The following is a 57,087-nucleotide window of genomic DNA, read 5'->3' as shown; positions in this document are numbered from 1 at the left end:
ATACAGATAAATCATGGCTTCTTTTTAAGCAGTTAAAAGACTTTTTAACTACCTAATTCATTTAATCTAATAAACCCTATTTTCTATGTTTTTTGATACTGATAGCTCTGCAATATTGTTATTAGAGGATGGGACCTACTTTGAGGGAATATCTTTTGGTGCAGTAGGGACTATTTCTGGAGAAGTCGTTTTCAATACTGGTATGACAGGATATCAGGAGGTGATAACTGATCCTAGTTATTATGGTCAGCTTATTACATTCACTTACCCAGAGATTGGTAATACGGGGGTGAATTCTGAGGATAATGAATCAACAAATCCTTCAGTTAAAGGCGTGATTGCTCGTCAAGTATCTACAACTTCTAGTAACTGGCGGCATGAAACTTCATTTGAGAAATGGTTAAAGGATAAAAATGTTGTTGGAATACGTGGAATAGATACAAGAGCACTTGTTAGACATCTCAGAGAGTCTGGTTCTTTGAATGGAATTATCTCATCAGAGTTAAACCATTCAATAACAGATTTGTTTTCAGTTTTAAAAAAATTTCCTTCTATGAGCGGTCTAAATCTTGTTGATAAAGTAACAACTAAGAAGGCTTTTAAAGTTAATTCATTGTGCTCAGCTGCATTTGATAAGAGGATTAAAAATATAAAAAACAACCCGTACAAAGTTGTCGCTATAGATTTTGGGATTAAGCAATCGATTTTGGATCGATTAGTTGCTCATGGATGTGAAGTGACTGTTTTGCCCTCAAATTCCTCAATTTCCGATGTTTTATCTTTATCTCCTGAGGGCGTTTTCCTTTCCAATGGTCCTGGTGATCCATCTACTGTTGAAAGTGGTATTGAACTTGCTAAAAAGTTAATTGAACACGAAAAACTACCAGTTTTTGGGATCTGCTTAGGTCATCAAATTCTGGGATTAGCTCTTGGAGGAACAACTTTTAAACTTTCTTATGGACATAGGGGATTAAATCATCCATGTGGTTTGAATGGAAAAGTTGAAATAACAAGTCAAAATCATGGTTTTGCACTGAATTCAGAATCTTTAAATTCCGAAGAAGTAAAAATCACACGATTAAATTTGAATGATCAAACAGTTGCGGCTATTTCAGTAATTGACAGGCCTTTTTTTGGTGTGCAATATCATCCTGAGGCCAGTCCTGGCCCTCACGATGCTGATCACCATTTTAATCATTTCGTAACCTTAATAGAAGAACGACGAAGAATCGTGGATTAATTTGGTTTCTATCACTACACTTCCATCATGAAGTCATAGGGGACTAATCCCATAACTGAATTACAACGACTTACTGTTTCTCTTAGAGGTGGTTACAGCCAGCAAAATGGTTGTTTGGTGCTAAATTTCACTGGTCAACTAGATGCCTATTCAGAGAAGCAATTCACTACATATATCAATGAAGTTTTAGATTCAAATCAACTATCAGTAGTTATTGATTTAACCAATATCGACTTCATTGATTCTTGTGGTTTAGGCGCAATGGTTCAAGCAGCAAAAAAATGTTCTCAGTCTAAAAGAGCCTTTAAAGTTGTAGGAAACCCTAGAGTTGTACAAACTATTAAGCTTGTTCGCTTAGAAGAATTTCTTCACCTGGCACCAGATATTAATACTGCTATTAGTAAATTATCAGCTTGACTGATTGGATTCGCTCTTACAAATCATCCATTTCTCCAGATGGATTGGGTCCTTTGCAACTAGCTTGGCTAGGTGATGCAGTATGGGAAATGCATCAAAGGTTACGTTATTGCAGTAGACCAATGCGCTCAAAGGAACTTCATAATGCTGTTGTTAAAGAGGTGAATGCATCCAGTCAAGCCAGAGCAATCAAAGATATAGAGCCATTCCTTACTGATATCGAAAAGGATTTTCTTAGAAAAGGTAGAAACAAGGCTGGGAGAGGTCCTAAAAATGTAGATGCAGCCACATATGCAATTGCTACCGGATTTGAGACTATTGTTGGATGGTTGTTTTTAAAAAATCCAAATCGGCTTGCTGATTTGTTCGATCTTCTTGATCGACCCATTAACTAGAAAATTGTTCTTATAAAATGAGTTATCGTTTCAATAAAGACAAAAGGAATTCAAAAAATTCTTCATTTGATACAAGGAGTAATAATTATTATCGCCGAGATAATGATTCCAAAAAGTCAAACTTTAATGATCGACGAAGAACAAATAACAGAATTAATAGTCTCTCCTCTGATCGAGTAAATAAATATTCGTTAGAGAAGGAATCGTTAGAAAGATCAAGAATTAATTATAAGTTAAACTCCAACTCAGGAGGCTCTAATCGATTTGAGAGAAAATCGACAAACCCTTCATACAGAGATCAAAATACTCAGGAAAATAGAAATTACAGAGGATCCAATCGATTTGAGAGAAAATCGACAGACCCTTCATACAGAGATCAAAATACTCAGGAAAATAGAAATTACAGAGGATCCAATCGGTTTGAGAGGAAATCGCCTATCCCTTCATATGGAAATCAGAATCCTCAGGGCACTCACAATCGCAGAAGTTTGGAAAATAAAGAACCTCTCTCATATTCGGAAAGCTTTACCAAAACGTTAAGTGATGATTTGATTTGGGGTCGTCATTCAACAGAGGCAGCTCTTTTGGCTGGCAGGGCAATTCATAGGATTTGGTGTACCTCTGAATTACGAAGTACACCAAAGTTTTTTCAGCTCCTTAAAGATTCAAAAGCTTCAGGTGTCTTAGTTGAAGAAGTTTCTTGGTCAAGGCTTGGCCAACTCACTAATGGAGCTGTTCATCAAGGAATAGTTTTACAAATTGCCGCATCAAAAACACATGATTTGAAGAATTTAATAGAGGCATGCAAAGCTTTTGGTGATTCAGCATTGCTACTGGCTTTAGATGGGTTAACTGATCCTCAGAATCTCGGAGCAATAATTCGGTCTGCCGAGGCCCTTGGCGCTCAAGGATTAATCCTTCCACAAAGACGCAGTGCAGGTTTAACTGGATCAGTAGCAAAAGTTGCTGCTGGTGCTCTGGAACACTTGCCTGTGGCAAGAGTTGTTAATCTAAATCGGTCTCTGGAGAAATTGAAAGACGAAGGTTATATCATTGTTGGCCTTGCAGAGGAAGGATCATCAACTTTGTCTGAAATCAAATTAGAAGGTCCTGTAGTAGTTGTAGTTGGATCTGAAGATAAAGGGATTTCCTTAATAACAAGAAGGTTGTGTGATCAGTTGGTTAGGATTCCTCTTAAGGGAATAACTACAAGCCTTAATGCATCAGTAGCTACGTCTATTTTCTTATATGAAGTGGCTAGATCCAGATGGATGCGTTCAATCTCTGGACAAGACCCATCTCCTAGATTATTGAAACCTAAGATTTCCAATGAAAATCATAACTAAATCCATTTCAATTTTAACTTTTAAAAGAAGTGTATATTTTTTATAGTTTTCTTATGATTTTTACAACTTCATAATCAAATTACAGAATTAATTACATCACCAACAGGATTTCATACTCAATACTTTTTTGGCTTCAAATGTATGTTTCATCATCAACTGAACATAATATTCCTTTTTTATTTGATAAACATCTGGTTAGGAAAGTATAATAAATTAAATGCAGTTTATTTATGGGTCCCATTAGGGCTCTTCGAAGCTTAGGTAATAGTTTTGGTTTGGCCTGGTGGGCCAAGGTTGAGACTATTCAGCCTGAAGTAACTTATTGGTTTGGACCGTTTCTGACTCGTCGTAGCTTAAAAGTCAGATTAAATGGTTTTGTGGAAGATCTTTCTGCAGAGTCACCTCAGGAAATAAATCATAGTTTAATTAGGTGTCGCCGTAATGAGCCTCTAACGTCATAAGCTAAAAAATATTTTTATAATCAATAATGACTATTGCAGACTTACGCCAGAAATTGAAAAGTGGTGAAGTCTCTTCCAAAGAGCTTGTTCAAGAAAAAATTGAAAGAATAAAGGCATTAGATACAACTCTAAATTCTTTTTTAACTGTTAATACTGATGAGGCATTAAGTCAGGCTGAGTACGTCGATAAACAAATTGCCTCTGGCGAGCCTCTTTCCCCTTTGTCAGGTATACCACTTGCTATCAAAGATAACCTTTGTACAAAAGGAATTAAGACTACTTGTGCAAGCAGGATTTTGAGTAACTTTGTCCCACCATATGAGTCCACAGTTACCAAAAAACTTTTGAACGCAGGAGCAATAATGATTGGGAAGACAAATATGGATGAATTTGCGATGGGGAGCTCTACCGAAACCTCTGCATTTGGTCCTTGTTTAAATCCATGGGATATAACTAAAGTTCCTGGAGGAAGTTCTGGTGGTAGCGCATCTTCTGTTGCTGCAGGATTATGCTATGGATCTTTGGGTTCTGATACTGGTGGATCAATCCGACAACCAGCCTCCTTTTGTGGCGTTGTTGGTATGAAACCTACTTATGGTCGTGTAAGTCGATGGGGTTTAATAGCTTTTGCTAGTTCTCTAGATCAGGTTGGCCCATTTGCAAATAATGTTTCTGATGCAGCTGAAATTCTCCATGTGATTTCAGGCAAAGATGAATTTGATTCAACAACTGTTGATATTCCTGTGCCTAATTATTTAGATACCCTTTCGAAGTCAATTAAGGGGATGAAAATTGGTTTAATTGATAACTGTTTTGAACATGATGGTTTAGCTGCTGAAGTTAAAGATTCCGTTCTTGGTGGTGCTTCTCTCCTCGAAAACTTAGGAGCCAAGATTATTAATGTTTCTTGTCCTCGCTTTAACGATGGAATTGCTACTTATTATGTTATTGCTCCATCTGAAGCTTCAGCCAATTTAGCCAGATATGACGGAGTCAAATATGGATTCCGCTCTGAGGATGACCAATCTCTTATAGAAATGACCTCCAAAAGTCGTGCGCTTGGTTTTGGAAGTGAAGTTAAACGACGAATTCTTATTGGAACTTATGCCCTTTCCGCTGGTTATGTCGATGCTTACTACAAGAAGGCCCAACAAGTTAGAACTTTGATTCGGAAAGACTTTGATGAAGCTTTCAAAAAAGTAGATATTTTGTTGGCTCCAACTGCTCCCACTACTGCTTTTGGTTCTGGAGAAAATATAAACAACCCTATGGCGATGTATTTATCAGATTTGCTAACGATTCCTGCAAATTTGGCTGGATTACCAGCTATCAGCTTGCCTTGCGGCTTTGATAAATCAGGTTTGCCAATAGGCTTACAGCTCATAGGGAATATATTTGAAGAAGCGAAGCTTCTTCAAGTTGCTAGTCAATTTGAAAATGCTGCTGAGGTTTATAAAAATAGGCCTAACACAGATTTCACCTTATAAAGGTTAAGCCACTTAATGTAGAGGATATAATTGTCGCTACACTATATGCAGCGTAGCCTCGTAGGATATTAATGGCTTTTGTTCCAATTCATAATCATAGTGATTACAGCCTTCTTGATGGAGCCAGCCAACTACCTTTAATGGTTGAAAGGGCAAAGGAATTGGGCATGCCAGCTCTAGCCCTAACTGATCATGGGGTAATGTATGGAGCTATTGAATTATTGAAGTTATGTAAGGCAGCAAATATAAAGCCAATTATTGGTAATGAGATGTACGTTATAAATGGTTCAATTGATGACCCTCAGCCCAAAAAAGAGAAAAGATATCATCTTGTAGTTGTTGCTAAAAATCAAATTGGCTATGAAAATCTCGTCAAATTAACGACACTAAGTCATTTAAACGGTGTTAGGGGAAGAGGTATATTTTCAAGACCATGTATAGATAAAGCTTTATTTAAAAAATATAGTGAGGGTTTAATTTGCTCAACAGCTTGCTTAGGCGGTGAAATTCCACAAGCGATATTAAAAGGAAGAAATGATATCGCTAGAGAAGTAGCAGCATGGTACAAAGAACTTTTGGGTGAAGATTTTTATCTTGAAATTCAAGACCATGGATCAATTGAAGATAGAATTGTTAATAGTGAAATAGTTAAAATATCTGAAGAACTTAATATTCATGTTATAGCTACAAATGATGCACATTACGTATCAAAAAATGATATTGAAGCACATGATGCCTTGATTTGCGTGTTAACTGGAAAATTAATTAGTGATCATAAAAGATTAAGATATACAGGGACTGAATATATTAAGTCTGAAGAGGAAATGAGGAAATTGTTTACTGATCATTTAGACGAAAATGTAATAAATAGTGCAATAGAAAATACGGTAAAGTTGTCAAATAAAGTTGAAGAATATTCGATATTAGGAACTTATAAGATGCCCAATTTCCCTATACCTAATGGATATAAACCAATCGAATATCTAAAAGAGATAACTATCAAAGGTTTGAAAGAAATATTAGATATTGCTGAATTTGATAATTTTCCAAATGTTTATAAGGAAAGACTTGATTATGAGTTAAACGTGATTGAACAAATGGGTTTCCCCACGTATTTTCTTGTCGTATGGGATTATATAAGATTTGCAAGAGAACAAAATATTCCTGTAGGTCCAGGTAGAGGTTCAGCAGCTGGTTCTTTAGTAGCTTTTTCTCTTCACATAACTAATATTGATCCAGTTGAAAACGGATTGTTATTTGAAAGATTTCTCAATCCCGAGAGGAAGTCAATGCCTGATATTGATACTGACTTTTGTATAGAAAGACGTGGAGAAGTTATAGATTATGTTACGCAAAAGTATGGCGAAGATAAAGTTGCTCAGATAATTACATTTAACAGAATGACATCTAAAGCTGTTTTAAAAGATGTTGCTCGTGTACTGGATATTCCCTACGGAGATGCAGATCGTTTAGCCAAACTAATTCCAGTTGTAAGGGGTAAGCCTGCAAAATTATCATCTATGATTTCAAAGGAATCTCCTAATAAAGATTTCTATGAAAAATACAATAATGATTCAAAGGTAAAGAAATGGGTTGATATGGCAATGAGGATAGAAGGAACAAATAAGACTTTTGGTGTGCATGCTGCAGGGGTAGTCATAGCGGCTAATTCACTTGATAATTTAGTTCCTCTTCAACGAAATAATGATGGACAAATAATCACTCAATATTTTATGGAAGATATTGAATCACTTGGTCTTTTGAAGATGGACTTTTTAGGACTTAGAAATCTTACAATGATCGAAAAGACAATTAATTTAGTTGAGAAATCTATTGGTGAGAGATTAGATCCTGATTCATTGCCTTTCACAGATAAAAAAACATTTGAATTACTTTCTAGGGGTGACTTAGAAGGAATCTTTCAACTTGAATCTAGTGGAATGAGGCAAATAGTAAAAGATTTAAAGCCCTCATCTCTGGAGGATATTTCTTCAATTCTTGCTCTTTACCGTCCTGGACCTCTTGACGCAGGATTAATTCCTAAATTTATAAATAGAAAACATGGTAAGGAAAGTATTGATTTTCAACATCAATCACTTGAGCCTATTTTAAGTGAAACTTATGGAATCATGGTCTATCAAGAACAGATCATGAAGATCGCTCAGGATTTAGCAGGATATTCGCTTGGTCAAGCAGATTTATTAAGAAGGGCAATGGGTAAGAAAAAAGTATCTGAAATGCAGCGTCATAGAACTCTCTTTGTTGATGGGGCAGTAAAGAATGGCGTTTCAGCAATTGTTGCTGAACAGTTATTTGATCAAATGGTTTTATTTGCTGAATATTGCTTTAACAAAAGTCATTCAACTGCTTATGGCGCTGTTACTTATCAGACTGCTTATTTAAAAGCACATTATCCTGTCGCCTACATGGCGGCATTGCTTACTGTTAATGCTGGCTCGTCTGACAAGGTTCAAAGATACATTTCTAACTGTAATTCAATGGGCATAAACGTAATGCCTCCAAATATAAATACCTCTGGTATTGATTTCACTCCAAAAGATAATTCAATTCTTTTTGGTTTTTCAGCTGTCAAAAATCTGGGTGATGGTGCAATTAGAAAAATTATCATCTCTAGAGATGAAGATGGGGAATTTACTTCATTAGCAGAATTCTGTGATCGAATTTCAATAAGTGCCATTAACCGAAGAGGTCTTGAGGCTTTGATTCATTCTGGAGCTCTTGATTGTCTTGAAGAAAATGCAAATCGCGCTCAACTTATTGCTGATTTGGATTTAACTATTGAATGGGCTTCTTCAAGGGCAAAAGATAGAATTAGCGGCCAAGGTAACCTTTTTGATCTTTCTTCTTCTATAAATAATGAATCATCATCGACTGATGATTATTCATCTGCTCCAAAGGCAAAACCAGTCAACGAGTACCCTCCTTCAGACAAGCTTAAATTAGAAAAAGAGCATGTTGGCTTCTATCTATCGGATCATCCTTTGAAGCAACTTTCAGAACCTGCAAAATTGATTGCTCCTATTAGCCTTAGCTCTTTAGAAGAGCAGAAGGATAAGTCAAAGGTTAGTGTAATAGCAATGATTCCAGAGATGAGACAAGTCACAACTAGAAAAGGTGACAGAATGGCGATTATTCAACTGGAGGATTTAACTGCTTCTTGTGAAGCGGTTGTTTTCCCAAAAAGTTATGAAAGATTGTCCGATCATTTGATGGTTGAAACTAGATTATTGATTTGGGGAAGCGTCGACAGGAGAGATGAAACTGTTCAATTGATTATTGATGATTGTCGTGAAATTGATGATTTAAGATTTCTTTTGATAGATCTGCGCCCTGAGCAAGCTACTGATATCAATGTTCAGCACAGATTAAGAGAATGTCTTTCAAATAATAGACCTGCTAGAAATGAATTAGGCGTTCGTATCCCAGTTGTAGCCTGCCTTAAGGATAATGAAAATACTAGGTATGTAAGGTTAGGTGATCAATTCTGTGTAAAGGATACTGACTTGGCTTTAGATTCTTTGTCTAAGCATTCCTTTATCGCGAGAACAAGTCAAAGTCTTGTAATTTAAATTTTATTTTAACTAGTAATATCTTTTTGATTTGTTTTGAATGCGTCTTTCATCCTATTGATGTTTGGCTTTATATTTTCAAAACCAAGAAAACTTCCTGGATTAAAATCCCAACTCGCAGAGAGTATTCCATAGCTTAATCCTAGTAAGCCGATAAGAAAACATATCGCTGAACTGACCAAAGTGAGTGATGGAGATATATCCGCAATACCTTTGCTTATTAAAAAATAACTTCCAATAAAAACTCCCATACCACTTAGGGTCGGAATACCTGTTGTAAAAGCTATTCTCCTTGCCATTCTATTTGCAACATAGCTTGGAATGCCGGAGGTCTTGCTAGTACTTTTTGAAGATTTCTTTGAAACTATTTTTGGAGCAGAGTTATTGCTGGAGAATCCTATTTTTACTTCTTTAGGCTGTTCCTTTTTGTTTTTTTTTGCACCTTTCATTAGCTTCTAGCAACCCAATACAAGTCATTATCCTCTAATAGCTAATTTTTCAATAAGCTCTGTATATCTTTTTTCACTTTTAGTCCGTACATAACCTAAAAGTCTTTTGCGCTGACCAATCATTTTAAGCAATCCTTGCCTTGAGGAAAAATCATGGATGTTCCCCTGAAGATGTTTGCTTAATTTTGAGATTCTTGTAGTAAGCATAGCCACTTGAACTTCTACTGAACCCGTATCAGTTGGATGTACTTGATGAGTGTTGATTAGCTTTTGTTTCTCTTCTGTGCCTAGTGACATTTGATTTGGCTTTTCTTATTTTCCAAGTCTAATTTAATCCCTAGCCTTCTATCAAGTACTCTTTTCACTCAATTTCATAAGAATCTCTTTGAGATGTTTATCCATTAGCTTTGTTTTTTCTTCTGCCGATAGGGAATTCAATAATAAAGAATTTTCTTTTTCGTTGTTTGTTATGATTTTAATTGAATCTTTTATTTCATTATCTACATAGCCAAGTGAATTCAGAATTAGATATATTTCATCAATATATTTAGAAAATTGATTAGGCTCTATTTCTTTTTTATTGTTATAATTTGTTTCATTACTATCTATAAAGCTTTTAAGTTTGTTTCTTAACTCAACTATTAATCTCTCTGCTATTCGTTTACCTATTCCTTGAGTTTTTGTTAATAAATTAGATTCTTTATTTTCTATTGCATTAACTAATTGATCAACTTCAAAGTCCTCTAACAAAGCTATGCCAATTTGTGGACCTATTCCATTTACACTGATGATTTCCCGAAATAAATCTCTTTGATTAACCTCTGTAAAACCATATAAATTTGTTCCATCTTCCCGATCTATTTGGTGAATCCATAATTCAATCTTATTAGGATCTTCAGCTATACATATGTTCTTTGGTAATAGTTGTATTTCATATCCAACACCACCAACATTTAGAACAACTCCTTTTTTGGTGGATATTTGCCAGATATGTACTATTTCACCTTTTAACCAGCTAATCATTATTTATTTTAATTAAATTTCTGAGAATATAAAAAACACTCAACCACCATCAATCTGACATCCAACCATTGAACCTCCTACTAATCCAGCAGGAATTGCCCACCAACGATCTTTTCCTCTGGATATTGCGGTAGCGAAGCCAGCACCTAAAATACCTCCTGCAATTTTGCCTTCAGAGCAATCATTATTATCAAATTCATTGTTATTCTTAGTTGATACACTACCTGGGCAAGGAACCTCTACAGTTTCCTCCCATTTCTTGACGTAGCCTGGATCCTTTCTTGTACCTGGAATATATTCTTCTCTGTATTCATTTCTCGTACAAGTTCTACTTGATGAGTAACCTCGCTGATATTCATCTGCAAGAATCGATGTTGTTCCAGTGCAAATAAGAACTATTGAAAAAATCAAAGATTTGTAATTCATATTTTTGCTTGAGAGGTTTTGGATGCACTTATACTAATAATAGTTGAAATAAGTACGCAAAAACCACCTAAGTAAATTGAACTTGTTATTGTTTCTTGGAAAATTAATACTCCCCATATACTTGCGAAGATAACCTGGGAATAATTTAGGGAAGTTGCTTGGCCAGCTGGAAGTAGTCTTAACCCCTCTGTTATACAGAGTTGACCAATTTGTGTGAAAATACCAATACCTATTATCCAGAGCCAATCTGTTCCGGTTGGCAATACAAAATCATTAATAATAAAAGGAATAGATAAAGGGATAGAAACCAAAGGGAAGTAGTAAATAATAACAAGTGGATGCTCTTTGGAAGATAATTTTCTTACACATATATAGGCTAATGATGTCATCATAGCGCCTAATATCGCAATTATAATTGCTAATATTGTTTCTTTAATATTATTATTGGAGTTGAATTCTGGTTGACTAACTAAAAGAATTCCTATCCATCCAATAATAATTGAATATACTATTCTCTTTAATATAAATTCCTTTAGAATTATGTAAGCACATATCACAGTGAAAGTAGGATAAATGTATTGAATTACTGTTGCTGTTGCTATAGGTAATATTGTTAGAGCTTTGAAGATACAAAATAGTGCAACTGTTCCTAGTAAACCCCTTATTAATAATAATCTTCTTTGATATCCCCAGGGATTGATTTTATTTTTATATAAGAAAAATCTTGTTATTATTATACTTATGGTTGCCCTAGCAAAAACAAGTTCTGAAATTGGTATCCTTCCCCCAATCGCCTTAACACAAGCACTCATAAGGCTAAATGCTAATCCGCTTCCTATTAAAAATTTGATCCCTTTTAAATTCTTTTCAAAATTAAAGTCATTTGTAAGCTGTTTTTCTCTCAAATTCTAAATCTCTTTACTAAATATTTAAAGATCAATTAAAATTATCATATGGCTTCTGCTCGACTACATCCTAGGACAATTGAGTCTGTTAAAGAGCGTGTAGATATTGTTGATGTAGTTGGTGAACACGTTGTCTTAAAGAAAAAAGGTAAAGAATATGTTGGAATATGTCCTTTCCATGACGATAGTAAGCCTTCTATGTCAGTAATCCCTGGCAAGCAATTTTATTATTGTTTTTCATGTGGAGCTGGTGGAAATGCAATTAAATTTTTAATGGAGTTTCAGAGACAAAGTTTTAGTGATGTTGTTCTTGAGCTGGCTAAAAAATATCAAGTACCAATAGACACAGTTGAAGGACCCCAACAAGAAAGACTCAAGCAACAGATCTCACGTAGAGATACACTTTATCGTGTTCTGAAACTCGCTACAGGTTGGTTTAGAAATCAATTAAATTCTTCATGTGGAGAAAATGCTCTTAATTATCTTAAAAATAAACGTCATTTAAGTGATGGTACTTTAATCAATTTTGAGCTTGGATTTGCTCCAGATAATTGGGATTCATTACTCCAATATTTTGTAGATGTAGAAAAAGTCAGTGTTGAGACTCTTGAATCGGCAGGATTAATCGTTCCTCGAAAGGGTGGTAATGGTTTTTATGACAGATTTCGTAATCGTATTATTGTTCCTATTCATGACAGGCAAAAAAGGGTTATTGGTTTTGGAGGAAGAAGTCTTGATGGTTCAGAGCCCAAGTATTTAAATTCGCCTGAGACTGAAATCTTTGAAAAAGGTAAAAATCTTTTTGGTTTAGACAAATCAGCCCTTTCTATTAAAAAAAAAGATTATGCAGTTGTAGTGGAAGGATATTTTGATGTGATGGCACTTCATGATTCTGGTATTACAAATGTTGTCGCCTCGCTGGGAACTGCATTAAGTAGCAATCAAATAACTCTTCTCTCTCGATCTACCGACAGTAAAAAAATCCTTCTAAATTTTGACTCAGATAATGCTGGAATTCGTGCTGCCAATCGCGCAATTAGTGAGGTAGAAAACCTTGCTATTCAAGGCCAGCTAGATTTAAGAGTTCTGCAATTACCTTCTGGTAAAGATCCAGATGAGTTCCTTAAGGATAATTCTCCATCTGAATATGAAGCATTAGCAGCTAAATCACCTCTCTGGATGGACTGGCAAATAGATCAATCATTGAAGGACTTAGATTTAAATAAATCTGATCAATTTCAGGAAGCTGTTAGTAATCTAGTAACTCTTCTTGGCAAGCTACCTCAAACAGCGATCAGAACTCATTATCTACAGAAGGTCGCTCAGCGTCTTAGTGGAGGTCAAGGTAGATTTGCTCTACAACTAGAGGAAGATTTACGTAATCAAATTAGTGGTCAAAGATGGCACGGACGTTCTAAAAAATATGATAAACCTCAAGAAGTTAGTCTAAGAGAAAGGAGCGAAGCAGATATACTTTTTACTTATATTCACTGTCCTAATTATAGATCTTATATTCGTTATGAATTGAGACTAAGGGACTTAGATGATTTTGCAATCAATCATCATCGAGCGATATGGTCAACTATAAGTAACATTGAGGAGAATAAGTTCGGGTCTGAAACTGTTGAGAAGATAAATCGTTCTAAAGATTCTAATAATATTTTAGCCGATATCGATTTAATCAAAAACTTGTTAGATAATTTCCTTATTAATGAAAATGAACATCTTCCCAAACTTACTCCTTTATTAGAGGCTAATGAACTTCGCTTGGCAACCCTCAGTGATCCCGAGTCGCTTATTCGTGGAGCTCTAGCTGCTCTTGAAAAGCAAAAATCTTTAAAACGTTGTAGACATCTAATTGAAGCATGGAGTTCTCAAAGATTAGAAACTCTTGAGAACTGTATAGCTTCTCTTATTGTTCAGGAAAATTCTGAACCTAGCAATTCATCTGATATGGAGCAGAAAGTGATTAGCATGTTTGAAGATTTAAATAATGACGCTATAAATTTTCAGCAACTTTATTACGCTGAGAGAAAACATATACTAAATTTAGATCAACAGCGATGTTATAAATAATTTTCTATATTTATATTTACCAATGTCAAATTCCTCTCTTTTTAATTTAGACGAATGTTCGTTATCTAATGATCTTTGGCCAGATTTTATAAATAAAATAGGTTTTATAAAAGCAAAGTTAGCGGTACGTCAATCTCTCGATCTTCAGAGTATGCAGGGATCGAATTTAACTATACCTGTCCTTATCCTTGAGACTTGTGGTACGGCTCTCATTAAAGCCAATTCTGTTAAGACTTATATTGGTCTTTCTTACTTGGATCAAGGAATGGTTTTGATTTTCAGTAGTAAAATAAAGGCCATTCAATTACTTAGAGATAATTAATATTATTCAATTATTATAAACAATATTTTCTCAATTCTTTTTCTAATAATTTTGGTTTGTTTTCTAGTATATATGCTTGTCTTTCTTTCTCTCTCTCCCCTGATATTTTTATAGATTCATTAAAAGCCTTCAACTTTAACGGACTCATTGATAACTTTTCATCGATGTTTAATAAATTTCCATTGTTACACTCCTGAGCCACATGAACAGCTTCATGTCTTAAGGCTTTTTTTATATGTAAGGCGGTTCTTTCAAAAGTATCTTTATCTGTTTTTCTTAGAATTGTATATCCTTCTCTCTTCTTAGCATTATTTGTACAAATTATAAGCACTTTCTTTCTTTTATTTAAGAAACCTACATAGTTATTACTTATTAAACATAGTGATTTGTTCTCTTCTATTTTATACCCTGCTTGTTCAACTATTTTTATTATTTCTATTTCTTTTTTATCTAAAAAATCTACGAATTCCATTATTCTTTCTATGCTTATAATTTTATTTATTTTAATCTACCATAATTTTGCTATTTGATTCTTGTGATCATTATTATTAATTATATCAAATTTTAATTTGCATATATTGTAGGAATACTTTCCATGTTTGTTGTCTTTATGAGAGATAATTTTTCTCTACTCGGTCTCCATTCTTTTTCAATGATAGATGCTCCCCAATTTATTGTATCTCTACCATTACTATTGTTGATTTGATCTATTATATGATTTAATCTTTCTTGGGATAAATCTTTTTCAATATATTGTTGATCAAATAGTAGTTTTTGTTTATATTTATTGCTCTGTAGTTTATGTAATATCACACCGGCTTTTTTTAACTTCCTATAAGGTCTGAATATTTTCTTTGTTAAATCTAAGCTTATTTTAAGCATAATTCTTGAGTCAGATGTTGGTATGTCTATTTTTTCTGTTGCTTCTTTTTTATAAAAATCTTTTGAATGAGGATTTGTATTCGTAAATACTGTGATAGCTGAAGCCAATTGATTGTATTTTCGAAGTTTAGCACTTGCGATTAAAATATATTTAATGATTACTTGACTCAACTCTTCTAAGCTATCTATTGAATAAGAAAGACTTCTGCTTACGCAGATTTCTTTCCTGTCTGACGAAGTCTCTTTTATAGGTATACAGAGGTTACCTTTTAGTTCATTTTGAATGCGTAAACCAACGACACCATATTTTTCTTTGATTTGATTGCTTGACATATATTTAAGTTCTCGGGCATTAGTAATCCCTTTTTTCCGTAACCATATGGACATTCTTTTACCTACACCCCAAATTTTATTTACTTTAATTAGATTAAGATAAGGGTCTTTATTTTCAATAATACCTATATCAAATATACCTGAATTATTTGGTATGTTTTTTGCTAGATGATTAGAAATTTTTGATAGAACTTTTGTCTCACCAATACCAATAGATATTGGTATCCCTATATTTTGATAAACTAAAGCTCTTAAATTCTTTCCCCATTGATATAAGTACTTTTGGTTTGGACGTTTTATCGTTCCAAATGCTTCATCTATTGAGTATATTTCTAGTTCTTCACAATTTTTTCTTAGTAGCTGCATTAATCGATTACTTATATCACCGTAAAGCTCATAATTTGAACTTCTTACAGTTATATTTAATTTAGTCAACTTATTTTTTAATTTAAAATATGGCTGCCCCATAGGAATTCCCATTTTTCTAGCCTCTGAACTACGAGCTATTATGCATCCATCATTATTCGAAAGTATAACTAAACCCTTTCCTTTTATGGATGGATCTATCATTTGTTCACACGAGGCATAGAAATTGTTCCCATCAATTTGAAGTATTACTTTGGACATAATTAGACGTTTTGTTTTTGTAGTTCATGTATCGAATAAATCGCGACTCCCCATATTTGTATATCTATATATTCATATAAGTTTATTGCTGGATAATTTTCTTTATCTGCTTTTAGATAATAATTATCTTGCTTTTTTATAAGTCTTTTTAAAGTGAATTCTCCATCCAGAAGAGCAACTACAATATTTCCAGGATTTGGATTTATACTGCGATCTATTATTAATAAATCATTATTGTAAATTCCTGCGTTATTCATTGAATTACCGCTTACACGTAGAAAGAACGTACTTATTGGATTTTTGATTAAGTATTTATTTAGATCGATACCGAGGTCTATGTAGTCTTCGGCAGGAGAAGGAAAACCTGCAGAAATAGTTTCTTTTACTAATGGAATTAATCGTGTCGATAAGTTTTCCTTTGAGGAAGAGTAAGAGCTATTTGAATTCATAGGCCAGACTAATGGTATCTACTATAGTACAAATGAACTATTATTACATCCGGTCCTCCTCTATTCCTTGTGGTAAGGACCTCCTTGGGTAATGGTTTTTGAGCGGTAAAGTTGTTCTATTAGTAAAAGACGAGCTATTTCATGAGGAACAGTAAAAGATGAAAGACTTAATTGCCAAGAGGCGGAATGATTTAGGGAAGCAGGAAGACCCGATGCACCTCCGATAACAAAAGTAATATTTTGGTTGTGAGAGGTTAGAAGTTTTGTTGCTAGTTGTTTCGATGTGAAAGATTGACCATTTTCATTAAGAGTTACGAGTGTTTCATTCTTGCTGATGATCTCTTTGATTGTATGTTCTTCTTTTATTTGTGTGCTGTCTTTTATTTCTATCACTTCTAAACCAGGTAATCTTTTTAAATACATTTCTATGCCTTCTTGAATCCATCTTTTTTTTATTTTTCCTATGGCAATGATTTTATAGTGTGAAATATTAAGCATAAAAATATTTCTAATCGATATCAGCTTCGAGTAGAAATTGTTGAAATTGTGTATATAGGTTTTGGGCATCTTCAACCGAAAGATCCTTAGAATTTTCATTAATCTGTGGATCTGAATTGGAAGAAATTTTTACATTATTTGATTCTAAGTTTTTTAATCTTTCTAGTAAATGAGGAGGAACATTTCCATCTGGACTTATTTCCATTAACTCTCGAAAAAGTTTTTCAGGGTTGGTTTCAGTTTCTACAGGATGTAATTTTTGATTTTTTTCTTCTTTTTGATTTTTTAATTCATTTGATTGAGGTTTTGATAACTCTTTGGGGAGTTTTCGTCCTAGCTCTTTTAGGCGTTCAAGGCTATGGCTATCAAAAGTCATTTAAAAAAATATTGATTGAAGATCTTCTTGATAGTATATTTTAAATAATTTATTTTTATTTGAGTGAAATATGTAATCGTTTCTAATGTGGTTTTGAGATTTAGCGTTTGGATGATAAGACTTTGAGTAGTTTTAGGCATATTCCTAGAAAACGCTTTGGACAACATTGGTTGAAAGATCAGGGTGTATTAAATCAAATAATTAAGGCTGCCGAATTGAATCCTGATGATTGCGTCTTAGAGGTTGGTCCAGGTAAAGGTGCTTTAACTGAAAAATTAATTGAATCCCAAGCAAGATTCATTCAAGCAATTGAGTTAGATAGAGATTTACTCGTTGGTTTGAAAAAACGTTTTAGTCATCAAAGTAAATTTAGTTTGAGAGAGGGAGATGTTCTCTCTGCTCCACTGGAGGCTGAGAATGGACTAATTATTAATAAAGTTGTCGCTAATATTCCATACAACATCACAGGTCCACTATTAAAAAGATTGATTGGCGAATTAAGAAAAGCACCTGAAAATAGTTTTGAAACTTTAGTTTTACTTATGCAGAAAGAAGTAGCACAAAGACTTGTGGCCCTCCCCGGAACTAGTAGTTTTAGTGCCTTAAGTGTACGGATTCAGCTCTTAGCAAAATGTCAGGACGTATGTGATGTGCCCTCTAAATGTTTTCAACCGGCACCCAAGGTGGATTCCAAAGTAGTCATGATTAAGCCCTTCGTTTCAACTGAGCCGGATTTTTATGAGATAGGGAATTTATTAGAGAAACTTTTGAAGCATGCTTTTGCTGGTAGAAGAAAGAAATTACGAAACACGATTGGAAGTTTTGTTACTTCCAACGATCAGATAAAGGAATTTTTCGACTACAGAGGTATTAGTCTTGATCAAAGACCACAGGAAATTTCACCTTCCAATTGGTTTGCCTTGGCAAAAGCTTTAAAAGAAACTTGTGTTATTGAAAATGGTCCCCTCCAAAGCAAATGATGAATTTCTTATTGCAGAAGCACATGCAAAAATTAATCTACATTTAGAGGTATTAGGTATTAGGACCGATGGCTTTCATGAATTAGCAATGGTCATGCAAAGTATTAATTTAAGTGATCAATTGAAGATGATAAATAGTTCTGATCATAATATTACTCTTAAATCTAATAATAACGAGATTAGTAATGGTGAGGACAATTTAATAATAAAAGCCGCAAAATTGTTGAGAAATAAAGTACGAAATAATGAATTAGGTGTGGATATTGTACTTGAAAAAAATATTCCTATTGGTGCAGGATTAGCAGGCGGATCTACAGATGCAGCTGCAACATTGGTTGGATTAAATAAACTCTGGAAATTAAATCTTACGACTGAGGACTTAGAGGACTTATCAAAAGAAATAGGCTCAGATATCCCATTTTGCATATCAGGAGGTAGGCAGATATGTTTTGGCAGAGGTGAAATTTTAGAAAAATTAAAATATGATCGGTTTGATTTGGGTCTTATTTTGGTTAAAGACCCTTCAATTCAAGTTTCTACACCAGTTGCATATAAATCATATAAAGAGAACTATGGTGATAGCTATCTTGTAGATGGTAGGGATTTTGAAATCAAGAGAAACATCATCAGATCTAATGACTGGTCTGATCATTCGCTTTTAGATAATCGACAAGAAATACAAAATGATTTACAAAAAATCGTTCGTCCTATGACACCAGAAGTTGAAAAGTCGTTAAATATATTGTCTCGTTTACCACATTCTCGCCTCGTTTCGATGAGTGGTTCTGGTCCAAGTTGTTTTGCTTTGTTTGAAAATTATAACCAAGCAAATAAAGTACTAAAAGAACATGTTAATGAATTTGAAAGAGCTGGTCTATCAGCTTGGGCATGCTCAATGAAGTCCCATGGAGTTCAATTAAGAAATGAATTCACCTAGTAATGGGTTTAAAAATGAATCTGATGAATCAGTTGATTCATCAGCAAGTCCCATAGTTAACGCTAGTTCTGAACCAAAGAAAGGCCCCTTAAGCTTTCTCTCAGGTTCTATTACCAGTTTATCTTTTAGTTTGTTATGCCTTTTTATTAGTAAAAAAATAGTTTTATATTTTTCTATTCATACTCCGAATTATTCTTCACCAATAGCCCAGAGTATTGCTTCGGGTTTTAAAACACTAATTATTGGAATTAGTTTTCTTGCAACTTTTACGTTTGGGTTTATTGGACTTGGTTTGTTTTTAGTATTTATTCGAAGTTTAATTGAAGGCAACCATGACAAAACTGACTAGCATTCACTAATAAATTGTCATATTTAGATCTTTCTATGACTCTTCATGATTTAGGACTTCTCGTTTTATTACTCTCTCCTGGAATGTTGCTTTCCATATTGCTGTTATCGACTTTTGCAGCAGGTGGGTAATTAGGCACTGTTTGAGATAGTTTGGAATAACAAACCGGTAATCCGGACGATCTGTTAATTCTGTGAAAGGGACTCTTTTATTTAATGCTCTTCGTGAAGCAATTGATGAAGAAATGGATAGAGATCCTTTGGTCTGCGTAATGGGTGAGGACGTTGGACAATATGGCGGCTCTTATAAAGTTACAAAAGATTTATATGAAAAATATGGAGAGTTCAGAGTCTTAGATACACCAATTGCTGAAAATAGTTTTACTGGTATGGCTGTTGGTGCTGCCATGACAGGTTTAAGACCAATTGTGGAAGGGATGAATATGGGGTTTTTGTTACTTGCGTTTAATCAAATATCCAACAATATGGGAATGCTTAGATACACGAGCGGTGGAAATTTTACGATTCCAACAGTTGTTAGAGGACCTGGTGGCGTTGGAAGGCAATTAGGCGCTGAACACAGTCAAAGACTTGAAGCTTATTTTCATGCAGTTCCTGGTATAAAAATTGTGGCTTGTAGTACTCCCACGAATGCTAAAGGTCTAATGAAAGCTGCTATTAGAGAAAATAATCCTGTTCTTTTCTTTGAACATGTTCTTCTATATAACCTCACTGAAGAGCTGCCTCAGGGTGATTATGTCTGCGCCTTAGATCAAGCCGATCTTGTAAAGCAGGGAAGTGACATTACGATTTTGACTTATTCGAGAATGCGTCACCACTGTTTGAAAGCAGTTGAGCTTCTTGAAGGGAAAGGAATTGATGTTGAATTGATTGATTTAATTAGTCTTAAGCCTTTTGATATGGAAACTATATCTAAATCTATAAGAAAAACTCATAGAGTAATTATTGTTGAAGAATGTATGAAAACAGGTGGTATTGCGGCTGAGTTAATGTCTTTGATTACTGAGAGTTGCTTTGATGATTTAGATTCTCCTCCTGTTCGTTTAAGCAGTCAGGATATTCCGACTCCTTACAATGGAAACTTAGAAAACTTAACTATTATTCAACCTCATCAGATAGTAGATGCTGCTGAAAAAATTATTAATGTTGGTGGAGTAGATTAATAATGGGTAGAAAGAACTATTGGTTTCTTGTAGTCATCATTTTTGCAGTATTAAGTATTTTTATATGCACCAATATACCTTTCCAATTAGGATTGGATCTACGTGGAGGTAGTCAACTAACTCTAGAGGTTCAGCCTACCCAGGAAATTAAAAAAATCACCCCCAATGAAATAGAAGGAGTTAAAGCTGTTCTTGATAAGAGGGTAAACGGATTAGGAGTTTCAGATTCACAACTTCAGACTGTAGGAACAAATCAATTGTTATTAGAACTTCCAGGGGAGCAAGATCCCTCTGGTGCAGCTAAAGTATTAGGGGAAACTGCTCTATTAGAATTCAGAATTCAAAAAAGTGGTACTGCGGCGCAATTAAAAGATTTACAAACTCAACGAAATAGTGTTGAATCTATTATTAAATTATTAGAAGAGAAAATTAATTCAGCTCAATTAATAAAGGAGATCAATATTAATAATAAAATTAATCAATTATTCGAAAAATATAATATTCAATCCGACCAGATATTAGATGTCGATCAATTTAATCTTCTAAGGAATAAAATAAGTACTGACATTGCAGGTCTGTTTGAACCGACATCATTAACTGGACAATATTTGACAAATGCAGGCAGACGACAAGATCAAAATACTAATAATTGGGAAGTTACTTTAAGCTTCAATAATGAGGGAGGTGAATTATTTGCAGACCTCACAAAATCCATCGCTGGCACCCCTCGATTGCTTGGAATCGTTATTGATGGTATTTCATATAGCGAAGCAAGTGTTGGAAAGCAATTTGAAACTGCTGGTATTACTGGTGGTGCTGCGACAATTAGCGGTAATTTTACTGCTGACGATGCTAGAAATTTAGAAGTTCAATTAAGGGGAGGAGCCTTGCCTCTACCTATTGAAATTATTCAGATAAGAACTATAGGACCTTCTCTAGGGAACGAAAATATTCGTCTCAGTCTTTTTGCTGCTCTCACAGGCTTGTTTTTTGTAGGTATTTTTATGATCTTTATCTATAAACTAGCTGGATTTGTTGCCGTTCTGGCATTGTCTTTTTACTCGCTTTTCACCCTCTCTATTTATGCACTACTACCAGTGACTCTTACTCTTCCAGGTATCGCTGGGTTTATCTTAAGCATAGGAATGGCTGTTGACGCTAATGTTCTTATTTTTGAAAGATTAAAGGAAGAATTACGCAATGGAAATACTTTGATTCGTTCAATAGATGCAAGTTTTAAGAACGCTTTTTCATCAATAATTGATGGTCATTTAACTACTTTAATAAGCTGTATTACGTTATTTTATTTGGGCACTGGATTTGTAAAAGGTTTTGCCGCTACCTTGGGTATTGGTGTTGTGTTGAGCTTGTTTACGGCCTTAACATGTACAAAAGCAATATTGAAGTTCCTAATGAGTTATCAAGGTCTTAGAAAAATTTCTTATTTTATTAACCCTAATCAGATTTCATCACCATCTATCAACGTTCAATAACAATCAATTCTAATCAATTTAATTATGAAAACTAATTTTAATGTTCAACTCTATAAAAATAGAAAAAATGTTTGGCTTGTTTCATTCTCTTTATGTTTAATATCAATAATTGGGATGCTAATCTGCCTTAAAAGTACTTCTATTAAGGCCCCTTTAAATCTTGGTTTAGATTATACCGGAGGAACTCAAATAACTTTAGAGAGGAGTTGTATTGATGAATGTATTACCTTAAATACAAGTGACATTTCTAATAATATAATTGCTTTAAAAAACCAAGATAAAAATTTTAGTTCAAATACATCTCCTAATTTAACTAGATCACAAATACAATTACTTGATAATTCACAATTAATATCTATCAGGCTTCCATTCTTATCTGCAGATCAATCTGAGTCTGTAGTGACTGAGGTTAATAAATCTTTTGGCCCATTTAACAATGAAAATACTTCAGTTGAAATTATTGGCCCAAGTCTTGGGAAGCAACTACTTAAAAGTAGTTTAATTTCTCTTCTCTTTGCTTTTCTTGGAATAGCTGTGTATATCAATTTTAGATATGATCAAAGATACTCATTCTTAGCTTTATTTGCTCTGTTGCATGACATACTTATTGTTTGTGGTGCATTTGCATGGTTAGGGTACTTTTTTAATGTAGAGGTTGATTCCTTATTTGCTGTTTCTCTTTTGACAATTGCAGGTTACTCAGTAAATAATACTGTTGTAGTTTTTGATAGGATTAGAGAAAAAAGTTTAATAGAGAATCAATTAAGTTTTAAATATCAGATTGATAAAGCTGTTAGCGCAACTTTAACAAGAACCCTATATACAAGTCTTACCACACTGCTCCCATTAATATGTATATTGATTTGGGGTGGCTCAACACTATATTGGTTTGCATTTGCTTTGGTAATCGGAGTTATCACTGGTTCTTGGTCGAGTATCGCTTTAGCACCTTCATTGTTATCAATAACAAGCAACAAAGAGTTTGATTGATTAAACATGAGCTTTATTTCTATTGTTAGATTATTTAGTTATATTAAATATAATTGGCTTCAAATTCTTCTAATTATTCTTTCAATTTATGATTTAAGAATTGATCTTAGAATTCTAATAGATTTTTTTACTTTCTCTACTCTCTTTTACACTATTTCTGACCACCCTTTGGCGATTACAATATTAATTACTATCCCTTCTCTTTTTAATTCAAAAAAAGGATTGAAGAGTAATAGATGATTTTATGTTTTAGATAACTAGTTATAGAAGCATATGAGTTATTCGCTTATTTTTTCGATTTCTTAGTTGACTTTGGTTCAATTACTACTAATAGCTCCTCCATTTGAGTCATTAATTTCTTGACTTCTATTGGCTCTGGGAGTGCTAGCTCTTCTGTTACGCCTAGATGCATTTTTCTTAGCTCAGCTCGTAAAATCTTTAGAGAGGCTTTTACTTCTTCCTTCTTTTCCTTAGCGGTTGCCATCTTTTATTTAGTCTTAAAATATCTATTATTATACATGAAGTTATTAATTCACACTCTCTTAGATTCCCAAATCAAATTAATAAGGATATAATTTGCTTTAAAGTATTGTTCATGAAAATTGAACTTATTAATTACTAATCATATTCCGCTATGCCAATTCTTCCATCTAAGATTATTAGCTATATGAAGATTAAAGTAGGAGTTATAAACTTTTTCTCAAAGAATAAAAGGATTATTTTACCTTTACTTGTTGCTCTTTTTTATATATTATTTTACTTTCTTGTTGATTTTTCTACTCAAAGTCTTGTAGCTCACGATGAGGGACTATACGCAAGAAGAGCAAGACTGATTGAGTACTCTGATAATTGGTTTTCTCCCCCATTTCCCTCTCCTCACCATAAGACATTGGGAAGTTATTGGTTTATAGCATTAGCAATAAGGTTATTCGGAAATAGTGAATTAGCTTTAAGGCTTCCAAGTATTATTGCTTCTTTCTTTTGCTTGATTACCTCTTACTTAATTGCGTTAAAAATAACAAATAAAAAGTCTGCATTGATTGCTGTGTTTTCACTTTCATCAATGCCATTATGGATTCAATATTCAAGATATGCTAGTCCAGATATTTTATTTGTATTGTCTATCCTTTTAGTGATTTTATTTTTTCTTAAATCTCTAGATTCACAGCAATTCTACAGACAGTATTTTTATATATTAGTTTCTGGTTTTTTTATTGCTACCTCTTTTTTTATAAGGAGTTATATGGCTTTCGTTCCTCTTATAGGACTCTTCCCTTTTATTTTTTATAATTTAAATAAAAAAAGATATATTTTTAAAATACTCTTTTTTATAGGAATATTTATTGGCTCTATACCTACTTTAATTAACCTTTATTTTTCATATGAAAAGTTTGGTATTATTGGAATTACAACCCTTTTTGATTTTGCAAGGAAACAGGCAATAGGAGATTTTGGTTTTAACAATTTAATACTTATACCACTTAATTTTTTGTATTTAACTTTTCCTATTGGAATATTATTTCTGATTCTTTTTACTTTTACCAAACCAAAGAATAATATCAGCTATCCATTATTAATTTACTACTACCCTCTTATATCTTTATTAATTCTATTATGTATGTCGACTTCATACCCACATTATTTTCTTTTCCTTTTACCTTCTTTATCTTTTTTATTTAGTGTCATTTTATCATCTAATTCTTCAAGATTTGTTATTTCTAGAATTACTATCAAGTATTTATTATTGATATTGATTACATTAATATCATCTGTATTAATTTTCTTTGTTATTAATTACAATAATTTTATACTGGAGAATTCTCATGGAAATACTTTTTTAGTATATATTATCTCTTCACTTCTTCTTATTTCTTACATTACATCAATTAGATTTATTTTTGATATAAGATTTCTTAAATTTGATTTATTAAATTTCTTTTATAATATAGTTGCACCTCAATATATATCTCTCTCTCTACTATTTAACTTTGGTGTTCTAGGAAATCCAAACTCTAATATAAAACTATTTTTAAGGGATGAAGTAGTATCTTCCATTATAAGCTCAAATACTATTTATTTATTTTCAGTTGACAGTAAAATTCAAACACTATTGTCATATTACTTACCTTCCTCTCAAGTTGTTCGAAAAGCTGTGGATCTTAAAAACTATAAATATTTAATCACTTCAGATATCAATAGTCTAAATACCTTAAAGATAAAATCATTATTCAAATCTATTAAAAAATCTGACAATCAGTTCTTATTGGTGAATATAACTAAATAATATTTATATGTAGTTTTTTACTAATTAGAAAAATGAATAAAATATTAAAAAATGCTTACAAAACTTTTTGGGTTCCAGTAATGGGAAGATTTATTTCGGGATTAATACCTTTGCTTGAAGGAAAGGCTCCAGAGAAAAATCCAACTTATGATATTGACGGTGTAAGAAAGAAAAAGATTGATAACTAATTATTTGGTAGAGCCCCTCCATGACAGTAACCAACTGCGATTGAATTAAAATCAATTTGATTTTGACCTTTATTTGCATTACTTGACTTTAGATATTTAGTAGTTTTATCTATGCAGGAAGCACTTGATGATGTATATCTAACTATTGGATATATGTACAAAACTCCCGAAATTATTAAGGCACAATAAGCTATATATTTTTTATTTGCATCAATAAAAGACAATGCCTCTTTTCTTTTTTTGAGATACTTAGATAGCCATCTATCAGGTAATCCGATTTGAACAAACAACAGCTCAACCCACCATGGAAGTTTTGATTGATTTTTATCTGAATTACTTTTCATGGTGATAGTTAGATTAGTTAGCCCTTTAATAAGAATGTTTTGGGCTCTTATCACATATATATTATACCAATAAAATATATCTCATTTTTATCAAAATGGAATACTCTTCAATGTCTTTTATGAGTATTTACTCTTATTCTTCTTGTTTTTACATTCCATGACTCCTCTTATTGATTTTTCTAATAAAAATAGTGTATTATTTTTTTATGATGAAATGTATTCATGGCAAAAAGAAGACGTAAACTTAGTCCTGAATTAGAGAAAAACATTTCATTGGCCAAGAAGCAAATTGAATTAATTACTGCCATAATTCATGATATTGATGAAGACGATATTCAAGAAGAATATAAATCAGCATTTTTACCGGTTATGAGTGCATATATGTCTCTAGATCAAATGTATAAGGATGTAGGTTATAATGAAGATACTTCTAGTCTTCATAATCTTTATTTGACTAATTTAGATAAATTTAAGAACGAATATGAGCTATAGATGTAAAAGCTTTTTTAGTCTTTTTGTCTATAAAAATTATATTAATTACATTTAATAATACTATGTTAATCTTTTTCTCATTTGTTATTTCATATTTAAGTTACTCTTAACATCGGATTTTGTTTATATTTACTAATATAAATTGTTTTTACTTTATATAAATCTGATTTTTTTATTAATTAATAGGGGATCCCTTTATTTAAACAATTAGATTAAAAAAAAATTTTTTGCTATGGCTGATAACCTATGTGACATTGATTCAGCGATGAATATGATCAAAGAAGAAATAATAAAAGAACTTTCGGAATGTGTATCTAAGCAAAAGGCCCCCCCTTACTTTAGTCAAGCTTCCTCTAAGAACCTTTCTTTTTCCGAAAAGACTTTGGACTAGTAGCTTCTATTATTTCTTTAATTTCATTCTCATCTATGGAAGTAACTAGAAATACCTCTTGTACTAGTTTACCCTTCCTGGCTAGTAATTTATAACCTTCATTAGTTTTAACCGTTATTTTTAGAACAAGCTTCTCGCCTCTACCATTTGTTTTTGAGAGTGGTCCAGGTGTAACTGTCTTGATCTCATTTCTTGATGCCATCTTTTTCAACCATTTGATTAAGCCTTCTATATGCGTGCTGTGGTTTTGAACAAGTCGTCCCATGGTTTTAAGAGATTTTGTGTCTGTTTTTTTAATAGCTTTAATTTCTCTAGAATTAGACCATTCAAATCTATTTAATAAGTTATAATCTAAGAAAATTATTAAAGTAATGATTTTCACTTTAGGTTGGGCTTCCTTAGCTGCTATTTTTACTTTTTCTATAGCGATGGTAGTTTGGGGTAGAAATGGTGATGGTTCTATTGATATCTAGTGATACTGATGCCTATAGACTTTAATCTCTATAGTTTTCTATCTTTTTTTTCTATCGTACTCCTGTCATTTATTACCATTTGTGTGGTTTACATTAGTTATATTGATTGGAAGGATAAGAGAAGAAAGTAAAAAATTGTCAATTTGATTTTATGTTTAATGAGATAATTTCTAATGCTTGTTTCATTTTCTCAATATTTGCCTTGTACATACTTATATCTTTTTCAACTCTTGAATGTTGGTAACCTAGTAACTTTGAAATATTAGTTATTTCATTATTAAGGTCTTCGTCTTTTGCATCCTTAAATGATTGCATTTCACTAACTAACTTATATATACCAATAGCGTTGATGCGGCTATAATAATTGCTTTCTTTATTGTTTTGCTTTGATAAAAAATCAGTTAACTCTTCTTTGGTAAATCCTTTAGCCTTATTTAATAATTGTTCAGCAGAACCATTAATCTCTATAGGGTTAAATCCATTGCAATTACAAAGTGCGTTGAAAAGCTTCGTTATATGTTCACTAGGTTTATATCCATTAGTGAATTTACTGAATAATTCTTGTAATCCAGCGGCAAAAATTTCATCGTTTTTAAAGTTCTTCTGATGACTTAACAAGTGAAGTTCTACAAGCAGTTCGTCTGCGAGCTTTCTGTAAATAGGTGGAATGACATAAGGAAATTCCTTATGGAAATCAGATTTGCTGTCTGAAATTGTTGCTCTAACGCTCAATGCCAAACCTAGATAATTCTTAAGAACCATAGCTTACCCCGTGACTTAGCTAGGATCATGAAAACCGACCATCACTTCGTTCGATGATTCCAATAGTTATAGAAGAATCTGGAAGAGGAGAAAGAGCCTTTGACATTTATTCAAGGCTTCTAAGAGAAAGAATAGTTTTTTTGGGTGAACCAGTAACTAGTGATTCTGCAAACAGGATTGTTGCTCAACTCCTTTTCCTAGAGGCTGACGATCCTGATAAAGATATTTTTCTCTATATAAATTCACCAGGTGGATCCGTTTATGACGGCCTAGGTATCTTTGACACCATGCAACATGTTAAGCCCGATATACATACCGTTTGCGTAGGCTTAGCAGCGAGTATGGGGGCTTTTTTACTGTGTGCAGGTGCAAAAGGAAAGAGAAGCAGTTTGCTCCATTCAAGAATTATGATTCACCAACCACTAGGAGGTGCAAGAGGCCAAGCTAGTGATATAAGAATTCAAGCAGATGAAATACTATTTATTAAGGAAAAATTAAATAAGGAATTATCTGATAGAACCGGACAGCCTATAAAGAGGGTTAGGGAAGATACAGACAGAGACTTTTATATGTCTCCATCTGAAGCTGTTCAATATGGAATTATTGATAATGTATTTAATAAAAGACCTATAAATTCAGTTTAATCGTTACTTATCTGGATCAGGTAATACTGGTATAAATCTATCTTTTGCAGGTATATCGGTGAAATTAGATAGTATTTTGCAAAACTCTTCTCCATCCATAGTCTCTTTTTCGATTAAAATTTCAACTAATTTGTCCATAGCTGATCTATTCTTTGATACCAATTCAAGTGTTTCTTTATAGCATTTTTTTACTATTGATCTAACTTGCTCATCAATTTGCTTTGATATCTCATCCGAAATATCTGATGTATTCATTAGGCTTCTTCCTACAAATACTTCTTGACTATCTCCCTCTAATGAGACTGGACCAAGACTGCTCATTCCAAATCTTGTGACCATTTGCCTTGCCATTGATGCGACCATTTGTACGTCACCTCCAGCACCTGTTGTGACCTCTTCTCTTCCAAAAATGATATCTTCAGCAGCTCTACCACCTAGCGCCCCCATTATTCTTGCCTTTAATTGAGCTCTACTAATTAAAGTTTGATCATCATCAGGTGAGAACCAAGTCAAACCTTGTGCCTGCCCCCTTGGAATAACAGTAACTTTCTGAACGGGGTCATGATCTTTGACTAGTGATCCTATTAATGCATGGCCTACCTCGTGATATGCAATTAATCTTTTGCTTCTTCCATCAACAAGAGGCGTCCCTTCCATTCCAGCAATGATTCTATCAACTGCATCATCAATTTCTGAGAGTCCTATATGATTCTTTCTTCTTCTTGCTGTAAGTATTGCGGCTTCATTTAATAAATTTGCTAAATCAGCACCGGTAAAGCCTGGCGTTCTTCTTGCAATACTTTCTAAAGTTAAATCTTTTTCTAATTTTTTATTTCTAGAGTGGACTTTCAATATTGATAATCTTCCTGAGATGTCAGGGGCATCAACGGTTACCTGTCTATCAAATCTTCCTGGCCTCATCAATGCTGAATCAAGAACATCAGGTCTGTTTGTTGCAGCAATGATAATAATCCCACTATTTCCTTCAAACCCATCCATTTCGGTTAAGAGTTGATTGAGTGTTTGCTCTCTTTCATCATTGCCACCTCCAATTCCAGCACCCCTCTGTCTTCCAACTGCATCGATTTCATCGATAAAAATTAAGCACGGACTGTTTTCTTTGGCTCTTTTAAATAAATCTCTCACTCTACTAGCTCCAACACCCACAAACATTTCTACAAATTCTGATCCTGAAAGTGAGAAGAATGGAACACCGGCTTCCCCTGCAATTGCTTTTGCTAAAAGTGTTTTGCCTGTTCCTGGAGGCCCAACGAGGAGAACTCCTCTTGGTATTTGAGCTCCAACAGATGTAAATCTTTCAGGCTGCTTTAAAAAGGTAACTACTTCTTCTAAATCTTGTTTTGCTTCGTTTACACCAGCAACATCATCAAATTTGACCCCGGTCTCTGCTTCCATGGCAAATCTCGCCTTTGTTTTGCCAAATTGCATTGCTTGTCCAGGTCCACCTGGCATTGAATTAGATCTTCTGGATAGTAAAATTAATCCTCCAATAAGGATTATTGGAAACAAGAGATTGCCAAGAATTCCTGCTCCAGCTGGAGCAGTTTTAGGTGGATGTATGTCAAAACTTATTCCTTCTTCTTTCAATGATGAAACCAATTCAGGAGCTAATCCTGGAAGATCAACTCTTAATCGTTGAACTCTATTATCAATTTCGGGATCAACTGATTCGACGATTGCATTTCTACCACCTTCATATATATCAACAGAAGTAACTCTTCCATCTTTCACATAATCAAGGAACCTTCCGTAGCTAATTTTTGTAACCGGAGCATTTCTTGATGCTGTAGATGAAGAGCTTTGATTGACTTGATTGTTTGTTGCTGAACCAAGAATTTGCCAAGTTATTAGAACTACTATTGTTATGGGAAGAACCCAAAGAGCTATAACTTTCCATTTCTTATCCATAAATCTCAAAAACTTTTCGCATGATTCTAATAGTGTAATGCCCCTTTCTGTTGGATGATTCCTACAGTTTCTAAGAAATATTCAAAAAATAAATTTCTCTAATTGAGATTAAAAATAAATATTTGTTTTTAAAAGTTCCTATTTATAAACTTCTAAGTGCAGTAATGGGATCTAGTTTTGCAGCTCTTTTTGCTGGTAGAACTCCAAAAGTTAAACCTATTGTGCCTGAAATGATAACAGTTATAAATACAGTTCCAAATCCAATTGTTGCAGGTAGAGGTGTTAATAAAGCTACTATCTTTACTGTAGTAAGTCCTAAGCCGGTTCCTGCTATTCCACCCAAGCTAGAAAGAATCAATGACTCTATTAGGAATTGGGTTGAAATATCTAATCTTCTTGCTCCTAAAGCTTTTCTAAGACCTATTTCTTCAGTTCTTTCGCTCACTGATACCAGCATAATATTCATAATACCTATTCCCCCAACTAGTAATGAAATCCCTCCTATTGCAGCTAGCATTAATGTTAAGCCGCCTGTAATCGTTGATACTATTTGCAAAGCATCTTTTTGTGACCTAACAGCAAAGTCATCATCTCTAATTATTTTGTGTCTTTGCCTTAATAGATTTGTTATTTGAAATTTTGCAGCTTTTGTTGATTTCTCATTTATTGCTTCAACACTAATGAAACTAAGACTTATTCCATAAGTTGGATCTTTACCAGTAATTCTGCTGACCATTGTTGATATAGGAATATATGCATTCTCATCTTGATTGTTTCCAAAAACGGCACCTTTGGGCTTCATTACTCCAACAATTTCAAATGACTGATCTTTTATTCTTATCCTCTGCCCCAAACCTTCTCTTTCATTGAATAGTTTCTCTTCAAGATCTGGTCCTACAACTACTACATTCTTGGCCCCTTTTGTATCTTGATCATTAATAAAACGACCTTTGGCAATTTCGAAGCTTCTTACAATTAAGAAATCACTTGTTACTCCTGAAATAGAACTACTTGTACTTTTAGAGCCGGTTTGAATGACTTCATTGGATGAAATTTGTGGGGCGACCCTTTTTACAGTCGGGACTTGCTGTTCTATTGCTTTTGCATCATTAAGAACAAGGTTTTTTGGAAAAGCTACTCCTCTTCTTCTAGTGTCATTATTACCTGGAACAACAAACAAAACATTTGCACCTAGATTGCTCAATTGACTTTCTGCAAGATTTTGTGCCCCTCTGCCCACTCCCACAAGCGTTATTACCGATGCATTACCAATAACTATTCCTAGCATTGTTAATAGGCTTCTAAACTTATTAGATTTAAGATTTTTTATTGCCATTCCCGATGTTTCAGTTAGCGGGAGCTTCCTTTTCATGTTTTTTACATAAATAGAGTTTCAGTTTCTTCTTCTGAGCTGACTATTCCAACTTTTATTAAGTCAGTTGATCCACTTACACCAGACAAGGTTCCTGCTGTTTCAACTACAAGATCTCCTTGCTTTAATATATTCATCTTTTTTGCCATAGCCATTGCATCATCAAATGTTTTTGATGTAGTTGTTTGATTTTCAATCAGAAGTGGTGTGACTCCCCAGACTAATTGAAGTGTGCTTGCAACACTCCTTTCATTTGTTACGGCTAATACTGGAGTGGCAGGTCTGAATTTACTAACATTTTTTGCTGTAGCACCACTTTTTGTTAGAGGAATTATTGCGGCGGCATTTATTTGTCTAGCAATACTGCTTACAGCTGCACTTATCGCATTAGGGATAGTGCTTGGAAGATGACTTTCTAATGCCTTTTGTGGATAATCTCTTTCGATTCTTTTTGCAATAGTGGCCATAGTTGCCACAGCCTCAATTGGGTAGTCTCCTACTGCAGTTTCGTTGGAGAGCATTACGGCATCTGTACCATCGAGTATCGCGTTTGCAACATCACTCACCTCGGCTCTTGTAGGCCTTGGGCTTGAAGCCATTGAGTCAAGCATTTGTGTGGCAGTAATGATTGGAATACCAAGGCTATTGGCCTTTTTAATAAGTTGTTTTTGGAGTAATGGTACTTCTTCTGCAGGCATCTCAACGCCAAGATCACCTCTGGCAACCATAACTCCATCACATAACTTTAAGACAGAGTCAATTTGGTCAATTGCTTCAAATTTTTCGATTTTTGCAACTACAGGGGTATCAAAACCATGATTTCTAATTAAATCTTTTATTTCTATTAAGTCTGATGGATTTCTTACAAAACTAAGTGCTACCCAGTCAACACCTTTTTTTAAACCAAATGCTAGATCCTCTTTATCTTTATCAGTTAAGGCCCTTATTGATAATTGAACATCAGGGAAATTTACACCTTTATTATTAGAAAGAACACCACCAACAGTTATTGAACAAATTAATCTTTGTTCTTTTAAATCGACTTCTTCAACTTTCATTTCTACCCTTCCATCGTCCAAAAGAATCCTATTTCCTATATTTACTTCTTCAGCTAATTTGTCATAAGTGACATTGGCCTGATGCTTATTACAGTCAATATTTCTTGATGTAAGAATAAACTTGTCGCCATTTTTGACACTAACAGGTCCGTCTTTAAATCTACCAAGTCTAATCTTGGGCCCCTGAAGATCTTGAAGTATTCCTATGTGTATTCCAAGACTATCCGAAACTTGTCTAATTGTTTTTATTCTTTGAGCATGTTCATCATGGTCTCCATGACTAAAGTTTAGACGGAAGGTAGTGGCACCAGCTTCTACTAATTTAGTTATTTGACTCGCACTATCAGTCGCGGGCCCTATTGTCGCTACAATTTTGGTCCTTCTAGCAAGGTCTAGTATTGTCATTTATTTGACTGGTGATAACAAAAAACTAACATCTGATTGTGTTTTATTTGTCAACTTTGCTTATTCAAGAAAATAAACATGGAATTAAATGATTATCAAAGAGAATCTCGTAAGACTGCTCTTTATCCTGAAGTTGGGAGCAATGCTATTTATCCAACATTAGGTCTTGTTGGTGAAGCAGGGGAGGTGGCTGACAAAGTAAAAAAAATTCTAAGAGATAAAAAGGGAGTATTTGATAAACATAGTAAGGACGCAATTAAATTTGAACTAGGTGATGTTCTTTGGTACATATCACAACTTTCTAGCGAATTGGGATATGAATTAGAAGAGGTTGCTAATGCAAACTTACAAAAACTCAAAAGTAGAAAATATCGGGGGAAAATCCAAGGAAGTGGCGATAACCGTTGAAATTCAAATTATCCATACATTTGAAAACCTCCCATTGCTAGTGCTGCTGCATTCCCAAGGATTCCTTGAACAACTCTAATAACTATAAAAGCTAAAATAGGAGATAAATCTAAGCCTCCTAATGGAGGTATTATTCCTCTGAAAAAATTTAAGTAAGGATCAGTAATAGCACATAAATTTACTAGTATTGGATTGCTCATATCCAGATTTGGAAACCAGGTAAGCAAAACTCTTATGATCAATATTGTTGAATAAATTCCAAGTGTTTTTAAAAGTACTAGCAGAATTGTTGGAATGATTTCGTAACCCATTGGTTTTGGTTTTTTCTACTATATTACGCTGCATTTTTGCCTTCTGCTTGATCTGGTTCAGGTAATACAGAAAATGTTTGATGAAATTTTTCTGAGAGTGTTAACCAGAATGAACGCCCATCTTTTTGACGCCTTCTTTCTACGAAGTTTTTATCTACAAGTTCTTTAATATGATCGTATGCTCCAGATCCTCTGAGATCAACCAATTCTGATTGAAGTATTTTTTTCTTTAGTGCAACAGTCGCTAATGTTCTTAATGTTGCAATCGATAAATCTGCTGGAAGAAGATTCTGTACTAACTCACCAAGTCCTTGCTTTAATTCCAAGCTGTAATAATTTTTGCTTTCGTTTATTTCGAGAGAAGTATCTCGCTGAGCATATCCAGCCTTAAGTTCCCAGAGTGCTTTTTCTATTTCAGAAATATCTTTATCCAGTAAATCAGCCATCTCTTTTGATGATGTTGGCCTTCCTTTGAGGTAAAGGATTGCCTCAATCTTTGCGGGTAATGAAATTTGTATGCTCTCACTCATAACGTTGAAAATAAAATTATTTTTTTTGATATCCAAAATTACCGCGTCTATTTAAACTCTGCACCTAAAAATAATTTATATGCTGGATTATCGGTCTCTTCCCAACTTTTGTAACCAATTTTTTCAACAAATTCATTCCAAGCAGGAATGTCCGAATCGCTTACTAAAACACCTATTACGATTCTTCCAGTATCAGCGCCATGATTTCGATAATGGAAAATGCTTATTGTCCATTCTGGTCTCATAGAGTTAACAAATCTCATTAAGGCTCCAGGCCTTTCTGGAAATTCAAATCTGTAAAGCAATTCTTTGTATTCACCTTTTGATATTTGATTTATTGATCTTGGTAGCCTGCCCCCAACCATATGCCTGAGATGAACCTTTGATAATTCATCATTACTTAGATCATGACAATCAAAACCATTTCTAATGATTTCACTTATCAATAAATCTCTATCATTAATATTCGCTACTTCTACACCCATAAATATTTGAGCTGTTTTACCTTCTGACATTCTGTAACTAAATTCGGTTAAACTTCGTGATCCAAGTGTTTCACATAAAAGTTTTAAACTTCCCGCCTTTTCAGGAATTCCGACTGCAATCATTGCTTCTTTTTCTTCACCTAATTCAGCTCTTTCAGCGACAAATCTTAGTCTTTCAAAATTCATATTTGCACCACAAGCAATTGCAACTAGATTCTTATTTTTTAACTGATTATTAACAACATGTTTTTTTAAACCAGCAATAGATAATGCACCTGCCGGTTCGAGAATTGATCTAGTATCTTCGAAAACATCTTTTATAGCTGCACAGATTTCATCAGTATTGACTGTAACCATTTCATCAACATTCTTTTTACAAATCGAGAACGTCTTTTCCCCTACCTTCCTTACTGCAACTCCGTCTGCAAATAGGCCAACACTCTCAAGCTCAACGGGTTTATTGGCTTTTATTGAAAGCGTCATTGCGCAGGCATCTTCAGGTTCAACACCAATAATCTTTGTATCTGGCCAAATTGCTTTTACGTATGAACTTACTCCAGCTATTAGTCCTCCTCCACCTACTGCTATGTATATGGCATCAGGTGGAGTATGACTTTGTCTAAGTACTTCTAGACCTATTGTTCCCTGTCCAGCTATAACTTCAGGATCATCAAATGGATGAATAAACGTTAGATTTTCTTTTTTGGATATTTCTAGTGCTTTTTCGTAGCACTCATCATAGGTTTCACCAAAAAGAATTACTTCTGCTTTATGTGATTCAACAGCTCTTACTTTCATTATGGGAGTTGTAAGAGGCATTACAATCACCGACCTGCACTTAAGGAATGATGCACTTAAAGCAACTCCTTGTGCATGGTTCCCAGCACTTGATGCAATTACTCCCTTAGAAAGCTCTTCCTTGGTTAGCTGAGACATGCGATTAAAGGCACCTCTTAATTTGAATGAAAAGACAGGTTGAAGGTCTTCTCTCTTAAACCAGATGTTGTTTTTTAATTTTTTGCTTATGTTTTTTGCCCTTTCTAGTGGGGTTTCTTCAGCAACGTCATAAACACGAGCTCTTAGTATTTTCTGTAAATAGTCCTCCATATCTAGTTTTTCACCGATTTTTGGTTTCTGTATTTTCTACATTCCATTTGTTCTTGTGCAAGTTTTATCAAAAATGTAGGGTAGACCTCGTAGATTGGTGGGATTCAATCTCAGAGTTGTATGCGTCTGAGCCAGTTAAGTCATCCAAATGAGCTTCATGGCTTAGCCATTAGTGAATTGGAAGATGTTGCTTGCCAAATTAGAGAAAGGCATCTTCAAGTAGTTTCTACTAGTGGTGGACACTTAGGTCCAGGTCTTGGTGTTGTTGAGTTAACAATTGCCCTTTATCAGACTTTAGATTTAGATGTCGATAAAGTTATTTGGGATGTTGGACACCAAGCCTATCCACACAAGTTAATCACTGGAAGATATGAGAGATTTGATTCACTTAGACAGCAAAAAGGTGTTGCTGGTTACTTAAAAAGAACAGAAAGTAAATTTGATCATTTTGGAGCTGGTCATGCGAGTACATCAATCTCTGCAGCTCTTGGTATGGCGATTGCTAGAGATCGAAAAGGAGAAGATTATAAGTGTGTTGCAGTAATAGGAGATGGCGCACTAACTGGAGGAATGGCATTAGAGGCTATTAATCATGCAGGGCATCTTCCAAAAACCCCTCTTTTGGTTGTTTTGAATGACAACGATATGTCTATTTCTCCTCCTGTAGGAGCATTGTCGACGTATTTAAATCGAATGCGTCATAGCCCTCCTGTTCAATTTATCTCGGATAGTGTTCAAGAAAGTGTTAAAAATCTACCTTTTATGGGAGATGCTATTCAAGAAGAATTTAAATCTCTTACTGGCAGCGTCAGACGTTTGGCAGTTCCAAGTGTAGGTGCTGTCTTTGAGGAATTGGGTTTTACATATATGGGTCCTGTAGATGGGCATGATATTTCTGAACTAATAAAGACATTTAATGCTGCACATAAAGTAGGAGGACCTGTCATGGTCCATGTGGCGACGACAAAGGGAAAAGGTTATCCATATGCTGAAGCTGACCAGGTGGGTTACCATGCTCAGTCTTCTTTTGATTTGACGACAGGAAAATCTATTCCTTCTAAAACTCCTAAACCTCCAAGCTTTAGCAAAGTTTTTGGTCAAACATTAGTAAAGCTTTGTGAGCAGGACAGCAAGATTGTTGGTATTACTGCAGCAATGGCAGAAGGTACTGCTTTAAATCTTTTACAGAAAGCTATTCCAGATCAATATGTTGATGTTGGGATAGCTGAACAACATGCTGTAACTCTTGCTGGTGGAATGGCTTGCGAGGGTATCAAACCAGTTGTAGCTATTTATAGTACCTTCTTGCAACGTGCATATGATCAGTTAATTCACGATATCGGAATACAGAATTTACCTGTAACTTTTGTACTAGATAGAGCTGGAATTGTTGGTGCTGATGGTCCAACTCATCAAGGACAATATGACATTAGTTATTTAAGATGCGTTCCTAATTTTACTGTTATGGCTCCAAAAGATGAGTCGGAATTACAGCAAATGTTGGTTACGTGCATTAATCACAACGGTCCATCAGCTCTAAGAATACCTAGAGGCTCTGGAGAGGGCGCAGCTTTGATGGAGGAAGGATGGGATTCTCTAGAAATTGGTAAGGCTGAGATAATAGAAGAGGGAGATGATTTATTAATAATTGGTTATGGCTCTATGGTTTCTCCAGCAATTAAAACAGCAGCAATACTTAAAGAGTCAGGAGTAAATAGTACTGTTATTAATGCTCGCTTTATAAGACCATTAGATGAGGAGACTATTCATAAGGTTGCTAAAAAGATTGGTAAAGTAGTAACAATGGAGGAAGGAACACTGTTAGGGGGGTTTGGATCAGCAGTGGTTGAATCATTTAATGATAATGATATTTTTGTTCCCACATTAAGAATTGGAATACCAGATAAATTAGTAGATCACGCAACCCCGCAGCAAAGTAAAGAATCCCTTGGCTTGACTCCAGAAATGATGGCTGATCAAATTCGAAATAAATTTAATTTTAATTAAATATCTACAAATAAAAAAAGGATTATTTATTTCAATAATCCTTTTTACAATACTTATTTTGAAACTATTGTTATAAAACGCCTCTAGCAGCAAGACCCAATATTGATCCTATTCCCAAAACATGACCTAAACAGTTTGCAGCAACAAAAGAACCATGGCTTAGTCCTCCATAGAACTGAGCATTAGGCATAGGAAAACCTTCGTTTGGCTTTTCAATATTTGATCTTGCAATTGCATAAGCAAGTAAATTGCAAATGATCATCACAACGGCACATTTTGGTGACCACTGAAATGTCACTGGATCAGCTGCTGCTAATAATGTTGTGAGCATCTTTTATCCCTATGGAATAAATTCATTATCAACCATAAAGATTGCTTTTGCGTAAAATGTTACTCACCTCTTAAGAGTTTTTTACTTCCGTATTGTTTTTGAATGACTGCAGCATCAAAACAAAACCGTAAACAACAAATGCATCGCTAATCGTTAAAAACGATTCTGCTAATCCGTGCAGTACATCAACATTTGTTAATTCATCACCAAAATAAATTTGTGCGATTATTGCAAAGACAATCGTCATGAATACAAATAAGAGAGTTAACTTAAAACCAATAAATGATATTTTTGGTATCGCTTTTGTTTTGCCCGCGTAACGAAGAAATACTAGATAAGGGATTAGTGAAAGGACAAAAAATGGACTAGGGTCAATTCTTCCAATTGAATCAAGACTAAAAACTGAAATATTCATTGGTTTGGTTGTGATGACTCAGATCTAAACAAGTTCCAAGCAGCAAATGCAAGACATATATTTCCCAATGTTGTAAGAGCTGCCTGTAGTACAACTAACCCTTTTAATTCAATACTGTTGTCAAATATATGCCAAGTGATTGCAGCCATAGCACTAGCTAAATTTGGCAACATTGCTAAAGCAAAACAACCCAAAGCCTTGTTATTGGATATTGATGAAATATGGTCAATTATTATTATTGCAATTGACCACTCAAATAGAGTCGCAATATGGATAAACCAAGTGCCTAAGGATAGTTCATGCATAGATTCTTTGCTGTTTAATAAGCTCGTCTAAAACTTCTTGAGAATGTCCTATGGGTCTTACTCCTATCCACTTATATACAACTATACCCTTTGGATTGATCATAAATGTATTTCTTTTTGAATAGGGATCTAACCATGAATCATATGATTTACTGATTTCTGCTGTTGTATCAGAAAGTAGCGTATATCCAAGTTTTGCGGATGAACAAAATGATTCATGTTCTTCTTTACTGTCAGCAGAGATACCAACTATAGAGGTAGTAAGTTTTTTAAACTTAGAAAGACTATCTTGAAATCCTTTAGCTTCTAATGTACAACCACTCGAGAAATCTTTAGGATAAAAATATAAAATTAACCATTCCCCTAAAAAATCATCTAGAGACCATTCTTTTTTATTCGGATTGTTTTTGTTGAAACCATTTAACAAAAAAACAGGAGCTTTTTGACCAAGGCTAACGGAATTTATACTTGCAAATAATCTTGAAGGTTTACCAATTAAAATAGTAGAAAATAAAACAAAAGATTTTATAAATTGTCTTCTTATCATTTGATTAACAAATCAAATTTAAAGTTTGTTTAAATCTACCCCTAATGATTTGGCATACTTTCCTAATCCTTTCTTCTGAATAGTTTTTAGTGCTCTTGTCGTTACTCTTATATTAATCCATTTGTTTTCTTCTTCCCACCATAATCTCCGCTGCTGCAGATTTGCTTGCTGCAATTTTTTGGTTCTAATATGGGAATGGCTGACTGACATTCCGTTGTTAGCCCTTGTGCCTGTAAGTTGGCAAACCCTAGACATTTTTTAAACTTATTCGTATTTTTATTCTATCAAATGAGGTTGAGATTAAACGATTTTTTTCATTAATTTCCCTAGTACCTCAGCATTCCTAGTTTGAAAAGCTGCGATATCTTTATTCTCGAGACCTCCAATTGACAGTTTTGCCATCTCATAAACATGTATAGCGATGTCATTGGCTAATTGGCTTTCTTCTGACTTGCTAGATCCTTCAACAACTATTGGGTTGTAATTTAACTTTAGTAATCCTTGAATAAGTGGATGGTTTGAATTGACGATTAAATTATGATATTCAGGGAGACCAGGAAGTTTCTGTTCCATTAATGCTGTTATATCATTAATTCTTCTCATTTGTTCTGGTAATAATATTAATGAAGGTGGAGAATTCTCACCTTTAAGGCTTTGCACTTGTACGGTCACTTTTTCATTGTTTAGAGCTGAACTAATCATCTTTTTAAGTGTTTCTGACTTTGTATTTCCATCTTTATCAGCGATTTCAGGAGAATCATCTTTAATACTTTCATCAAGTTCGGAGTCAACTCTGACAAAATTTATTTCTTTATTTTTTTCTTCTAACCAAGGAATAAATTGGGTATCAATAACAGTATCAAGTTTTAAAACTTCTTTGCCTTGAGAAGTCCACATATTTAGTGCTGTTGATTGAGAGACTTCATCTGTTGAATATAAAACCTTTTTGTTCTCATCAGGTAGCCTATTCTTATAAGCGTCAAGGGTAGTAAAAGTCTTTGAACCAGATTTTATTAGTTCATTATTGTCTTCATTATCTGCTGAAGTATTTTTTGTTGTTGAATATAATATTATCTCTTTTACTTGCTCGGAAAATTTCTCATCTTCCATAGCTCCTATTTTTATAAAAGGAGATATAGAGTCCCAAATATCAGCATAGAATTGGGTTTCGTCTTTCTTTAATGTTTTAAGCTTATCGGCTAATTTCTTTGCAATAAAGTTACCGATAGATTTAACTCTTCTATCTGATTGTAATGCGCTTCTGCTGACATTTAAGGGAATGTCTTGTGAATCTATCACTCCCCTTAAAGGTAACAAATATCTAGGAACGATTTCTTTAATTGAGTCGCTAACAAATACCTGATTACAAAATAGTTTAATTTCACCACTTTCCCAATCGGCTCTTCCACTTAACTTTGGAAAATATAAGATCCCTTGCAAATTATATGGATAGTCAGTGTTTAGGTGTACCCATAAAAGAGGATCGCCTTGAAATGGATAGAGATATTTATATAGTTCAATATAATCTTCGTCTTTAAGATTTTGTTTGCTTTCTCTCCATGGTGGATTCATTTTATTAATAACTTCTTCTTCAAGCGAGATTTCAATAGGCATGAAATCACAATATTTTTTTATTAATGTTTTAATCCTGCTTGGTTCAATGTATTCAATTTCTTCTTCCATTAAATGTAAAATTATATCTGTACCTATTTCTTCTTTATCTGATTCATCAAGTGAATATTGAGGTGAACCATTACACTTCCATTGAATAGCTTGTGAATCATTCTTTGCTGATTTAGTTATTATTTCAACCTCTTCTGCAACCATAAAACTTGAATAAAAACCGAGTCCAAAATGACCTATAAAGCCATCATTGGGCTGTTTATATTTTTCAAGAAATTCTTCTGCGCTTGAGAAAGCTACTTGATTAATATATTTTTTAATTTCGTCACTAGTCATTCCAATTCCATTGTCACTAATCGTCAATGTCTTGTTCTCTCTGTCAATTGAGATTTTTATTTTTTCATCATCAGCTGCGAAACAATCTCCTGCAAAGGCGGCCATTTTTCTTTTCTTGATTGCATCTACGGAGTTACTTATAAGCTCTCTAATGAATATTTCATGATCTGAGTAGACTGCTTTTTTTATTATTGGAAATATATTTTCTGTGTGAATAAGAATAGTTCCCTCTTCTTTAACTGGCATGACTTATTTAAATTTCTATCATCATAGCGATACCAATTATTATTTAGGCGTTAAAACCAAAAGTATTATTGATTACTGCACAATAGTTTTCGATCCCTGACAATTACTAAAGAGATATAGTTAATTTATATCAATCTATCCATTCAATTTTAGTGCATCTATTGGATTTTAGAAGTTGATTTGTTTCATCATTGGTCTTTAGAGGTTCATGCGAAATTATAGAAATAATTCCCTTGTTGTGCCATTCCTTTTGTTGCTTTAATGCTTTATATAAACTTGCACTTTGCTTGTACGCGATTAATACTTTTTCATTGTTAACTTTCATTTCCTCTCTTGAGGAAACTAATTCCCTGATTTTATCAATGCTAATACTAAACCCTATTCCGAAGCAATTATAATTGCTAGAACTAAATTTCTTTACCAGATCATCATATCTACCTCCTTTAGCAATAATAACAGGAGCACTTGGGGATAATGAAACAAGTGAAAAGGTTAAACCACTATATAACTTATATTTAGTCCCTAATGTAGGGTCTAGTTGCACTTCTATCCCCTTCTCTTTCGCTAATGGTTCAATAATAGTAAATAACTCCTTTAGGTTATCAATATAAGAATTCGATCCATAGATATTTTTTAGATTGGTTAATATTTTTTCTGGTTTTCCTCTCATATTCAAGATCTTATTTATAAAAATTCTTTGTTCATCTTTTATATCAAGTTTACTCAATGCTATGTAATCAAGATCGCAGAGAATATTTTTTATTTCGTCTATTCTGGTTGAATCAAAAGAGCTTAAAATAAGTTCCAATAGATATGTATTACCAATAAGCAATGTCATTTTATATTCCTGATTAATTTCAATTATTTTTAATGATTCAATCAGTAGTGATAGAAGTTCTATCTCTGCATTAATAGCTTTAGTTCCTATTAATTCTACTCCGCTTTGGAATGACTCCTCGATATCAATACCACCATCAATGCTTTGATTGCATTTAAATGAAGTACCTGTAGACCAGAAACGAAGGGGCCTTTCATATTCATTGAATCTAGTTGAAGCAGCACGAACAATTGACGCTGTTATTTCAGGTCTTAATCCAAGTGGTTCATCAGAAACGATTTTTAGTATTTCATTGTTCGAAATTCCACCAGCTGCCATAAGTGTGTCTAGACGTTCAATATGAGGGGGTGATATTCGCTCATATCCCCATAGTTGATATAAAGATGATAGTTTTGATGCAATGAGATGGTTCTTTCTTACTTGCTGAGGATTTAAGTCGCGCGCACCCGAGGCAGGTTGCAATGTCATTATTTGAATCTTTTTATTACTTAAGGATCACATAAATTAGGACTATTTTCCACCATAAGAGTTAGCTGTTAATGGTCTAATTTTTTTAAGTTCTTTTATGAGTTCATTTTGTATCTTTGGATTACAAGCAAGAATTCTACCAGTATTAAGATCAAAATCTCCGTAAGGATAGTTGGATACTATTCCACCTGCCATTTCAACTAGTGGTACTCCTGCTGCCATATCCCATTTTGCAAGCCCACGTTCCCAAAAACCATCCACTTTACCTGATGCTACAAATGCTAGATCTACTGCGGCTGCTCCTCCTCTTCTGACGCCATGGGTACGATGAGTTAGCCAACAAAATTCTGAATAATTATTATCTAATACTTCTCGTCTGTCATATGCGAAACCAGTAACTAAGAGTGAATCAGATAGGGAATTTGTGTTCGTGACTTTTATCGTTTCGCCATTACAAAATGATCCATGCTCTGGAGAGGCATAATAAATTTCATTTAAAGAAGGTACTGATATTGCTCCCAATATTGGATTGCTATTCCAAATTAAACCTATTGAAGTTGCAAAAAACGGATATCCATGGGCATAGTTTGTTGTTCCATCAAGTGGGTCTATACACCATTTTAATTTTCCATCTTTTAACTTATATCCACTTTCTTCAGCAAGAATAGAAATATTAGGAGTCTCTGTTTCTAAATAATCAATTATTATTTTTTCACATTCTAAATCTGCATTAGTAACGAGATCGCCAGCAGTTCCCTTGCAATTTATCGTTTTAATCCTTCCATAATTATTCATTAGCGATGCGCCACCTCTTTCCGCAGCCTGCTTGGAAATATCTAATAATATATTAATTTCATCTTTAGTTAGACCTGCATTAAAGGCTGCGGTTTTACAGGAAGGTATAAACATATCTATAGTTTTTATTTATAATAATGGACTGCTATTGTTTGACTCTATTTATCTTTAAATCAATTTATTTTTATTAAATAATTAATTATTACTAGAACCTTATATATGATAAAAATTTTTGATAAATAAATCCGACATTTTTATTTTTAACAATAGCTCTAATGTGGTATATATTAAAATATAGTAATTGAAAAAGTTCTTCATTGCTGAATTTAAGGAGAGGTGGCCGAGTGGTTGAAGGCGCAGCACTGGAAATGCTGTATAGGGGCAACCCTATCGAGGGTTCGAATCCCTCTCTCTCCGTTCCTTAAGGTCGCGTTAAAATTACAACTCCTTAGTGATTAACCAAATTTTCCAGAGATATAGTCTTGAGTTGATTTTTGCTTTGGTGAATTGAACATGTTTTTTGTTTTATCAAACTCAACTAAAAATCCAATTTTTCCACCTATATCCTTATCTTTTTTCTCTGTATTGAAAAAAGCTGTGTAATCACTGACTCTATTGGCTTGTTGCATATTGTGCGTAACAATAATGATTGTAAAATTCTTCTTTAATTCATGAATTGTCTCTTCAATTTTTAATGTAGATAATGGATCAAGTGCTGAGCATGGCTCATCCATTAAAATCACATCAGGTTCAATAGCAATTGTCCTTGCTATGCATAATCTTTGTTGTTGACCACCAGATAATGAATAACCACTTTCGTTTAATTTATCCTTGCACTCATCCCAAACAGCTGCCTTTATAAGAGATTCTTCTACTAGTTGATCCATATTACCTTTATATCCATTAACTCTTGCACCAAAGGCAATATTTTCGTAAATACTTTTAGGAAAAGGATTGGGTTGTTGAAAAACCATTCCAATTCTCCTTCTAACTTCAACTGGATCTATATCCTCTGCATATATATCTATCCCTTCAAAAATAACACTGCCTGATAATTTGCAACCTTCTATTAAATCGTTCATTCGGTTGATTGCTCTAATGACGGTTGATTTACCACATCCTGATGGACCTATAAAAGATGTAACTTGATTCTTTTCTATATCACAAAACACATTTTTAACTGCAACTGAATTGCCATATGTAATTGATACATTATCTAATGAAACTGAAGATGTAGATTTTATATGTTTTTTTTTCATTAGCTTATTTTATTATTAGTTTTGCTCATAATTATACTTTATTTTTTGAAAAAGCACCAAGTGTTCCTATCCATTTTGAAAGGATATTAAGGCTTAAAAGTACAATAACTAATATGAATGATGCTGCCCATGCTAGTTGATTTTGAGCTTCATATGGTTCAAGAGCGAAATTATAAATTAACACTGACAATGAACCCATTTCATAGAAAAGATCATCAAAACTTGTAATGTAGTAACGGGAGAAGAGAGCTGTAAATATTAAGGGAGCTGTTTCTCCTGCTGCTCTAGCGAGTGCTAGTAATACGCCTGTAGAAATTGAACTAAATGCAGTTGGTAATGTGATATTTGTTATCATTTTGAATTTTGAGGCACCAACTCCTAATGCAGCTCTTCTCATGTCATTTGGAACTAATTTAAGTGCTTCATCAGTAGTTTTAATTATTGTTGGAAGCATTAAAATTGAAAGTGATATTCCGCCTGCAATACCGCTGAACATTGATCCAAATAATATTTTGGTAGAGACAATAATTGCATATATAAATACACCAGCAATTATAGAAGGAACCCCTGCAAGTACATTTGATCCAAACCTTATAAATTTTTCAAACTTTCCTGATTTTGAATATTCGGCAAGATATATTCCACCTCCCACTCCAACAGGTATTGATATTATTGAAGCAATCACAGTCATTATAAAAGTTCCAGTTATTGCTGGTCCTATTCCTCCAGCTGAGAGAAGATCATCTCCGGGTGGCTCGGGTTCAAGTATTAAGGTATCAAAGTTTATATAACTTCCACCTTTAATTAATACATAGCTAATGACTAATATTAATGGAAGTACAGAAATAATGGCAAAAAGAGCAGAAATAATAGTTAAGGCTTTATTCCCAATATTTCTAATTAGAGAGGGATTATAAGTTAGAGCTTTTTGTGAAGTGTAATTCATTTATTGATATTTTAAGCTTAATTTTTTTACAATCCACTGGGCAAATACATTAACCAATAAGGTTAATATCATTAGGATTAGTGCTGCATACATTAGAGAAGAGACTTGGCTTCCATCTGCTTCACCAAATTGATTAGCAAGCATGGATGAAATTGTATATGAAGGAGCAAATATTGACCAACTAAAGTTATTTGAATTGCCAATAATCATTGTAACGGCCATTGTTTCACCCATAGCTCTTCCTAGAGCAAGTAAAACTCCTCCAGTTATCCCAGAAATTGCGGCTGGAATAATAACTTTAAAAATAGTAGTCCATCTTGATGCTCCAATTCCATAGGCAGCTTGCCTAAGTTTTGATGGAACTTGTTTTAGAGAATCTTTTGAAATCGAAGTAATTATAGGTAATATCATTACAACTAAAATTAATATTGCAGGCATCATTCCAGCTCCTAGAGGTTTAGTTCCGAAAAATGGTATAAAACCAAATACTTCATAGATTATGTTCAAAAATGGTCTGATAAATGGTTCCATAATGAATACTGCCCAAAGTCCTAAAACTACTGACGGAATAGCGGCTAAAAGCTCAACCATTATTCCAATTATATTTCTTATGTATTTGGGAATTATATTTTCAGTTATAAATATTGCAGTGCCGACGCCCAATGGAATGGCAATTACTAATGAAGCAATCGATGTAAAAAGGGTTCCATAAATAGCTGTGAATGCACCATACTCATCTGTAACTGGATTCCATGCAGAGCTAAAAAGAAACCTCAGTCCATATCTTGAAATCGATTCAGTAGATTCATAGTAAACGACTGCAAATATGGAAAAAAGAACTACGGCTACCATTGAAGCCATCGCAACAACAATATTTTTAAAGCCTATATCAACCATCTTCTCTGAAGCTGGTCTTGTTCTCAGTGAAAATTTCGATGTCCTTTCTATGTCCACGCGCAAAAGCATTTACATTATGAATCTATATGTAATTTCAAATTTTTCACTAATGGAGGGTTAAGGATTGGCTTTAAGTGTTGAAGGGTACATAATAAGTATTGAATACCCTTAAATGCTAGTTACTGTGGAGCTTAAATAACTATTGCCATGGGGAGAATAGTTGGCATTGACTTGGGAACGACTAATTCCGTTGTAGCGGTGTTGGAGGCTGGTAGGCCTGTTGTTATTTCTAGTGCTGAGGGTTCAAGAACTACTCCATCAGTTGTTGGCTTTACTAAGGAATCTGAATTGTTGGTGGGTCAACTAGCTAGAAGACAATTAGTTCTTAATCCAAAAAATACTTTTTCAAATTTAAAAAGATTTGTAGGTAGAGCATGGGATGAGCTTGAAGAGACAAGCCTTTCAGTTCCTTATAGTGTTCGCTCAAATGATCAGGGAAATGTTCGTATAACCTCCCCCTTAACTAAAAGAGAATATGCCCCTGAAGAATTGATTGGAAATATTATTAGGAAGTTAATCGATGACGCTGAAACTTATTTAGGCGAAAATGTTGATTCTGCTGTCATAACTGTTCCCGCTTATTTTAACGATTCACAAAGACAAGCAACTCGCGATGCTGCAATTTTGGCAGGTATATCCGTTGAAAGGATACTGAATGAACCAACTTCAGCTGCTCTTGCTTATGGGTTTGATAAAAGTTCTTCTCGAAAAGTATTGGTCTTTGATTTAGGTGGTGGAACATTTGATGTCTCTTTAATGTCAATTTCCAATGGCGTTTTTGATGTAAAGGCAACTTCAGGTGATACACAATTGGGTGGTAATGACTTTGATCTAAGAATTGTTGATTGGATCGCCGAAGATTTTCTAGAAAAAAACAACATCGATCTGAGAAGAGATAGGCAATCTTTACAAAGACTTACTGAAGCAGCTGAGAAAGCCAAACAAGAACTTTCCGGTGTTCAAACCACGCCAATATCTCTTCCTTTTATTTCTACAGGCAAGGATGGTCCATTACATATAGAGACGACTCTTAGTAGAAAGATGTACGAGAGTCTTTGCAGCGATCTTTTAGATAGATTGTTTGATCCTGTCAATTCTGTTATTGATGATTCAGGTTGGAATCCTGAGGAAATTGATGAAGTGGTTCTTGTAGGAGGCAGTACTCGAATGCCAATGGTAAAGCAATTAGTTAAGACGTTAGTACCAAATCCACCTTGTCAATCTGTGAACCCTGATGAAGTGGTTGCTATTGGTGCCGCAATTCAAGGCGGAATACTTTCAGGAGAGTTGAGAGACCTTTTATTAAATGACGTCACACCCCTCTCACTAGGGCTTGAAACTGTTGGAGGTTTAATGAAAGTGTTAATTCCTCGTAATACTTCCATACCAGTAAGACAATCAGATGTTTTTAGTACATCGGCCTCCAACCAATCATCAGTAGAAATTCATATATGGCAAGGAGAGAGGCAAATGGCTTCAGACAACAAATCATTAGGTAAATTCAGATTGTCTGGAATACCTCCAGCTCCTAGGGGGGTTCCTCAAGTTCAGGTAGCTTTTGATATTGATGCAAATGGTTTATTAGAGGTCAGTGCAACTGATAGAACTACTGGACGGAAGCAATCTGTAAGTGTTACCGGTGGTTCAAACCTGAATCAAAATGAAGTTAATAAATTGATTGAGGAGTCAAAGATAAAAGCATCTGAGGATAGAAAAAAGCGAGCTTCTATTGATCAAAAGAATAATGCTTTAACACTTGTTGCCCAAGCTGAAAGACGTCTGAGGGATGCTTCTCTTGAATTAGGACCTTTTGGAGCAGAAAGACAACAAAGATCAGTTGAAGTTGCCATGAGGGACGTTGAAGATTTGCTTGAAGATAATGATTTACAAGAACTTGAATATGCTGTTGGTTCTCTCCAAGAAGCATTATTTGGTTTAAATCGTCGCTTATCAGCAGAAAGAAAAACAGAATCTAATCCTATACAAGGGATAAAAAATACTTTTGGATCATTAAAGGACGAATTGTTTTCAGATGATTACTGGGATGATGACCCTTGGGATTATTCTCAACGAAGTCAAAATAGAAATCGTGAAAATAATTATGGAAGAAGGGATTTAGATCCTTGGGACAATGACTACTACCGTTGATCCTAATTATTGGTCGCTATTAGGTGTCTCACCAGATTGTGATTCTAATGAACTTAAATCAGCCTTCAGGAAAGAGGCTAGAAAATGGCACCCTGATTTAAATAAGAATGATGTTAATGCTGAAGAAAGATTCAAATTAATTAATGAGGCTTATGCGATTTTAAGTGATCCAAAAAAGAGAAAAGAATGGGAGAAATTAAATAATAAAATCCACGATATCTTTGAGAATAGATTTCCAACTTATGAGGAATATTTAGATGTTGTATTAGGTATAAAAACCAATTTAAAAAGCGAAAATGATGATATTAATTATCAATATTCTGATCTTCCTGAGGATGAATATGAAGATAATGAAGAATCTAACTTTAATGAGTATATTCCTACTACAAGTGATCCATCACCACCACCAACATTAATTTATGAAGATCAAGAATCAATTGTAGAAATCACACCAGATCAAGCTCTTTATGGTTCATCAGTTGATATTCAGTTGCAAGACGGGACTCTCGTAGAAGTCTTAACTCCTCCATTTGCTGGCGATGGCTGGAGATTAAGAATTCAAGGTGCTGCAATTGGTTGCAGAGATCATTTTGTTCAATTAAAGGTTCAAACCGATGAAGGGTTAAGAATTGATGGACTGAGGGTCAAGTATCGTCTTGAACTATTCCCTCATGATGCTTTGTTGGGGTGTGCTGTTGATATACCAACTCTAAATGGATCGGTGACCTTACAAGTGCCACCAAATTCTTCAACAGGAAGGTTGTTACGACTTAGAGGTCGTGGATTGAAGTACGAAGAATATCGAGGTGATCAAATTGTTGAAATAATTATTGTGTTGCCAGATAATCTAAGTGATTCTGAACTTGCATTATATCAACGTCTAAATGAAATTTCTATGGAGAATTATTAGAAACATATTGTGTATTTATTTTATAGATTTATAATGTATTTGATTATTTAATTCCTATGCTAGTTAATGTCCTTTTATATGAAGCGGGGACTGAAAGCGAGGGTATACATTCCCTGGAACTTAAAGGCAAAACAGTAATCCTTATGTTTGAAGACAAGGACGATGCTGAAAGATATTGTGGTCTACTAGAGGCTCAGGATTTTCCTACACCATCTGTTGAGGCCTTGACGAGGATCGATATTGAAGCTTTTTGTGTTGAGGCTGGATATGAGGCTCGTTATGTCGAGAAAGGTTTTATTCCAAGTACCGATGAAGAACGTTTAATGATTTCCCCACCTCTTTCGAATTTAGAAGTTGGAAATTGGCAAAATCAGGACAAAATAAATGATAATTTATCCTCTAAAGATGAACTCGAAGATATAAAAAATCGATTAGAAAATCTTTTATGATTAATTCAAGCAATAATTTAAAAGATAATAATTATCGAATATTAACTGAACAGATTAATTTAACCTCAATTAATCTTGATACTAAATCGACATATGAAATCGTTAAGCTCTTTTCTGAAGCCGATAAAGAACCTCAAAAGGCCGTTGAGAAAGCAATCCCACATATAGTTAATGCTATCGATGAAATCACAGTTAGACTTAAATCAAATGGTAGATTGTTTTATATTGGTACTGGTACTTCAGGAAGAATAGGTGTACTTGATGCCTCAGAACTTCCTCCAACTTTTTGCACGAACCCAGACTTGGTTCAGGGAATAATTGCTGGAGGTATACCATCATTAACAAGAAGTTCCGAATCCCTAGAGGATTTACCTGAGATTGCTATTTCTGATCTTAAAGATCGAAATTTTTCAAATAGAGACGTCTTAATTGCGATAACAGCTAGTGGTAGAACTCCATATGTTTTCGGGGCTTTAAACTATTCCAAAAGTATAAATGCACTTACTATTTCTATTTCTTCAGTTCCGGAAAGTGATTCAACATTAGATAATGATATCGATATTAGGCTTATTACTGGACCAGAGATACTTGCAGGCTCAACAAGACTGAAAGCTGGAACTGCTACAAAAATGGCTTTAAATATAATTTCAACATCTGTGATGATTAAACTAGGCAAGGTTTATGGAAATAGAATGATTGATTTATCAGTGAGCAACGATAAATTAATGGATAGAGCAATTAGTATTTTATTTGATATTGGTTCAGTTGATAAAGAAACGGCTGTTGAGCTTTTAAAGAAGACAAATGGATCAGTGAAATTATCTTTATTAATTGCTTTAACTGGGATGGATGTTGTTGAGGCTAAGCAATTACTTGATGATTCAAAGGGCAATTTAAGAACAGCACTAATTACATTAAAATGTGATTGAATTATAATTAAATTAAAATTTTATATTTAAAAAATATAGTTTCTGCATTAAATTATAAAACAGTTATTATATAAAAAAAATTTATTAGAACTATGTCTAAAGTGTTGATGGATACAGATAAAGGCCAATTGACTATTGACCTGTTTGATAAGGATGCTCCCAAAACAGTAGAAAACTTTTTGAAGCTTGTTAAAGAGGGCTTTTACGATGGCCTTTCTTTCCACAGAGTCATTAATGGGTTTATGGCACAAGGCGGATGTCCAAATACCCGAGAAGGATCAAGAGGCATGCCTGGAACTGGAGGCCCTGGGTACTCTATTAACTGTGAAATTAATTCAAACAAGCATGAGGCTGGTTCTCTTTCTATGGCACACGCAGGAAAAGATACTGGAGGTAGTCAATTCTTTTTAGTGCATGCTCCACAACCTCACCTGGATGGAGTGCATACAGTTTTCGGTAAAACTGATGACATGAAAACTTTACTGTCTATTTCTAATGGTACAAAGATTAACAGTATAAGCATTAAATAATGAAACTATCATTTAATAATATTTTTGTGAATTAATACCATTCAATAGCACTTGTTTTATGTTTTAAATCCCAATCAAACAATGGCGAATTTTCAATATTTGAAAGTTCGCTAATTTTCTTCTCTTCAATTAATAAATTTGAAGAAGGATGTAAAAGTATTTCATAATTATCTGTTTTAATTATTCCAATTCTTTCTGTCTTTTTCCAATTACATAGTTCTTTAAGTAATAACTCAAGTAACCTTTTATCTATTAAGTTACCTTCTAAATGGGTTTTAATATCCCTATGTCTAATATTCCATATAAATAATGGGTTTTTACATAGAGCTATCAACCTAGGCGAGTTTTGAATAGAAATATTTAGAAAATGATTTGCTGACCATCTATTTGCTTTATCTTCAAAATGTTTTAATTCATTATTATCAACCTTACCATCCCAATAAACAACAATATTTTGTCTTTCATTGCTTAAATTTGCCTGAATATTATTATCAAATAAGTGACCAAGTTTTTCTCTTTTTACTTCCAGATATGCTGCATTATGATCACCAGGACATATCACAAGCGGTACTCTTGATTCAACCTGAAGTCCGTATCCTCCAAGACCAGCTATTTTTCTTGGATTATTTGTTAATAACTTAAGCCTGTTTATTCCTAGATCTGTCAATATTTGTGCACCTACTCCATAATTTCTTAAGTCTGCAGGAAAACCCAACTTCTCATTAGCTTCAACCGTATCTAATCCTCCATCTTGCAAATTATAGGCTTTTAATTTGTTAACTAAACCTATTCCTCTACCTTCCTGCCTTAGATATACAACAACTCCCTCTCCTTCCTCAGATATTCTTGATAAGGCCGCTTCTAATTGAGGTCTGCAATCGCACCTTAATGATCCAAATGCATCTCCAGTTAGACATTCTGAGTGCATGCGGACTAATACTGGTTCTTTTAAATTATCTGGATCGCCTTTTATTATCGCTACGTGTTCTGATCCATCCAATTCGTTCTTATAACCTATTGCCTTGAAATCTCCAAATAGGCTTGGAAGTTTTGCAATTGCTTGTCTGTAGACAAATCGCTCATTTTCAAGTCGGTAATGAATTAAATCTGCAATACTTATCAATTTTAAATTTCTTTCCTGTGCATATTTTTTTAATTCTGGAAGTCTTGCCATTGAACCATCCAGATTTTGGATTTCACAGATAACTCCTGCAGGAGATAGACCAGCTAACAAAGATAAATCTACTGCTGCTTCCGTATGTCCAGCTCTTTTTAATACGCCACCAATTTTTGCTCTTAAGGGAAAAATATGACCTGGTCTTCTTAAATCTATTGGTTTTGTTTGACTATTAAGAGCAACTTGAATTGTTTTAGCTCTATCTTCAGCTGATATACCTGTTGATACTCCAAATTCTGGACCTGCATCGATGCTTACGGTGAATGCTGTTTGGTTGGAATCGGTATTTCTGTCGACCATTAAAGGTAGATCTAACTGGTCTAATCTTTCCCCTTGCATTGCTAGACATATTAATCCTCTAGCTTCAGTTGCCATAAAATTAATTTGCTGAGGAGTCGCAAATTGAGCAGCACAAATTAAATCCCCTTCGTTTTCTCTCTTTTCATCATCTACTACAACAACACATTCACCGTTTCTAATAGCAGCAAGTGCATCCGCTATATCATCAAATTCAATTTCATAACAATCTTCTGATTTCAACTTATTCCTCTTGTTTGTGGTGAAATGGTTCTTTGCTAATTATTCTCAAATGAATATCCCATTATTCTACGAAATAACCTAGGTGTTATGGCAATTAGTACATCTAAAACTGGGAGGATCGCAATTGTTGGAGCATCTGGATATGGTGGACTTCAGCTCGTTAAGTTGATTAATGAGCATCCAAGCTTTGAGATTTCATTTTTAAATGGAGAGCGATCAGTAGGTAAGAGCTGGAATGAAATAAATCCTTTTATGAAACTTTTGGGGGATAAAGAGATAACCAAAAGCAATGTTGATGAAATCGCTCAAAATTCTGATTATGCGATATTGAGTCTGCCAAACGGTTTGTCATCACAATTAACCCCTTTATTATTAGAAAAAGGTATTAAAGTAATTGATTTATCGGCTGATTATAGATTTAATTCATTAGATAAATGGAAGGAAGTCTATTCCAAGGAAGCTTCAAAATATCAAAGATTTGACTACGAATTATGTAAAGAGGCTATTTATGGCTTTTCAGAGGAATTTAGTAGTGAAATTTCAAAGGCAAGATTAATTGCTTGTCCAGGTTGCTACCCAACCTCATCTCTTAGTGTCCTTATTCCATTCTTAAAACAAGGATTAATAGAAAGTGAAGGAATTATTATTGATGCAAAATCTGGTACATCCGGCGCTGGTAGAAATCCAAGTGAACAACTCTTACTCTCTGAATGCTCTGAATCAATTAAGCCCTATGGAGTCATTGGGCATAGGCATACGGCAGAGATAGAAAGAATCGCTAGTCTCTTTGCTGGTCATGAAGTCAACTTGCAATTTACGCCTCATTTGGTGCCAATGGTTAGAGGTATTTTATCGACAGTTTATGCTCGTTTAAGAGATCCTGGATTAACAGCAGAAGACTGCAAAATTGTAATCGAAGCTTTTTATAAAAATCAACCATTTATTGATATTTTACCTGTGGGTATTTATCCAGCTACTAAATGGGTTAAAAATACTAACAAAATTATGATTTCAGTTGAAGTTGATAAACGTAATGGAAGAATAGTACTGATGAGTGTTATAGATAATCTTCTAAAAGGTCAAGCAGGGCAGGCCATACAAAATTTAAATATTATGCACGGACTTGAATCAGATATTGGTCTTCCTAAGATTACTTATTACCCCTGAAGCCAGTTCTTATATTCATTGCTACTTTTGCTATCGCTAAAGGTAATATTATATGTTCCATTTGTTGAATTCTTTTTGTTAAAGTCTCTTTATTATCATGTTCTTGAATAGGTACTGCAGCTTGAATAATTATTGAGCCAGAATCAACTTCCTTTTGTACATAGTGAACCGTACAACCAGTAATAGTAACCCTCTCGTCTATTGCCTGCTGTATTGCATCAATTCCTTTAAAAGAAGGTAATAGTGATGGATGTATATTAATTAGTCGGTTTATATATCTATTAATTAATTCTTCTCCAGCAATTCTCATCCATCCAGCCATAACAATTAGTTCTACCGATAAATCCTCCAGTTTTTGTAATACCAGCATGTCATGTTCTAATCTTGTTTGACAATCTCTATGGTTAATAATTACATAGGGTATCTTGTATTTGATAGCCTTTTTTATTGCGAAGCAATCAGGATTATTGACAATTAATATAGAAATTTCTGCATTAAGTTGGTTATTTTGAATTGATTTAATAATGTACTCAAAATTAGAGCCATTACCAGAAGCAAGGACACCTAATCTTATTTTAGGCTCAAATAAAGGGCTTTCTGAATCTAGTGGGCTAATCAGGCAATGTTCATTTAAATCATAAGATATATTATTCTCCATATATTTTTTATTATCTTGTTTCATTAAACAATTATTATCTATAACTAAATATATGCCCTTTGGATGAAATTACAATATCTAAATATAAAGACATATTTAATAGTAATGAAAGTTAATTCAACATTTAGATATCCCAAAGGTTAGATAAAAATAACTATCAACCTTATTTACATTCCTATTTGTCAATTACTAAACATTCGCCAATCGAAAACCATTCTTGACTAATATAAATTAAATCAATTTGTTTAACGGTTCTCTTTTGAGAGTACCTGCTAACAAAACTCATTAAGGAGTATTCTCATATCAATAATGGAAATAACTGACATCTTCCAGATGAATAACAACGATAAATGGTTAAGGTACTGCGATCTTTTATTTAGCGATGATTCATTAGGTTTTTGGCTAGATATAAGCAGAATGAATGTGGAGAAGAGTGATTTTGAAAAATTTAAGGACATTTATTCCAAAGCTTTTAATTCTTTAGAAAGTCTTGAGAATGGATCGATTGCCAATATTGATGAAAGGAGGCAAGTTGGTCATTACTGGCTTCGAAATCCGAAGATTGCTCCAAGTAAGGAAATTTCAGACTCCATCACCAAAGAAATTCAAGACATAACAAAGTTTGGAGCATCAATATTAAATGGTGAAATAACTAACAGCGATGGGAAAAAATATACAGATGTTTTTTGGATAGGCATAGGTGGTAGTGGATTAGGTCCATTACTTATTAAAGAGTCATTTAAGAGAGAGTCAATTGGATTGAATCTACATTTTCTAGACAATGTAGACCCCGAGGGGATTTCCCATAAATTAAATTCAATTCTTCCTAATATTGAATCAACTTTGTTTGTAGTTGTTAGTAAATCGGGTGGCACTCCTGAACCTTTGATAGGAATGGAGCAAGCTATGAAGTTTGTTCTCGATAACAACCAGAACTGGTCATCTCGATCGATAGCAATTACTACAAAAGGTAGTAAGTTAGATGCCTTAGCTGCTAGCGAAAATTGGTTATATATCTTTGATTTACCTGATTGGGTTGGTGGAAGGACAAGTATTACTGGTGCTGTTGGATTATTACCTGCCTCCCTA

General features: G+C 34.0%; 62 protein-coding genes, 1 tRNA gene and 1 pseudogene (2 of these 64 cut by a window edge). 31 read left to right on the top strand and 33 right to left on the bottom strand.

Features of this window, described 5'->3' with window-relative positions; all coding sequences use genetic code 11:
• The 8 genes from trpD to SIB75_RS06500 all read left to right on the top strand — a co-directional run.
• Positions 1-56, top strand: the end of a protein-coding gene (trpD, locus tag SIB75_RS06535; RefSeq protein ID WP_413682504.1) for an anthranilate phosphoribosyltransferase. 982 nt of this gene lie to the left of the window's left edge; the window shows 56 of its 1,038 coding nt (coding positions 983-1,038); its start codon lies off the left edge, out of view; the stop codon is at positions 54-56.
• Positions 57-85: 29 nt separating this feature from the next.
• Positions 86-1,240, top strand: a complete 1,155-nt coding sequence (carA, locus tag SIB75_RS06530; protein WP_413682503.1) for a glutamine-hydrolyzing carbamoyl-phosphate synthase small subunit — start codon at positions 86-88, stop codon at positions 1,238-1,240.
• Between the two features lie 51 nt (positions 1,241-1,291).
• The gene (locus SIB75_RS06525; RefSeq protein WP_413684813.1) at positions 1,292-1,657 is read left to right on the top strand and encodes an STAS domain-containing protein; all 366 of its coding nucleotides are present in this window, start codon (positions 1,292-1,294) and stop codon (positions 1,655-1,657) included.
• Positions 1,654-2,052, top strand: a complete 399-nt coding sequence (locus SIB75_RS06520) for a Mini-ribonuclease 3 (protein WP_413682502.1) — start codon at positions 1,654-1,656, stop codon at positions 2,050-2,052. The genes SIB75_RS06525 and SIB75_RS06520 overlap by 4 nt, the downstream gene beginning before the upstream one ends.
• 17 nt (positions 2,053-2,069) lie before the next feature.
• Positions 2,070-3,398, top strand: coding sequence for a 23S rRNA (guanosine(2251)-2'-O)-methyltransferase RlmB (gene rlmB, locus SIB75_RS06515; protein WP_413682501.1), 1,329 nt, complete (start codon positions 2,070-2,072; stop codon positions 3,396-3,398).
• A 230-nt stretch (positions 3,399-3,628) separates the two neighbouring features.
• Positions 3,629-3,859, top strand: a complete 231-nt coding sequence (locus SIB75_RS06510) for a DUF1816 domain-containing protein (protein ID WP_413390327.1) — start codon at positions 3,629-3,631, stop codon at positions 3,857-3,859.
• Positions 3,860-3,885: 26 nt separating this feature from the next.
• On the top strand, positions 3,886-5,346 hold the full coding sequence (gatA, locus tag SIB75_RS06505; protein ID WP_413682499.1) for an Asp-tRNA(Asn)/Glu-tRNA(Gln) amidotransferase subunit GatA: 1,461 nt from the start codon (positions 3,886-3,888) through the stop codon (positions 5,344-5,346).
• A gap of 71 nt (positions 5,347-5,417) precedes the next feature.
• A complete protein-coding gene (locus SIB75_RS06500; protein ID WP_413682498.1) occupies positions 5,418-8,936 on the top strand; it encodes a DNA polymerase III subunit alpha in 3,519 nt (1,172 codons plus the stop codon).
• Between the two features lie 8 nt (positions 8,937-8,944).
• Here SIB75_RS06500 and SIB75_RS06495 read toward each other — a convergent pair whose 3' ends face one another.
• From SIB75_RS06495 to SIB75_RS06475, 5 genes are read right to left on the bottom strand one after another with little or no spacing between them, the layout of a single operon-like run.
• Positions 8,945-9,385 carry a photosystem II biosynthesis protein gene (locus tag SIB75_RS06495; protein WP_413682497.1) on the bottom strand — a complete coding sequence of 147 codons (441 nt, stop codon included), beginning with the start codon at positions 9,383-9,385 and terminating at the stop codon, positions 8,945-8,947.
• 27 nt (positions 9,386-9,412) lie between these two features.
• Positions 9,413-9,682 (bottom strand): 30S ribosomal protein S15, encoded by a 270-nt coding sequence (rpsO, locus tag SIB75_RS06490; protein ID WP_269610248.1) that lies wholly within the window; start codon positions 9,680-9,682, stop codon positions 9,413-9,415.
• Positions 9,683-9,733: 51 nt separating this feature from the next.
• Complete coding sequence (gene ruvA, locus SIB75_RS06485; protein WP_413682496.1) at positions 9,734-10,408, bottom strand: Holliday junction branch migration protein RuvA; 675 nt, start codon at positions 10,406-10,408, stop codon at positions 9,734-9,736.
• A gap of 39 nt (positions 10,409-10,447) precedes the next feature.
• Positions 10,448-10,834, bottom strand: coding sequence for a cAMP phosphodiesterase (locus tag SIB75_RS06480; protein WP_413682495.1), 387 nt, complete (start codon positions 10,832-10,834; stop codon positions 10,448-10,450).
• The gene (locus tag SIB75_RS06475) at positions 10,831-11,739 is read right to left on the bottom strand and encodes a DMT family transporter (protein ID WP_413682494.1); all 909 of its coding nucleotides are present in this window, start codon (positions 11,737-11,739) and stop codon (positions 10,831-10,833) included. The genes SIB75_RS06480 and SIB75_RS06475 overlap by 4 nt, the downstream gene beginning before the upstream one ends.
• A 48-nt stretch (positions 11,740-11,787) precedes the next feature.
• On the opposite strand from SIB75_RS06475, the gene dnaG reads away from it, so the two are divergent.
• A complete protein-coding gene (gene dnaG / locus SIB75_RS06470; RefSeq protein ID WP_413682493.1) occupies positions 11,788-13,815 on the top strand; it encodes a DNA primase in 2,028 nt (675 codons plus the stop codon).
• Positions 13,816-13,837: 22 nt separating this feature from the next.
• Positions 13,838-14,137 carry a hypothetical protein gene (locus SIB75_RS06465; protein ID WP_413682492.1) on the top strand — a complete coding sequence of 100 codons (300 nt, stop codon included), beginning with the start codon at positions 13,838-13,840 and terminating at the stop codon, positions 14,135-14,137.
• A gap of 13 nt (positions 14,138-14,150) precedes the next feature.
• Here SIB75_RS06465 and SIB75_RS06460 read toward each other — a convergent pair whose 3' ends face one another.
• From SIB75_RS06460 to SIB75_RS06440, 5 genes are all read right to left on the bottom strand, one after another.
• The gene (locus SIB75_RS06460; protein ID WP_413682491.1) at positions 14,151-14,609 is read right to left on the bottom strand and encodes a serine hydroxymethyltransferase; all 459 of its coding nucleotides are present in this window, start codon (positions 14,607-14,609) and stop codon (positions 14,151-14,153) included.
• Between the two features lie 92 nt (positions 14,610-14,701).
• A complete protein-coding gene (locus tag SIB75_RS06455; protein WP_413684812.1) occupies positions 14,702-15,922 on the bottom strand; it encodes a Y-family DNA polymerase in 1,221 nt (406 codons plus the stop codon).
• Between the two features lie 59 nt (positions 15,923-15,981).
• Complete coding sequence (locus SIB75_RS06450; protein ID WP_413682490.1) at positions 15,982-16,428, bottom strand: LexA family protein; 447 nt, start codon at positions 16,426-16,428, stop codon at positions 15,982-15,984.
• A 60-nt stretch (positions 16,429-16,488) separates the two neighbouring features.
• On the bottom strand, positions 16,489-16,926 hold the full coding sequence (locus SIB75_RS06445) for a 23S rRNA (pseudouridine(1915)-N(3))-methyltransferase RlmH (protein ID WP_413682489.1): 438 nt from the start codon (positions 16,924-16,926) through the stop codon (positions 16,489-16,491).
• Between the two features lie 10 nt (positions 16,927-16,936).
• Positions 16,937-17,302 (bottom strand): hypothetical protein, encoded by a 366-nt coding sequence (locus SIB75_RS06440; RefSeq protein ID WP_413682488.1) that lies wholly within the window; start codon positions 17,300-17,302, stop codon positions 16,937-16,939.
• Between the two features lie 122 nt (positions 17,303-17,424).
• On the opposite strand from SIB75_RS06440, the gene rsmA reads away from it, so the two are divergent.
• The 6 genes from rsmA to secF all read left to right on the top strand — a co-directional run bounded on the left by rsmA (position 17,425) and on the right by secF (position 23,234).
• Positions 17,425-18,282: a 16S rRNA (adenine(1518)-N(6)/adenine(1519)-N(6))-dimethyltransferase RsmA gene (gene rsmA / locus SIB75_RS06435; protein ID WP_413684811.1), complete on the top strand. Its 858-nt coding sequence runs from the start codon at positions 17,425-17,427 to the stop codon at positions 18,280-18,282.
• The gene (ispE, locus tag SIB75_RS06430; RefSeq protein WP_413682487.1) at positions 18,260-19,219 is read left to right on the top strand and encodes a 4-(cytidine 5'-diphospho)-2-C-methyl-D-erythritol kinase; all 960 of its coding nucleotides are present in this window, start codon (positions 18,260-18,262) and stop codon (positions 19,217-19,219) included. The genes rsmA and ispE overlap by 23 nt, the downstream gene beginning before the upstream one ends.
• Positions 19,206-19,568, top strand: a complete 363-nt coding sequence (locus SIB75_RS06425; RefSeq protein WP_413682486.1) for a DUF3082 domain-containing protein — start codon at positions 19,206-19,208, stop codon at positions 19,566-19,568. The genes ispE and SIB75_RS06425 overlap by 14 nt, the downstream gene beginning before the upstream one ends.
• Positions 19,569-19,812: 244 nt before the next feature.
• Complete coding sequence (locus SIB75_RS06420) at positions 19,813-20,751, top strand: pyruvate dehydrogenase complex E1 component subunit beta (protein WP_413684810.1); 939 nt, start codon at positions 19,813-19,815, stop codon at positions 20,749-20,751.
• A gap of 2 nt (positions 20,752-20,753) precedes the next feature.
• Complete coding sequence (gene secD, locus SIB75_RS06415) at positions 20,754-22,244, top strand: protein translocase subunit SecD (RefSeq protein WP_413682485.1); 1,491 nt, start codon at positions 20,754-20,756, stop codon at positions 22,242-22,244.
• A gap of 24 nt (positions 22,245-22,268) precedes the next feature.
• Positions 22,269-23,234 carry a protein translocase subunit SecF gene (secF, locus tag SIB75_RS06410; protein WP_413682484.1) on the top strand — a complete coding sequence of 322 codons (966 nt, stop codon included), beginning with the start codon at positions 22,269-22,271 and terminating at the stop codon, positions 23,232-23,234.
• A gap of 286 nt (positions 23,235-23,520) precedes the next feature.
• Here secF and SIB75_RS06405 read toward each other — a convergent pair whose 3' ends face one another.
• The gene (locus SIB75_RS06405) at positions 23,521-23,718 is read right to left on the bottom strand and encodes a hypothetical protein (RefSeq protein WP_413682483.1); all 198 of its coding nucleotides are present in this window, start codon (positions 23,716-23,718) and stop codon (positions 23,521-23,523) included.
• 150 nt (positions 23,719-23,868) lie between these two features.
• On the opposite strand from SIB75_RS06405, the gene SIB75_RS06400 reads away from it, so the two are divergent.
• Positions 23,869-25,518, top strand: coding sequence for an ArnT family glycosyltransferase (locus SIB75_RS06400; RefSeq protein ID WP_413682482.1), 1,650 nt, complete (start codon positions 23,869-23,871; stop codon positions 25,516-25,518).
• 32 nt (positions 25,519-25,550) lie between these two features.
• Positions 25,551-25,706: a hypothetical protein gene (locus SIB75_RS06395; protein WP_413682481.1), complete on the top strand. Its 156-nt coding sequence runs from the start codon at positions 25,551-25,553 to the stop codon at positions 25,704-25,706.
• Here SIB75_RS06395 and SIB75_RS06390 read toward each other — a convergent pair.
• Positions 25,703-26,050, bottom strand: coding sequence for a hypothetical protein (locus SIB75_RS06390; RefSeq protein WP_413682480.1), 348 nt, complete (start codon positions 26,048-26,050; stop codon positions 25,703-25,705). The two genes, SIB75_RS06395 and SIB75_RS06390, sit on opposite strands and share 4 nt — an antisense overlap.
• 222 nt (positions 26,051-26,272) lie before the next feature.
• On the opposite strand from SIB75_RS06390, the gene SIB75_RS06385 reads away from it, so the two are divergent.
• Positions 26,273-26,542, top strand: a complete 270-nt coding sequence (locus tag SIB75_RS06385) for a hypothetical protein (RefSeq protein WP_413682479.1) — start codon at positions 26,273-26,275, stop codon at positions 26,540-26,542.
• A gap of 353 nt (positions 26,543-26,895) precedes the next feature.
• Here SIB75_RS06385 and SIB75_RS06380 read toward each other — a convergent pair whose 3' ends face one another.
• Positions 26,896-27,315, bottom strand: coding sequence for a DUF2103 domain-containing protein (locus SIB75_RS06380; protein ID WP_413682478.1), 420 nt, complete (start codon positions 27,313-27,315; stop codon positions 26,896-26,898).
• Between SIB75_RS06380 and petN the strand changes: the two genes are divergently transcribed.
• Positions 27,305-27,406: a cytochrome b6-f complex subunit PetN gene (petN, locus tag SIB75_RS06375; protein WP_071841048.1), complete on the top strand. Its 102-nt coding sequence runs from the start codon at positions 27,305-27,307 to the stop codon at positions 27,404-27,406. The genes SIB75_RS06380 and petN overlap by 11 nt on opposite strands.
• Before the next feature lie 138 nt (positions 27,407-27,544).
• Here petN and psb29 read toward each other — a convergent pair whose 3' ends face one another.
• Positions 27,545-28,138 carry a photosystem II biogenesis protein Psp29 gene (psb29, locus tag SIB75_RS06370; RefSeq protein ID WP_413684809.1) on the bottom strand — a complete coding sequence of 198 codons (594 nt, stop codon included), beginning with the start codon at positions 28,136-28,138 and terminating at the stop codon, positions 27,545-27,547.
• An 83-nt stretch (positions 28,139-28,221) separates the two neighbouring features.
• On the opposite strand from psb29, the gene clpP reads away from it, so the two are divergent.
• Positions 28,222-28,812 carry an ATP-dependent Clp endopeptidase proteolytic subunit ClpP gene (gene clpP / locus SIB75_RS06365; RefSeq protein ID WP_413682477.1) on the top strand — a complete coding sequence of 197 codons (591 nt, stop codon included), beginning with the start codon at positions 28,222-28,224 and terminating at the stop codon, positions 28,810-28,812.
• A gap of 3 nt (positions 28,813-28,815) precedes the next feature.
• On the opposite strand, the gene ftsH is transcribed toward clpP, so the two are convergent.
• The 3 genes and pseudogenes from ftsH to pyk form a co-directional block, all read right to left on the bottom strand.
• Positions 28,816-30,741: an ATP-dependent zinc metalloprotease FtsH gene (gene ftsH / locus SIB75_RS06360; RefSeq protein ID WP_413682476.1), complete on the bottom strand. Its 1,926-nt coding sequence runs from the start codon at positions 30,739-30,741 to the stop codon at positions 28,816-28,818.
• Between the two features lie 142 nt (positions 30,742-30,883).
• A complete protein-coding gene (locus SIB75_RS06355; protein ID WP_413682475.1) occupies positions 30,884-32,113 on the bottom strand; it encodes an ABC transporter permease in 1,230 nt (409 codons plus the stop codon).
• Between the two features lie 38 nt (positions 32,114-32,151).
• Positions 32,152-33,576, bottom strand: a pseudogene (gene pyk, locus SIB75_RS06350) (pyruvate kinase); the annotation flags it as partial.
• Between the two features lie 78 nt (positions 33,577-33,654).
• On the opposite strand from pyk, the gene SIB75_RS06345 reads away from it, so the two are divergent.
• Entirely contained in the window at positions 33,655-33,984 is a 330-nt protein-coding gene (locus tag SIB75_RS06345) for a nucleoside triphosphate pyrophosphohydrolase family protein (protein WP_413682474.1), read from the top strand.
• A gap of 8 nt (positions 33,985-33,992) precedes the next feature.
• Here the strand turns inward: SIB75_RS06345 and SIB75_RS06340 are convergent, their stop codons facing one another.
• The 3 genes from SIB75_RS06340 to ilvA are packed head-to-tail and all read right to left on the bottom strand — an operon-like array spanning position 33,993 to position 36,417.
• Entirely contained in the window at positions 33,993-34,295 is a 303-nt protein-coding gene (locus SIB75_RS06340) for a YggT family protein (protein WP_413682473.1), read from the bottom strand.
• Positions 34,296-34,318: 23 nt separating this feature from the next.
• Positions 34,319-34,825: an SMC-Scp complex subunit ScpB gene (scpB, locus tag SIB75_RS06335; RefSeq protein ID WP_413682472.1), complete on the bottom strand. Its 507-nt coding sequence runs from the start codon at positions 34,823-34,825 to the stop codon at positions 34,319-34,321.
• A gap of 47 nt (positions 34,826-34,872) precedes the next feature.
• On the bottom strand, positions 34,873-36,417 hold the full coding sequence (ilvA, locus tag SIB75_RS06330) for a threonine ammonia-lyase, biosynthetic (RefSeq protein ID WP_413682471.1): 1,545 nt from the start codon (positions 36,415-36,417) through the stop codon (positions 34,873-34,875).
• A 120-nt stretch (positions 36,418-36,537) separates the two neighbouring features.
• Here ilvA and dxs point away from each other — a divergent pair, with 120 nt between their 5' ends.
• Positions 36,538-38,424 carry a 1-deoxy-D-xylulose-5-phosphate synthase gene (gene dxs, locus SIB75_RS06325; RefSeq protein ID WP_413682470.1) on the top strand — a complete coding sequence of 629 codons (1,887 nt, stop codon included), beginning with the start codon at positions 36,538-36,540 and terminating at the stop codon, positions 38,422-38,424.
• Between the two features lie 70 nt (positions 38,425-38,494).
• Here dxs and psaK read toward each other — a convergent pair whose 3' ends face one another.
• From psaK to SIB75_RS06285, 8 genes are all read right to left on the bottom strand, one after another.
• Positions 38,495-38,755: a photosystem I reaction center subunit PsaK gene (psaK, locus tag SIB75_RS06320; RefSeq protein ID WP_413390371.1), complete on the bottom strand. Its 261-nt coding sequence runs from the start codon at positions 38,753-38,755 to the stop codon at positions 38,495-38,497.
• Positions 38,756-38,825: 70 nt separating this feature from the next.
• The gene (locus SIB75_RS06315; RefSeq protein WP_413682469.1) at positions 38,826-39,170 is read right to left on the bottom strand and encodes a DUF3593 domain-containing protein; all 345 of its coding nucleotides are present in this window, start codon (positions 39,168-39,170) and stop codon (positions 38,826-38,828) included.
• Complete coding sequence (locus SIB75_RS06310) at positions 39,167-39,475, bottom strand: DUF2499 domain-containing protein (RefSeq protein ID WP_413682468.1); 309 nt, start codon at positions 39,473-39,475, stop codon at positions 39,167-39,169. The genes SIB75_RS06315 and SIB75_RS06310 overlap by 4 nt, the downstream gene beginning before the upstream one ends.
• Positions 39,468-40,022 (bottom strand): peroxiredoxin, encoded by a 555-nt coding sequence (locus tag SIB75_RS06305; RefSeq protein WP_413682467.1) that lies wholly within the window; start codon positions 40,020-40,022, stop codon positions 39,468-39,470. Before SIB75_RS06305 ends, SIB75_RS06310 begins: the two co-directional genes overlap by 8 nt.
• 18 nt (positions 40,023-40,040) lie before the next feature.
• Positions 40,041-40,277, bottom strand: a complete 237-nt coding sequence (gene rpmB, locus SIB75_RS06300) for a 50S ribosomal protein L28 (RefSeq protein WP_011293839.1) — start codon at positions 40,275-40,277, stop codon at positions 40,041-40,043.
• 45 nt (positions 40,278-40,322) lie between these two features.
• The gene (gene htpG, locus SIB75_RS06295) at positions 40,323-42,227 is read right to left on the bottom strand and encodes a molecular chaperone HtpG (RefSeq protein WP_413682466.1); all 1,905 of its coding nucleotides are present in this window, start codon (positions 42,225-42,227) and stop codon (positions 40,323-40,325) included.
• A 130-nt stretch (positions 42,228-42,357) separates the two neighbouring features.
• Positions 42,358-43,533 carry an ATP phosphoribosyltransferase regulatory subunit gene (locus tag SIB75_RS06290; RefSeq protein ID WP_413682465.1) on the bottom strand — a complete coding sequence of 392 codons (1,176 nt, stop codon included), beginning with the start codon at positions 43,531-43,533 and terminating at the stop codon, positions 42,358-42,360.
• Positions 43,534-43,575: 42 nt separating this feature from the next.
• Positions 43,576-44,442, bottom strand: a complete 867-nt coding sequence (locus SIB75_RS06285) for an inositol monophosphatase family protein (RefSeq protein ID WP_413682464.1) — start codon at positions 44,440-44,442, stop codon at positions 43,576-43,578.
• Positions 44,443-44,658: 216 nt separating this feature from the next.
• Here SIB75_RS06285 and SIB75_RS06280 point away from each other — a divergent pair.
• A tRNA-Ser gene (locus SIB75_RS06280) sits at positions 44,659-44,745 on the top strand.
• A 38-nt stretch (positions 44,746-44,783) separates the two neighbouring features.
• Here SIB75_RS06280 and pstB read toward each other — a convergent pair.
• Genes pstB through pstC form a run of 3 tightly spaced genes read right to left on the bottom strand, consistent with a single transcriptional unit; the run spans position 44,784 to position 47,499 of the window.
• A complete protein-coding gene (pstB, locus tag SIB75_RS06275) occupies positions 44,784-45,587 on the bottom strand; it encodes a phosphate ABC transporter ATP-binding protein PstB (protein WP_413682463.1) in 804 nt (267 codons plus the stop codon).
• 31 nt (positions 45,588-45,618) lie between these two features.
• Entirely contained in the window at positions 45,619-46,533 is a 915-nt protein-coding gene (pstA, locus tag SIB75_RS06270) for a phosphate ABC transporter permease PstA (RefSeq protein ID WP_413682462.1), read from the bottom strand.
• Positions 46,534-47,499 (bottom strand): phosphate ABC transporter permease subunit PstC, encoded by a 966-nt coding sequence (pstC, locus tag SIB75_RS06265; protein WP_413682461.1) that lies wholly within the window; start codon positions 47,497-47,499, stop codon positions 46,534-46,536.
• A 138-nt stretch (positions 47,500-47,637) separates the two neighbouring features.
• Here pstC and dnaK point away from each other — a divergent pair, with 138 nt between their 5' ends.
• From dnaK to SIB75_RS06240, 5 genes are all read left to right on the top strand, one after another.
• Positions 47,638-49,638 carry a molecular chaperone DnaK gene (dnaK, locus tag SIB75_RS06260; protein ID WP_413682460.1) on the top strand — a complete coding sequence of 667 codons (2,001 nt, stop codon included), beginning with the start codon at positions 47,638-47,640 and terminating at the stop codon, positions 49,636-49,638.
• Positions 49,622-50,548: a DnaJ domain-containing protein gene (locus SIB75_RS06255; protein ID WP_413682459.1), complete on the top strand. Its 927-nt coding sequence runs from the start codon at positions 49,622-49,624 to the stop codon at positions 50,546-50,548. The genes dnaK and SIB75_RS06255 overlap by 17 nt, the downstream gene beginning before the upstream one ends.
• Positions 50,549-50,604: 56 nt before the next feature.
• Positions 50,605-50,997 carry a DUF3110 domain-containing protein gene (locus SIB75_RS06250; protein ID WP_413682458.1) on the top strand — a complete coding sequence of 131 codons (393 nt, stop codon included), beginning with the start codon at positions 50,605-50,607 and terminating at the stop codon, positions 50,995-50,997.
• Entirely contained in the window at positions 50,994-51,926 is a 933-nt protein-coding gene (gene murQ / locus SIB75_RS06245) for an N-acetylmuramic acid 6-phosphate etherase (RefSeq protein ID WP_413682457.1), read from the top strand. The genes SIB75_RS06250 and murQ overlap by 4 nt, the downstream gene beginning before the upstream one ends.
• A 92-nt stretch (positions 51,927-52,018) precedes the next feature.
• Complete coding sequence (locus SIB75_RS06240) at positions 52,019-52,456, top strand: peptidylprolyl isomerase (protein WP_413682456.1); 438 nt, start codon at positions 52,019-52,021, stop codon at positions 52,454-52,456.
• Positions 52,457-52,487: 31 nt separating this feature from the next.
• Here the strand turns inward: SIB75_RS06240 and ribBA are convergent, their stop codons facing one another.
• Positions 52,488-54,173 (bottom strand): bifunctional 3,4-dihydroxy-2-butanone-4-phosphate synthase/GTP cyclohydrolase II, encoded by a 1,686-nt coding sequence (ribBA, locus tag SIB75_RS06235; protein WP_413682455.1) that lies wholly within the window; start codon positions 54,171-54,173, stop codon positions 52,488-52,490.
• 87 nt (positions 54,174-54,260) lie between these two features.
• Here ribBA and argC point away from each other — a divergent pair, with 87 nt between their 5' ends.
• Positions 54,261-55,340, top strand: coding sequence for an N-acetyl-gamma-glutamyl-phosphate reductase (argC, locus tag SIB75_RS06230; protein ID WP_413682454.1), 1,080 nt, complete (start codon positions 54,261-54,263; stop codon positions 55,338-55,340).
• Here the strand turns inward: argC and purN are convergent.
• Complete coding sequence (purN, locus tag SIB75_RS06225; RefSeq protein WP_413682453.1) at positions 55,324-56,022, bottom strand: phosphoribosylglycinamide formyltransferase; 699 nt, start codon at positions 56,020-56,022, stop codon at positions 55,324-55,326. The two genes, argC and purN, sit on opposite strands and share 17 nt — an antisense overlap.
• Before the next feature lie 285 nt (positions 56,023-56,307).
• On the opposite strand from purN, the gene SIB75_RS06220 reads away from it, so the two are divergent.
• On the top strand, positions 56,308-57,087 hold the 5' portion of the coding sequence (locus tag SIB75_RS06220) for a glucose-6-phosphate isomerase (protein WP_413682452.1). Its footprint extends 819 nt past the window's final position; 780 of the gene's 1,599 nt are visible here — the first part of the coding sequence; the start codon lies at positions 56,308-56,310; the stop codon falls past the right edge of the window.

The sequence above is a fragment of the Prochlorococcus sp. MIT 1011 genome (assembly GCF_047305235.1).
Taxonomy (GTDB): Bacteria; Cyanobacteriota; Cyanobacteriia; order PCC-6307; family Cyanobiaceae; genus Prochlorococcus_B.
Note: the sequence above shows the minus strand (reverse complement) of the source record. Positions and strands in the feature narration are given on the sequence as shown.

Excerpts from the sequence above, each read along its gene's own strand:
- carA (WP_413682503.1), top strand. The coding sequence starts at position 86 with ATGTTTTTTGATACTGATAGCTCTGCAATATTGTTATTAGAGGATGGG.
- rlmB (WP_413682501.1), top strand. The coding sequence starts at position 2,070 with ATGAGTTATCGTTTCAATAAAGACAAAAGGAATTCAAAAAATTCTTCA.
- SIB75_RS06510 (WP_413390327.1), top strand. The coding sequence starts at position 3,629 with ATGGGTCCCATTAGGGCTCTTCGAAGCTTAGGTAATAGTTTTGGTTTG.
- gatA (WP_413682499.1), top strand. The coding sequence starts at position 3,886 with ATGACTATTGCAGACTTACGCCAGAAATTGAAAAGTGGTGAAGTCTCT.
- SIB75_RS06500 (WP_413682498.1), top strand. The coding sequence starts at position 5,418 with ATGGCTTTTGTTCCAATTCATAATCATAGTGATTACAGCCTTCTTGAT.
- SIB75_RS06495 (WP_413682497.1), bottom strand. The coding sequence starts at position 9,385 with ATGAAAGGTGCAAAAAAAAACAAAAAGGAACAGCCTAAAGAAGTAAAA.
- rpsO (WP_269610248.1), bottom strand. The coding sequence starts at position 9,682 with ATGTCACTAGGCACAGAAGAGAAACAAAAGCTAATCAACACTCATCAA.
- ruvA (WP_413682496.1), bottom strand. The coding sequence starts at position 10,408 with ATGATTAGCTGGTTAAAAGGTGAAATAGTACATATCTGGCAAATATCC.
- SIB75_RS06480 (WP_413682495.1), bottom strand. The coding sequence starts at position 10,834 with ATGAATTACAAATCTTTGATTTTTTCAATAGTTCTTATTTGCACTGGA.
- dnaG (WP_413682493.1), top strand. The coding sequence starts at position 11,788 with ATGGCTTCTGCTCGACTACATCCTAGGACAATTGAGTCTGTTAAAGAG.
- SIB75_RS06465 (WP_413682492.1), top strand. The coding sequence starts at position 13,838 with ATGTCAAATTCCTCTCTTTTTAATTTAGACGAATGTTCGTTATCTAAT.
- SIB75_RS06460 (WP_413682491.1), bottom strand. The coding sequence starts at position 14,609 with ATGGAATTCGTAGATTTTTTAGATAAAAAAGAAATAGAAATAATAAAA.
- SIB75_RS06455 (WP_413684812.1), bottom strand. The coding sequence starts at position 15,922 with ATGATAGATCCATCCATAAAAGGAAAGGGTTTAGTTATACTTTCGAAT.
- SIB75_RS06450 (WP_413682490.1), bottom strand. The coding sequence starts at position 16,428 with ATGAATTCAAATAGCTCTTACTCTTCCTCAAAGGAAAACTTATCGACA.
- SIB75_RS06445 (WP_413682489.1), bottom strand. The coding sequence starts at position 16,926 with ATGCTTAATATTTCACACTATAAAATCATTGCCATAGGAAAAATAAAA.
- SIB75_RS06440 (WP_413682488.1), bottom strand. The coding sequence starts at position 17,302 with ATGACTTTTGATAGCCATAGCCTTGAACGCCTAAAAGAGCTAGGACGA.
- ispE (WP_413682487.1), top strand. The coding sequence starts at position 18,260 with ATGGTCCCCTCCAAAGCAAATGATGAATTTCTTATTGCAGAAGCACAT.
- SIB75_RS06425 (WP_413682486.1), top strand. The coding sequence starts at position 19,206 with ATGAATTCACCTAGTAATGGGTTTAAAAATGAATCTGATGAATCAGTT.
- SIB75_RS06420 (WP_413684810.1), top strand. The coding sequence starts at position 19,813 with ATGGATAGAGATCCTTTGGTCTGCGTAATGGGTGAGGACGTTGGACAA.
- secD (WP_413682485.1), top strand. The coding sequence starts at position 20,754 with ATGGGTAGAAAGAACTATTGGTTTCTTGTAGTCATCATTTTTGCAGTA.
- secF (WP_413682484.1), top strand. The coding sequence starts at position 22,269 with ATGAAAACTAATTTTAATGTTCAACTCTATAAAAATAGAAAAAATGTT.
- SIB75_RS06405 (WP_413682483.1), bottom strand. The coding sequence starts at position 23,718 with ATGGCAACCGCTAAGGAAAAGAAGGAAGAAGTAAAAGCCTCTCTAAAG.
- SIB75_RS06400 (WP_413682482.1), top strand. The coding sequence starts at position 23,869 with ATGCCAATTCTTCCATCTAAGATTATTAGCTATATGAAGATTAAAGTA.
- SIB75_RS06395 (WP_413682481.1), top strand. The coding sequence starts at position 25,551 with ATGAATAAAATATTAAAAAATGCTTACAAAACTTTTTGGGTTCCAGTA.
- SIB75_RS06390 (WP_413682480.1), bottom strand. The coding sequence starts at position 26,050 with ATGAAAAGTAATTCAGATAAAAATCAATCAAAACTTCCATGGTGGGTT.
- SIB75_RS06385 (WP_413682479.1), top strand. The coding sequence starts at position 26,273 with ATGGCAAAAAGAAGACGTAAACTTAGTCCTGAATTAGAGAAAAACATT.
- petN (WP_071841048.1), top strand. The coding sequence starts at position 27,305 with ATGATTTTCACTTTAGGTTGGGCTTCCTTAGCTGCTATTTTTACTTTT.
- clpP (WP_413682477.1), top strand. The coding sequence starts at position 28,222 with ATGATTCCAATAGTTATAGAAGAATCTGGAAGAGGAGAAAGAGCCTTT.
- ftsH (WP_413682476.1), bottom strand. The coding sequence starts at position 30,741 with ATGGATAAGAAATGGAAAGTTATAGCTCTTTGGGTTCTTCCCATAACA.
- SIB75_RS06355 (WP_413682475.1), bottom strand. The coding sequence starts at position 32,113 with ATGAAAAGGAAGCTCCCGCTAACTGAAACATCGGGAATGGCAATAAAA.
- SIB75_RS06345 (WP_413682474.1), top strand. The coding sequence starts at position 33,655 with ATGGAATTAAATGATTATCAAAGAGAATCTCGTAAGACTGCTCTTTAT.
- SIB75_RS06340 (WP_413682473.1), bottom strand. The coding sequence starts at position 34,295 with ATGGGTTACGAAATCATTCCAACAATTCTGCTAGTACTTTTAAAAACA.
- scpB (WP_413682472.1), bottom strand. The coding sequence starts at position 34,825 with ATGAGTGAGAGCATACAAATTTCATTACCCGCAAAGATTGAGGCAATC.
- ilvA (WP_413682471.1), bottom strand. The coding sequence starts at position 36,417 with ATGGAGGACTATTTACAGAAAATACTAAGAGCTCGTGTTTATGACGTT.
- dxs (WP_413682470.1), top strand. The coding sequence starts at position 36,538 with ATGCGTCTGAGCCAGTTAAGTCATCCAAATGAGCTTCATGGCTTAGCC.
- psaK (WP_413390371.1), bottom strand. The coding sequence starts at position 38,755 with ATGCTCACAACATTATTAGCAGCAGCTGATCCAGTGACATTTCAGTGG.
- SIB75_RS06315 (WP_413682469.1), bottom strand. The coding sequence starts at position 39,170 with ATGAATATTTCAGTTTTTAGTCTTGATTCAATTGGAAGAATTGACCCT.
- SIB75_RS06310 (WP_413682468.1), bottom strand. The coding sequence starts at position 39,475 with ATGCATGAACTATCCTTAGGCACTTGGTTTATCCATATTGCGACTCTA.
- SIB75_RS06305 (WP_413682467.1), bottom strand. The coding sequence starts at position 40,022 with ATGATAAGAAGACAATTTATAAAATCTTTTGTTTTATTTTCTACTATT.
- rpmB (WP_011293839.1), bottom strand. The coding sequence starts at position 40,277 with ATGTCTAGGGTTTGCCAACTTACAGGCACAAGGGCTAACAACGGAATG.
- htpG (WP_413682466.1), bottom strand. The coding sequence starts at position 42,227 with ATGCCAGTTAAAGAAGAGGGAACTATTCTTATTCACACAGAAAATATA.
- SIB75_RS06290 (WP_413682465.1), bottom strand. The coding sequence starts at position 43,533 with ATGACATTGCAACCTGCCTCGGGTGCGCGCGACTTAAATCCTCAGCAA.
- SIB75_RS06285 (WP_413682464.1), bottom strand. The coding sequence starts at position 44,442 with ATGTTTATACCTTCCTGTAAAACCGCAGCCTTTAATGCAGGTCTAACT.
- pstB (WP_413682463.1), bottom strand. The coding sequence starts at position 45,587 with ATGAAAAAAAAACATATAAAATCTACATCTTCAGTTTCATTAGATAAT.
- pstA (WP_413682462.1), bottom strand. The coding sequence starts at position 46,533 with ATGAATTACACTTCACAAAAAGCTCTAACTTATAATCCCTCTCTAATT.
- pstC (WP_413682461.1), bottom strand. The coding sequence starts at position 47,499 with ATGCTTTTGCGCGTGGACATAGAAAGGACATCGAAATTTTCACTGAGA.
- dnaK (WP_413682460.1), top strand. The coding sequence starts at position 47,638 with ATGGGGAGAATAGTTGGCATTGACTTGGGAACGACTAATTCCGTTGTA.
- SIB75_RS06255 (WP_413682459.1), top strand. The coding sequence starts at position 49,622 with ATGACTACTACCGTTGATCCTAATTATTGGTCGCTATTAGGTGTCTCA.
- SIB75_RS06250 (WP_413682458.1), top strand. The coding sequence starts at position 50,605 with ATGCTAGTTAATGTCCTTTTATATGAAGCGGGGACTGAAAGCGAGGGT.
- murQ (WP_413682457.1), top strand. The coding sequence starts at position 50,994 with ATGATTAATTCAAGCAATAATTTAAAAGATAATAATTATCGAATATTA.
- SIB75_RS06240 (WP_413682456.1), top strand. The coding sequence starts at position 52,019 with ATGTCTAAAGTGTTGATGGATACAGATAAAGGCCAATTGACTATTGAC.
- argC (WP_413682454.1), top strand. The coding sequence starts at position 54,261 with ATGGCAATTAGTACATCTAAAACTGGGAGGATCGCAATTGTTGGAGCA.
- purN (WP_413682453.1), bottom strand. The coding sequence starts at position 56,022 with ATGAAACAAGATAATAAAAAATATATGGAGAATAATATATCTTATGAT.